Genomic DNA, 56,081 nt, shown 5'->3' with positions numbered 1-56,081 from the left:
TGCGCCTGTCTGGCGCTGGCCTTCGCCGTCCCGGCTCTCGCCGATGCACCGGCCGCGCCACCCTTGATGCCGACGCGCGACGTCGCCGTCGTTTATTCGGTGCAGCCGCAGGGCGCGCCGCAGCCGCAATCGGTGAAGGTGTATTTCCACGACAAGGGCGATCTGATGCGGATCGACGGGCCGCCCGGCCCTGATGGCGGCGCACTCAGCGGCTATATGGTGATGAACCGTCCGGCGAAGAGCATGGTGGTGGTTCTGAACCAGCAACATCTGTTCATGGACGTGCCGGAAGGGCAGGAGGTGCGCTCGCCCTTCGTCCTGGACGGCTCCATGCGCTTCACGCCGGAAGGAACCGGCACCGTCGCCGGTCTGGCCTGCGAGCGCTACGGCATCGTCGCCGGGGCCGGCCATGCCGAGGCCTGCGTCACCGCCGACGGCGTGGTGCTGAGCGAGACCGGCGTGGATGGGCAGGGCAACCGCGGCACGTTGACGGCGCAATCGGTCGATTACGCCCCGCTTTCCGCGTCCTTGTTCGCGCCGCCCGCAGGTTATCAGCGCGCCGGCCATCCGGCAGCGCCGGGCGAGCAGGCCGTTCCGCTGCAGGGCGGCGGCTTGCAGGGCCTTCCGGCCGCGAACCCCGGCACGCCGTGAACCGGCGATCTCTTTGGGCGGCGGGCTTCGGCTTCGCCGCTCTTCTGTGCTCCGGCGTCACGCTGGCGCAGGAGCAGAACCCGTTCACCACCCCGCAGCACGATGTGGACGTGATCTATGCGCTGCCGGTCGCGGTGCCCGTTTCCGGCAGCGCGCCCGCCACGCCGGCGACGCAGCGTCTGCGCGTGCAGGCGGCGACCGGGCGGCAGCGGATCGATCCGCCCTCGTCCGGCGCCTATATGCTGACCGACGGCCGCACCGGTCGCATGATGGTGGTGGAGCCGTCGCTGAAGCTGGCGACGCTTCTGCCGCAGACGGGCCAGGCCGTTCCGCCGCTCGGCACCCGCGCGAGCGGTGCGTTCCAGCGTCTGGAGACGGAGACGGTCGCGGGGGAACGCTGCACCGATTGGCGCACGCGCGACCTCGCCGGGCAGGACAGTGTGGTGTGCCTGACCGATGACGGGGTGCTGCTGCGGATCGGCCGGAGCGACGCGATCCGGGCACAGGCGATCAAGGTGGATCGCACGCCGCAGCCGGATGCGGTGTTCGCCGTTCCGCCCGGCTTTCGTGTGCAGGACGCGCCGACGGCTCCGCCGCCCCGGCGCTGAAAGCCCATTTCTCCTGACATGATTTGTCGTATCCCGGCCCCGCTTCCGCCGGGAAATCGCCATGAGCGGCGATCATATGGGAGAGGTCGGCACTGTTCGCGGCAGGCCGGCGGCAGGGGAAGGAAACCCCGACGCCGCCGGGTCCGTTCCGAAACATGCCGCAGTTTCGAGGGGACTTTCCATGCGACCCACCCTGTTCCGCCTGCTTGCCGTTCCCGCTCTGGCCGCCGGGCTGGCGATGACGGCCGCTCCCGCCGCGCAGGCGCAGTGGCATCACGGCTACGGCTATGGCGGCGGTTACGGCGGCGGCTATTACGGTCGCGGCTATGGTGGCGGTTGGCACCGTGACGGCTGGCATCGTGGCGGCCGTGGTGCGGCGCTTCTGGGTGGTCTGGCTGCCGGCGCCGTTCTGGGCGCGGTCGGTGCCAGCCTCGCCAACGGCTACGGCCCGGGCTATGCCGCGCCGCCTCCGCCCCCGCCGCCTGTGGTTTATGCACCGCCGCCGGTGGTCTACGCGGCGCCGCCGCCGCCCGTGGTGTATGCCGCGCCGCCCCCGCCGGCGTATTACCAGCCGTACTGATCAGGCTCCGCGCAGCTCTTCCGCCGCCTTCACCACGGCGGCGGCATGGCCGGGAACCTTCACCTTGCGCCAGACGCGCACGATCCTGCCGTCCGCATCGACCAGGAAGGTCGAGCGGTCGATGCCCATGTATGTGCGGCCATACATGGATTTCTCCACCCAGGACCCGAGCGGCTCGACCAGGACTCCGTCCACGTCGCTCACCAGCGGGAAGCGCAGATCGGCTTTGGCGGCGAAGGCGCCCTGCTTTTTCGGCGTGTCGCGCGAGAGGCCGATCACCACCGGAGCCGCGTCGCCGAGCCGGTCCAGTTCGGCCTGGAACTCGCGTGCTTCCTGCGTGCAGCCGCTGGTGTCGGCCTTGGGATAAAGAAACAGGATCGCCGGACGGCCGCTCAGGCTGGCGTTGCTCACACGGTCGACCACCGTGGCCGGGAGATCGAAATCCGGCAGCGTATTGCCTTCATCCAGGCGGGCGGTCTGGCTTGCGTCGCTCATGAGGGCTTTCCTGTTTTCTGCCGTCCGCCGGACGGTGTTTGGGTGTCCACCGGCCCGACCAGATGCTCGAATAGCGCCCGCACCGTGTTCGCCATCGCGTCGCATGCGTCGGAAAGACTGTCCAGGCTCGCCAGCCCCGCGAACCCGTTCAACAGAGAGGCGATCGCCGCCGGCGGCAGGGCAGCCTGGAGGTTCGTCGGGACATTCGTGCCCAACAACAGACGCAGGCGCGATTGCAGCGTGCGCCAGAACCGTTCCGCGTCGATCAGCCTGCGCGCTTCGGCGGTGGAGAGTGCCCCGGCGCGGGCCAGGCGTCGGAAGGCGATACGCGGCGTGGGATGACGCGTCTCCGGCTTTTCCGCCGCCAGCTGCAGGATCTGGGCGATGAATTCGACCTCCATCAGACCGCCCGGACGCAGTTTCACGTCCCAGGGGCCGCGCGGCGGCAGGTCGCGCAGCAGGCGGCGTCGCATGTCGACGGCGTCGGCGCGCATGGCGGACGGCGCGATGCCGCCGAAACACAGCGCATCCTCCATCGCGGCGCCGATCGCGCGTCTCAGGCCGGCTGGCGCTGCCACCACGCGGGCGCGTGTCAGCGCCATGCGCTCCCAGGTCCAGCTTTCGGTGCGGTGATAGCGGCGGAAGGCCTGGAGCGAGACGGCCACCGGGCCCTTCGAGCCGGACGGGCGCAGACGCATATCGAGCGCATAGAGCGGTCCTTCCACACCGGGCGCGCTGAGGGCGGCGATCAGGGCGTGGGCGAGACGGGTGAAGAACAGGCTGGGCGGCACCGTGCGCGTGCTGCCGGAGGCGGGCAGGCTTTCCGTGACCTCTTCGGGATGGTCGTAGATCAGCATCAGATCGAGATCCGATCCGGCCATCATCTCGCGCGAGCCGCATTTGCCGAGCGCGACCACGCCCATCGATCCGCCCGGAATGGTGCCGTAGCGGCGGCGATGGTCGTGCGCGACGATACGCAGCATGTGGGAGATGACGCGATCCGCTAGCGCCGTGCGGGCCCGCCCCGCCGCGTCGGTGTCGAGCGCACCGTCCAGTTCGGCTACGGCGATGCGGAACTCCTCGCCGCGCACCAGCATGCGCGCGGTGCGGATCGCATCCTCGACGTCGGACGCAGCGCGCATCTGGTTGTCGAGATTGCGCAGCACCGTGCGACCGGCGAGCGGTGCCGGTTCCGGCTCCAGCAAGCCGTCCAGGGCGCCCGGCACCGCGGCGAGATGGTCGCCGAGCGTGGGCGATGCGCCGAGAATGGCGGCGATGCGGGTCAGCAAAGGCGGTGTGCGTTCCAGCAGCGACAGGAACTGCACCCCGGCATTCTGACGCGACAGCAGCGTGTCGAAACGGAGCAGCACCCCGTCCGGGTCCGGCTGGGCCGCGAAGGCGTCGAGCAGGGACGGCACCAGCCCGGACAGGATCGCGCGCGCCCGTTGTTCGCGCAGTGCGCGGTAGCGGTCGGTCTGCCAAACGCGGAGCAATTCCAGCACGCGTTTCGGTTCGCGAAAGCCCTGATCGCGCAACGGGGTTTCCGCATCGGCGGCGTCCGGGTCGAACGCCGTGGTTGCCGGCGTGCCGGGCGGCTGTTCGCTGTCGCGTGCGACGGGAGAGCGCAGCATGGACTCGAACCGCGCCCGCGTGCGTCGCAACTCGGGCAGCAGGGAGGCGGCGAGATGGTCGGCGGCGCTGCCGGCATCGCTCGCTGCCGCTTCCTCCCCGGACGAAGCGGGATCGCCTGCGAAGACGGCGAACCGCTCGAACCGCGTGCGGTCGGCGGGCAGGGAGTGCGTCTGCCGATCGTCGAGCATCTGCAGGCGATGTTCGAGACCGCGCAGGCGCACATAGGTTCGGCTCAGTGCGTCGGCGCGATCGGGTTTCAGATGCCCGGCATCGGCGAGCTTGCGCAGCGCGCCCAGCGTGGTGGGGTCGCGCAGGACCGGCGAGCGGCCGGCCCAGACCAGCAGCAGCGTCTGCGCGATGAACTCGATCTCGCGGATGCCGCCATGGCCGAGTTTGAGATCGTGGCCGAGCAGGGCGGTCACCGGATCGGACAGGTTGGGCCGGGAGAAACCGCGCGACGGCGCCTGCTTGGTGCGGTCGATGCGGCGCTTCATGGCGTGGATGTCGTCGATCGCCGCGAAATCGAGATGGCGCCGCCAGACGAAGGGCTGGATCGCGCGCAGGAAGCGCTCGCCCGCTTCGATATCGCCCGCGACGGGACGTGCCTTGATCATCGCCGCCCGCTCCCAGGTGCGGCCATAGCTCTCGTAATAGGTGAGCGCGGCGGGAAGGGAGATGGCGGGCGGCGTGGCGCCGGGATCGGGGCGCAGGCGCAGATCGGTGCGGAACACGTAGCCGTCCGCGTCCTGCGCCTCCATCAGCGACACGAGACCGGTGGCGATGCGGCTGAACACGCGCGACAGATCGTCGCGCCCATGGTGGCATTCGGGGTCGTAGATCAGCACCAGATCGATGTCGGAGGAGTAGTTCAGCTCGCGCGCACCGAGCTTGCCCATGCCGAGCACCACCAGCCCGGAGCCTTTCTCCGGCCGGGCGGGATCGGGCAGGGCGATCTGGCCGCTGGCATGGGCGGCGTGCAGCAGATGCGCCACGGCGACGCGCAACGCCGCTTCGGCAAGCAGCGACAGCGCGCCGGTCACCTCCGCCAGCGACCACAGACCGCCCAGATCGGCCAGGGCGGCGACCAGAGCCACCTGCCGCTTGGCACGGCGCAGGCCCGCGGCGATCTCGTGACGCGGCGTGGCGGGAACCAAGCGCCGGAGTTGCCGCAGGCTGGCCGCGAGCGTGCGGCTCGGGCCATGCCGGACGAAGCCGGACAGCAGCGCCGATTCGCGCCGGGCGAGATCGCCGAGATAGCGGCTGTTGCCGCCGATCGCGCGCAGCATGCGGTCGATCGCGACCGGATCGGCGCCATCCTTGCGGTTGTCGTCGAGGGAGTCGCCGATCGCCTCCACCAGCAGGGCGGCGGCGTGCGGGTCGGAGGGTGGCGGCCAAAGCGCGGGAAGACGGAAACCGGTCATTGTCTCGCTTCGTTCGGCCCGGCACGGTGGTTCGGTGAACACCTCCGGTCAAGCGACTCCATCGAACAGGCTGCCCCGCGCGGCGAGAACGGTCCTGCTGTACGCGCTGCGCGCGCTGGTGGCGGTGCCGGTTCTGGCCGCGCTGTTTCTGCTGATTCTCTGGCTGCGCTTGTCCTGGGGGCCGGTCGAGATCGGCTGGCTCGCGCATCGTCTGGCGCCGGAGCGGGTCGCGGGCGAGCGCCTGAGCTTCGATCGCGCCTGGATCGCCCGGCCCGAGGGCGGCGGCATCGGTCTGGGCGCGAGTGCGATCACCCTGCGTCCCGCCGCCGGGCCGGCCGACCTCTCCGCGTCGCGTCTCGAAGTGTCTGTGCGTGCAGCCGCCCTGTTGGCGGGCGAGATGCAGGTCGAGACCGTGCTGGTGAAGGACGCCGCACTCGCGCTCGTGCGGGCGACGGACGGACGGATCGCGCTCGCCGGGGCGCCGCGCCCGGCCCGGCCGGAAGCGGGCGGAGGCGATCCGTTGCGTCCCGATCATCTGCGCGTCGTGTCGGTCGACGGGCTGACCGCGCGGCTGGACGATCGGGCCAGCGGCCATCGTTTCGGCGTAGCGATCGCGCAGGCGCATCTCTCGCCCTGGGGCGGCGCGCTGGCGAGCGGGTTCCTGCGCGCGACGGTGACGGTGGACGGACGCAGCATTCCCGTGCGCGGCGACGGCGTGCCGGATGGCAAGGCGCTGCGTTGGCATGCCGAGACCGGAGCGATCCGGCCGTCGGATTTCGCCCGGATCGTGCCGGCGCTGGCGGCGGTCGGCGTGCCGGTGACGCCAGTGCTGGATGTCGATTTCGCGCCCGGCGAGACGCGGCCGGCCACCGCGCACGTCGCCATCGGTCTGGGTGCGGGAACGCTGGCGGTGGGCGACGGCACGCTTCCAGTGGAAAGCGGTCGGGTAGAGTTGGAGCTGCATCGCACGGGTGCGAACGGCGTGGCGGCGAACCTGCGGAGCTGGCGCCTGGCGCTGTCGCCCCCGGAGGCAGAGGCGGGGACCGCGCCCGCCGACGCCCCGACGACGCCCGGTTCCGCGCCGTCCTCCGGCAGCGTTCCGATGCCGGGGACGAACGCTCAGAACTCCGGCACGCAGGAGGCCGCGTCAGCCGTGCCGGCGCGTTCGGTGGAGGCGGCGACGCCGAAGCCGGATCGTCCTGCAGAAGCCGGGCCCGGTCACGCGGGAGCGCCGCCGCCGGGCTCCGTGCCCGCTGCCGAAGCCACCGCCGAAGCCGTGACCGCGCCGGTGTTCAGCGGCAGTGGCACCGCCTCGGTGGACGATCTGTTCGCGCCGAAGCGCATTCGCGCCGCCCTGTCCGCGAACAGCGAGGCGGTGCCGTTCGCCGGGCTGGCGCGCTATTGGCCCGAAGGGATCGCCAAGGGCGCGCGGACCTGGATCACGGAGAACATCACCGCCGGCACCGCGACCGGGCTGCATGTCGAGAGCGTGCTGGCGGGCGACAAAGGCTGGTCCAGTCTGCACGAAATCAAACGCGATGGCGGATTCACGGCGCATGATCTGGAGATGTGGTGGCTGCGGCCGATGCCGCCGCTTCAGCACATGACGGCGCGGGCGACGTTCCAGGGCACGGATGCGCTGCTGGTGGAAAGCCCGTCCGCGACCCTGCCGGTCGATGCGGTCGGTCCCGAGGCGGAGCGCCTGCGCGGCAAGGCGGTTCTGCAGCCGCTTTCGGTATCGGACGGCAGCATGCGCATCACCGGCCTGAACGAGGCCAATCAGATCGGTACCGTGCATCTGGTTCTGGCCGGCGCCTTGCGCGGGCTGATGTGCGAGCTGGCCAATCCGCGTTTGTCCCTGCTGAGCGCGCATCCGGTGCCGTTCACCGAGCCGGGCGGCACGGTGCGCTCCGAGGTGACGGTGCAGGTGCCGCTCGACAGCAAGGTGGCGATCGAGCAGGTGGCGGTCTCGTCTCGCTCCCAGATGCGGGGGGCGCATCTGGGCGACGTGGCTGGTGGGCTGTCGCTGGACGATGCCGATCTGGTGGTGTCGGCGGACACGAACGGGTTGGTTCTGGACGGTCAGGGCGCGGTCGGGCCGATCGACAGCAAACTGCATTACGCGATGGATTTCCGTGCCGGGGGGCCGGATCAGCTGGTCGAGCAGGCGGAGGTGAAGGGCACGGTCGGAGCCGCTTCTCTGGCCGCGCTCGGCGTCGATCCGGGCGATTCGATCAGCGGTGACGGCGATCTGACCCTGCATTACGCGGCGCGTCGGGACGGGATTTCCCATATCGCCCTCGCACTCGACATGAGCGCCATGGGCATCGACCTGCCGGTCTGGAGCAAGCGCGCCGGGCAGAAGGGCAGCCTGGACGCCCAGATCACGCTGGACCATGGCCATCTGCGTTCGGTGGGGCCGATCCATGCGGAAGGGCCGGAGCTGTCCATCGAAGGCAGCGTCACCACCCCGCCGGACGGGCCGCGCGTGCTGCGCGTGCCGCATTTCGTGCTGGGACGCACACGTGGCGGCGGAGAGGTTTCGTTTCCGCGTCCGGGCACGCGGGGGACGTCGGAGCCGATCCGGGTCTCGGCACATGGCAGCGTGCTCGATCTGGCGGCGATCATCGACGCGTCGCCGGCCAAGAAGGCGGCCCCCGCGCCGAAGCCCGGACGCAAGGCCGCGCCGCCGCCCAGGCCGACGCCCTGGATGGCCGATCTGCGCTTCGGCCGCGTCTATGTCGGCAAGAAGACCGCGCTCGGCGGTGTGACGGCGCATCTCGAGAACGACGGCAACGCCCTGGTGCGCGCACGGGTGGACGCGACCGATCCGACCGCGATCGCGGTGCGTCTGGATGGCGGTGCCGGCGGCCGTGTGCTCGATGGCACGGCGGCGGACACGGGCCGGCTGCTGCGCGCGCTGGGTGTGACCGACGCGGTGGAGGGCGGCACGCTGCACCTCAGCGCGAAGCTGCCTTATCCGCCCGACCCGTCGCGCCAGACCGGCGGCCCCGTGGCCGGCCCGATGAGCGGGGTTGTGGAGATCGGCCGGTTCGTGCTGCCCGATGCGCCGTTCGCGGCCCGGCTGGTCCGCGACCTGTCGATCTATGGCTGGCTGCTGGCGCCGCGCACGCCGCAACTCACGGTGGACCGTCTGGTGGCGCCGTTCTCGCTCGACGGCGATGTGCTGACCCTGTCCGAAGCCCGCGCCCATGCTCCGGCCCTGGGCGTGACGATGCAGGGGATGGTGGATCTCGGGCGGCAGTTCCTGGATCTGCACGGCACGGTGGTGCCGGCCTGGGCGCTGAACCAGTTGCCGGGGCGTATTCCGCTTCTGGGCAGGCTTCTGGCGCCGGAGAAGGGGGGCGGGGTGGTCGCGGTGACGCTGGGCATCAAGGGGCCGTTCGCGGACCCGAAGATCAGCGTGAATCCCTTATCGGCCCTGGCGCCCGGTTTCCTGCGAAAACTGTTCTTCCGGTAGCGGAAACCGCACCCCGGGCGCAGCGGTTCTGTTGCGCATGCGGGCCGGCTTGCGGCGTCCGGACGGTGGGAGCCGTCCTGTCGCCGTGAGCCGGGCTCGTTTCCGGTTCGGGCACTCCGCCCGGGCCGAACGCGCAGGAGAAGCACCGAATGAGCCCCAGGATCCTGCGCACGCCGAGAATTTCCGAAGGCCTGCCGCATCCGCTCGGTGCGACCTGGGATGGGCTGGGCGTGAACTTCGCCCTGTTCTCCGCCAACGCGACAAAGGTCGAACTCTGCTTGTTCGACCCGACCGGCACGCAGGAGATCGCCCGGATCGAACTGCCCGAATACACCGACGAGGTCTGGCACGGTTATCTGCCGGATGCGCGTCCGGGCACGGTCTACGGCTATCGCGTCCATGGACCGTACGATCCGGATGCAGGACATCGGTTCAATCCGAACAAGCTGTTGCTCGACCCGTATGCGCTCGCGCATGTCGGCGAGCTCCGGCACGTGCCGGAAATCTTCGGCTACGAGATCGGCCATCCCGACGGCGACAAATCGTTCGACACGCGCGACAGCGCGCCGTTCGTGCCGAAATGCCGTGTGATCGACCCGGCCTTCACCTGGGGGAACGATCGGCGCCCGCGCGTGCCATGGGAAAAGACGATCTTCTACGAGACCCATGTGCGCGGCTACACCATCCGCCATCCGGATCTGCCGTTCGGGCAGGGAGGCACCTATAGCGGTCTCGCCGCCGAGGAGGTCGTCTCGCATCTGCGGGACCTCGGCGTGACGTCGGTGGAGCTGTTGCCGATCCACATGTTCGCCGACGAGGGCCATCTCGCGCAGTCGAACCTGACCAATTACTGGGGCTACAACACGCTTGGATTCTTCGCGCCTGACGGGCGCTACGCGTCGGGCAACGGGTCCTACGTGTCCGAATTCAAGGCGATGGTCGCACGCCTGCATCAGGCCGGGCTCGAGGTCATTCTCGACGTGGTCTACAACCATACCGCCGAAGGCAACGAGCAGGGACCGACGCTGTCGTTCAAGGGCATCGACAACGCGTCCTATTACAGGCTCATCCCTGGGCGCGAGCGCTACTACATCAACGACACCGGTACGGGAAACACGCTGAACCTCAGCCATCCGCGCGTGCTGCAGATGGTGACCGACAGTCTGCGCTACTGGGTCACGGAAATGCATGTGGACGGGTTCCGCTTCGATCTGGCCACCATTCTCGGGCGCGAGAGCTACGGTTTCGACGAGGGCGGCGGATTCCTCGACAGTTGCCGTCAGGACCCGATCCTCAGCGACGTGAAGTTGATCGCGGAACCCTGGGATTGCGGTCCGGGCGGATACCAGGTCGGCGGTTTTCCACCGGGCTGGGCGGAATGGAACGATCGTTATCGCGACACGCTGCGTTCGTTCTGGCGTTCGGAAGCGTCGGCGGCGGAGATGGCGCAGCGTCTGTGCGCGTCGGCCGACAAGTTCAACCGGCGCGGCCGCCGTCCGTGGTCGAGCGTGAACTTCGTGACCGCGCATGACGGTTTCACGCTGCACGACATCGTTTCCTACAACGACAAGCACAACGAGGCGAACGGCGAAGGCAATCGCGACGGCACCAGCAACAACTCCTCCTGGAATTGCGGTGCGGAAGGTGAGACGGACGACTCTGCCGTGCTGGCGCTGCGCGAGCGGCAGATGCGCAACATGATGGCGACGCTGATCATGAGCCAGGGCACGCCGATGATCCTGGCCGGCGACGAGTTCGCGCGGACGCAAGGCGGAAACAATAACGCCTATTGCCAGGACAACGATATTTCCTGGGTGGATTGGACAAGGCTGGACAAGTTCTCGTCGTTCTACCAGTTCACCAAACGCCTGATCCAGCTTCGAAACGAATATCCGATCCTGCGCCGTCAGCGCTTCATGACCGGCGATTACGACGAGGATCTCGGCATCCGTGACGTGACGTGGCTGAACCCGAACGGCGAGATGATGCGCCAGCAGGACTGGCACGATGGCAATCAGCGCTGCTTCGGCATGCTGATGGACGGTCGCGCCAAGACCAGCGGCATCCGGCGTCCGGGCACGGACGTCACCCTGTTGATGGTGCTGAACGGCAACCATGACGACGTGGAGTTTGTGATGCCACCCTGCTCAGGCGGCGCGCATTGGCATCTGATCCTCGACACCAACCGCCCGGCCATGACCTCGGGCCGCGCCTACACCATCGGCAGCGCCTGCGACATGGTCGGGCGTTCGCTGATGCTGTTCAAGCTGGAGGCCTGATTCAGGCTGAACCGTTCGACATTCTCCTTCCACCATGCAGAGGGAGGATGTCGGGGCGGAAAACCGGCCTGGTCCGTCCTATCGCAACACCCGCCAATGCGCCGGCACCCACACCCAGCCGACCCCGTCGAACTGCCATGAGGGCGGCACGAAGCGGGCGACGGGCGCGACCGGGCGGACATGATGTCCCGGCACCCAGACATAGGTTTCGCCGTTCCAGCTCCAGCTTCCCGGCTGCCAGATCCAGCCGGCCCGGGGGAGGGCGCGATGCTCGACCGGACGGTGGCGCGGGATCGGCGGCGGCGGTGCGCGACGCGGACCGTGGCGGAGCGGCGGCAGGGCTGGCGACTGAGACGGCGCCGGTACCGGAGCGGTGGCTGGTAGGGTAGGCAGCGCGACCGGTTTCGGTTCCGCGCCGCAGAGCGGAGCGCCGAACATGGTCGCCAGCGCGCAATCCGACAGCAGCATTGCGCGCGCATCGTGGCCGACGCCCGGTACCTCGTATTCGTACTGGTTCAGCCCGACCGGATGCCGCATCCGCAAGTAGTGGAAGAAGTTCAGGCCGCGCTGGAGATGGTTCGGCCCCTGCGCCTCTGCGGCGCAGCTCTTGTCCAGTGCCGACAAATCCGGGTTCGTGTCCGCGCCGCCCAGCAGATAGGTCACGTCCTGCTGAACGTAGTCGCGTTCCAGCGCGGCGGCCGTGGCGTTGCTCGCATAGGGCGGCAGGTCGTGCATGCCGTATTTCCAGTCGTCAAACCGGGGGCACTGCGCGACGGGCAAGGGCGCGAACCCGCCGCTGGAATCGGGCCGGTCGGCGGTGAAATAGCTGTAGGAGGACGGGTTCGCGACCAGGAAGCGCACTTGGATACCCTCCGCCGTCGCCGCGGGGGGCTCGTGTCCGAGCACGGCATAACGCTGCACGAGCTGGCCGCCGCCGGAATGGCCGGCGATCACGACCGTCCGCAGGTTCGGAAACATCGAACGGTCGGCCAGCAGGGAAACCAAAGCATCCAGCGCGGCAAAGGAGGTGATCGCCGACGGCGCTTCCGCCGCACCGCCCGCCATCCAGTCGCCGCCGTGCCAGCGCAGCGCGTCCACCGGCAGGTCGGCGTCGCCCGCATCCGCGAAGCGCGGCGTCAGCAGCAGCGTTCCCTTGCCGGCATCGCCCGCGCGTTGCAGCGCTTCATGCGCGATGGCGTCGTAGGTGCCGGCATTGCGGTCGCGGCCATGGATGGTGATCACCGCACGGGTGATGTCCGGCTGCGGCTGCGACAGGTCGCGCGACACCAGCACGGGCAGCGAGGCCGTGCCGTTTCCGTCCCGGATCGGCAGGGTCTCCTGCAGGGACGGAGCGTCCGTCGTCTGCGCCCGCGCCGGCATCCCGAACATTCCCGACAACAGCACCGACAGAACCAGCGAGACGAGCCGGGCGGTGTCGGACGGATTCGGGAAACGCATGAATCGACCTCGCGTGTCGGGCTGGGCGTGGTGGTTCGGCGAACAAGATGGCGGTTTTGCGCCCGTCTCCGTGTCGATGTGAATCGGTCTGCAACGCGGCTCGCTTGATTTGGCGGGAGCGCGGTGCCGTTCGGATCAACCGGATCGGTATGGAGGATTCCTGCTTGAGTTGAGGCCTGGCTTGAGGCTGCGTGTTGTGGGTCACGGAGTGGTCTGCCGGGGATCGGGCGCGACGGGCGTCCGGGCTGCGGCGGGCACGGCAGCCGGGATCGCCGTGGATGGTGGTGGTGCGGCGGCGACGGACGGGCTCCTCTTGGGAGCAGGGATTGTGGGCGGCGCGGTCGGCGCGGGTGTGGTCGCCGTTGTCTACGCGCTGACGCCGAGGCCGACCGCCTCCGACGATACGCCGCTCAGCCGGAAGATGGCGGCGCGTGGCGAGACGAGCCGCAAATGCGCTATCCACGTTCGCCTGCAACGCTCGCAGAATAAGGTGATAGCTGGCAGCGTCATCATCGACCAGCGGCCATTCTCCGGGCCATGGCAACAGCAAAACTCGCCAGCCGGGCAGGCTGGTGGACGGTTGTTTTGGACCGCTCCTCGGCCGGTTCCCGCGATTCCGTCCGGCCGGGCGATGGTCTAGAACCGCGGCATGTCGGATCTGATCAGCCTCCTGGCCGCCGCCGCCGCCGTGGCGTCCTTCGTGGTCTCTCTTCTGGTCCTGCGGATCGTTTCGCTGAACGGTGCCCGGGAGGATCGCGCGGCGGACGAGATCGCCGGGCTGGAACGGGCCGTATCCGACCGTCTGGGCGGCATCCGCCTTGGCATGGAGGAGCGTCTCGGCGTGCTCACCACCACCATCGCCCGTGAGCAGGGCGAGGCGCGTGTGGCGATGCAGGCCGGCATGCGCCAGCTCCAGGAACAAAGCGCCGCGCGCCTCGCCGCGATCCAGAATTCGGTGAACGAGCAGCTTCACGCCTCGGTCGAGCGGCAGATGAAGACCAGCTTCCAGCGCGTGCTGGAGCAGTTCGCCGCCGTGCAGAAGGCGATGGGCGAGGTCGCCTCCATGACCGCGCAGATCGGCGACCTGAAGCGCCTGTTCTCCAACGTGAAGACGCGCGGCGGCTGGGGCGAGAGCCAGCTCCGCGCGATCCTGGACGACGTGCTGCCGCCCGGCTCCTACGAGCACAACGTCAAGCTCGATCCGCGCTCCGCCGAGGTGGTGGAGTTCGCCGTGCGCATGCCGGTGCGCGGTGCCGCCCGTCCGCTTCTGGCGATCGACTCCAAATTCCCGACCGAGGCCTATGAGCGTCTGCTGGATGCGGTGGAGCGGGTCGATCCCGAGGCCGAGCGCGCCGCGCGCCGCACGCTGGAGACGGCCGTGCGACTGGAAGCGCGCAAGATCGCCTCGAAATACATCCTGCCGCCGACCACGGTGGAATTCGCCGTTCTGTATCTGCCCACCGACGGGCTCTACGCCGAGGTGGCCCGTCTGCCCGGTCTGGTGGACGAGATCGGCCGTACGTCGCGCGTTCTGGTGATGGGGCCGGGGCTGATCCCAGCACTGCTCCGCACCGTGCATCTCGGCTACGTCACCCTGGCGCTGGAAGAAAAGACCGAGGCGATCAGCACGCTGCTGGGCGCGACGCGCCAGGAGATGATCCGCATGGATCAGGTGCTGGAAAGGCTCGGGCGAAACGCGTCGACCATGAGCAACACGATCGAGGAGGCACGCCGGCGCACCCGCGTCGTGGCCCGCCGTCTGCGCGGCATCGAGATGCCGTCGGGCGCCGATCCGGAATTGGAGGGCGCGGAGCCGGCCGCCCCGGAGGAGGCCGATCCGGACGGTTTCAGGCTCGAATGACCGGCTCGGGTCGCGCCGCCATGAGGGAATGTGAACGCCGCATCGCACCCGATGGTCATTGGCTCCGGACGCCTGCCCGACCATGTTCCTTTCCATGAGCGCCACCATCCCGTCCGCCCAGAAACTCACCCGCATCCTCCTGGTCGAGGACGACGCTCCGATCGCCGCGGAGATCGTCGCCGAGCTTTCGGCGCGGGGCTACGAGGTGACGCATGCGGAAACCGGTCCGGCGGGTCTGGATCAGGCCATGGCCGGCGCGTTCGACGTGCTGGTGCTGGATCGTTTGCTGCCCGAGCTGGACGGTCTCGCCGTTCTGGCCCGTTTGCGCGCCGAGGCGGTCCGCACGCCGGTTCTGGTGCTGAGCGCCCTGTCCGCGGTGGATGATCGGGTCACTGGCCTGAAGGCCGGCGGCGACGACTACCTCACCAAGCCGTTCGCGATGGAGGAGCTGTGCGCGCGCATCGAGGCGCTGCTGCGACGTCCTTCCGACACGCGCGAGACCGAGCTGGTGGTCGGCCCGATCGAGCTCGACCTGATCGGCCGCGTCGCCCGGCGCGCCGGGCGTGGCCTCGAATTGCTGCCGCGCGAGTTCCGCCTGCTGGAATACATGGCGCGTCGTCCGAACCAGGTGCTGACCCGCGACATGCTGCTGGAAGACGTGTGGCACTACCGCTTCATTCCGCAGACCAATCTGGTGGACGTGCATATCGGCAAGCTGCGCCGCAAGCTCGACACGCCGGACGAGGTGCCGCTGATCCAGAGCATCCGCGGCGCGGGCTTCATGTTGCGCATTCCCGAATGAACCCTGCCCGCGGACCGGACGGCCGCGGCACCGTTACGGGGGCGCTGGCGGCCCTGTTCGGCACCGCCACTTTCCGCCTCACCATCGGTTCCACCGCCATCCTGCTGGCGGTGACGCTGTTGCAGTTCTCGCTGATCTACTGGCGCATCACCGCCTTCGAGGTGGACCGTGCCGACCGTCTGCTGGATCGCGAGGCGGCGCTGATGGCGGCGCAATCGCCGGCCGATCTGCTGGACCAGCTCCGGCTCTGGCAGACCAACGATCTGCGCCTGCTGATCACCGCCGCCGGCCTGTTCGATGCCGACCGGCGCCCACTCGGCGGCAATCTGGTCGAATGGCCGGAAAACCTGCCGGTGGACGGGGCGATTCGCGAGATCACCGTGCATCCGCTCGACCAGGGCCCACGCACCATCCGGGCCGAGGCGCTGCCGGTGCATGGCGGACGATTCCTGGTGATCGGCCGTGGCCTGCGCGACCTGCAGCAGTTGCGCGAGATCACGCTGGCGGCGATCGAAACGGCGCTGATCCCGGCGCTGCTGGTCTCGCTCGGCGCCGGCGCCTGGCTCGGACGGCGCAATCTGGCGCGGGTCGGCCGCATGCAGCGCGCCATCGATGCGATCATGGAAGGCGGCTTGCACGAGCGCCTTCCGGTCGGGCGCAGCGGTGACGAGATGGCGCGTCTGGCCTCCAGCGTGAACCGCATGCTGGAGCGGCTGGAGCACCTGCTGGACGAGATGCGCGGCGTCGGCGACGACATCGCGCACGACCTGCGCACGCCTCTGGCCCGTGTCCGCGCCGGGCTCGATCGCGCGCGTCTGCGCACGCGCGACCCGGACGCGCTTCTGGGTGCCGTGGATCGCGCCATCACCGATCTGGACCAGTGCTTCGGCATCATCACCGCGCTTCTGCGGCTCGGCGAGCTGGAGAACGACCGTCGGCGTGGCCATTTCGGCGCCGTTTCCCTGCGCGAACTGGTATCCGAGATTATCGAACTCTACGAGCCGCTGGCGGAAGAAGCAGGGCAGGCGCTGTTGGTCACGGCGATGGCCGATCTTCATGTGTCGGGCGACCGGGAGCTGTTGTTCGAGCTGGCCGCCAATCTGGTCGACAACGCGATCAAGTTCACGCCGCGTGGGGGGCAGGTCAGCCTCGCCGTGTTGCAGCGGCCGAACCGTCAGGCGGTGTTGCGCGTGTCCGATACCGGCATCGGCATTCCCATCGCCGAACGCGGCATGGTCATGCAGCGCTTCTTCCGCTCGGATAAGAGCCGGCATATCGGCGGCAGCGGCCTCGGCCTCAGTCTGGTCGCCGCGATCGCGCGTCTGCACGAAGCCACGGTGCAGATCGGCGGCGGACCGGGCGAGACCGGAACGGTGTTCGAGATCGGTTTTCCGGCGCCGCCGGAGCCGTGACGTTCCGTCACCTGGCCGCACGCGATCCGGCGCGGGTTCGCGGCGTTACGGGAGGCAATCCCACCCGGTTCGGGCCGGGCAGCGATCGGAGGGCTTCGCCATGATCGAACGGGCGCGTCTCGCCAGGCGGCTTCTCCAGGCCGCTGCCCTGTCCGCGCTGCTCGGCGGCTGCGTGTATCAGCCCGCCGGCTACGGCAGCTACGGCTACGCCGCTGACGGCGCCTATCCCGGCACCGGTTATTGGGGCGGTTGGGGGTGGGGGTCGAGCTGGACCTACGGGCTCGGCAGCTATGGCTGGAACGGCTACGGGCCGGGCCCCGGCTGGGGCGGCTGGGGCTGGGGTGGATACGGTCCGGGCTGGGGGAATTATGGCTGGGGCGGTTACGGCCTCGGCTGGGGCGGCGGTTGGGGCTATCGCGGCGGTTGGCGGGATGGCTGGCGCGGCGGATACGGCCGGTATGGCGGTTGGCGCGGCGGATACGGCGGGTGGCGAGGCGGCGGCTGGCCTGGCGGATCGGGTGGCTGGCGCGGCGGCGGCTTCCATGGCGGCGGTGTCCATGGGGGGTGGGGCGGCGGCCGCGGCCGCTGACCGGAAGCGCGGTTCCGGGCCGCCCACCCGCTTTCTCCTTAAAAAAGGTTTTCATTGAGGGGCCGCCGAGGCACCCGTAACCCCGCCGTGACGCAAACCACGCGGGACGGATGATGAGCGGACTTTCCCCCAAGGGCCACGCATGAACGCGGTGGTCCTCGTCGCCCTCAGGCGGCCGCTCTCCTTCGTGGTGCTCGCCATCCTGATCGTGCTGTTCGGCGCGATGAGCGTGTTCAGGACGCCCACCGACATCTTCCCGCCGATCCGCGTGCCGGTGGTGGCGGCTGTCTGGACCTATAACGGTCTCATGCCGGCCGACATGTCGGGACGCGTCACCTACTATTACGAGCGCGCCCTCACCGCGACGGTGAACAATATCGAGCATATCGAGAGCCAGTCGCTCTACGGCCGCGCCATCGTGAAGATCTTCTTCCAGCCCGGCACCGATGTCGCGGTGGCCCAGGCGCAGATCACCTCGATCTCGCAGACGGTCGTGAAGCAGATGCCTGCCGGCATCACCCCGCCGCAGGTGATGGCCTTCGACGCTTCCTCCGTGCCGGTGCTGGAACTCCAGGTCAGCGCGCCGACCATGACCGGCTCGCAGATCTACGACATGGCCTCCAACCTGATCCGTCCGGAGCTGGTCTCCGTGCCCGGAACGGCGATCCCGACCCCCTATGGCGGCACGCAGGGCAATGTCGAGGTCGATCTCAACCAGGCGGCGCTTCTCGCGCATAACCTGTCCGCCACCGATGTCGGCCACGCGCTCGCCAACCAGAACATCGTCCTGCCGGCCGGTGACCAGAAGATCGGTGCGATCGACTACATGGTGGCCACCAACGCGACGCCGATCGCGATCGACACCTTCAACAACCTGCCGATCAAGCAGGTCGGCAACACGGTGGTGTATCTGCGCGACGTCGCGCATGTGCATCGCGGCGGACCGCCGCAGCAGAACGTGGTTCTGGTGGGCGGCCACCAATCGGTGCTGATCGAGATCCTGAAGACCGGCGATGCCTCCACCCTGTCCGTGGTGTCGGGGGTGAAGGCGCTGATCCCGCAGATCGAACGCACGCTGCCGCCCGGCGTCACCATCACCCCGATCGGCGACGCGTCCGGCTTTGTGAAGGACAGCATCAAGGACGTGGTGCAGGAGATGGCCACCGCCGCCTGCCTCACCGGCCTCGTGGTGCTGCTGTTCCTGGGCTCGTGGCGCTCGACGCTGATCGTCGCCACCTCGATCCCGCTGGCGATCCTGTGCTCGATCCTGGCGCTGAGCTGGCTCGGCCAGACCATCAACGTCATGACCCTGGGCGGCCTGGCGCTTGCCGTCGGCATCCTGGTCGACGACGCCACGGTGATGATCGAGAACATCGACGCCCATCTGGAGATGGAGGAAGAGGAGCGCGGTCACAAGACTCTGGAAGAAGCGATCATCGACGCCGCGAACCAGATCGTGGTGCCGACCTTCGTCTCCACGCTCTGCATCTGCATCGTCTGGCTGCCGCTGTTCCAGCTGTCCGGCGTCGCCGGTTATCTGTTCATGCCGCTGGCCGAGGCGATCGTGTTCGCGATGATCGCGTCCTTCATCCTGTCGCGGACGCTGGTGCCGACCATGGCCAACTGGCTGCTGCCGGCGCAGGTGGCGCAGCACCGCGACCCCGAATACCACACCCGCAAGGCCGGTCCGTTCATCCGCTTCCAGCGCGGCTTCGAGCACCGTTTCACCCGCTTCCGCGACCGCTACCACGTGCTGCTGACCGGTCTGGTGGAGCGTCGCGGCCGGTTCTGCGCCTTCTTCCTGCTGGTCGCGCTGTGCTCCCTGCTGCTGATCCCGTTCGCCGGCGAGAACTTCTTTCCGGAGATCAATTCCGACGAGATCGACATGCACATGCGCGCGCCGCTCGGCACGCGTCTGGAGGATACGGGCAAGATCGCCACGCTGGTGGATCAGCGCATCCGCGCCATGCTGGCGCCGCACGTGACCAGCATCGTCAGCAATTGCGGCCAGCCGCTTTCGGGCATCAACCAGGCCTACAGCTCGACCGGCACCATCGGCACCCAGGATTGCGACATCTCGGTGATGCTCGACAGCCCGGATTCGCCGGTGGCGCATGATCGCCGCATCCTGCGCGCGGGGCTGCGCGACGATTTCCCCGGCACGGACTTCGCCTTCCTGGCCGGCGACATCACCGCCAAGATCCTCAATTTCGGCTTGCCGTCGCCGATCGACGTGCAGATCGTCGGCCGCAATCTCGATGACAACTACGCCTTCGCCACCCGGCTCCAGGCGCGCATGAAGCATGTGCCCGGCATCGCCGACGTGCGCATCCAGCAGGCGATGACGCAGCCCACGCTGCGGATCGACAGCCGCCGCGCCTTCGCGCTCGGCACGGGCCTCACCGAAAGCAACATCGCCAACAACGCGCTGGCGACGTTGAGCGGCAGCGGACAGACCGCACCGACCTACTGGCTCGATACGTCGACCGGCGTGTCGCATCTGGTGAACGTGCAGACGCCGCAGAGCCAGCTCACCACCATGAACGATCTGGAAACCATCCCGGTCGATGCCGGCGACGGGAATCCGACCAACAAGCCGGTGCAGATCGTCGGCGCGCTGTCGCATATCGTGCAGACGGGCACCCCCAGCGTGGTGTCGCACTACTCGATCCTGCCCGTGCTCGACGTCTATGCGAACGTGGAAGGCCGCGATCTGGGCGCGGTCAGCGACAAGGTCGGCACGATCGTCGACCGGATGCGGGACGACCTGCCGCGCGGCGCCACCATCCATATCCGCGGTCAGGCCGCCACCATGCACAACGCCTATGCGCAGTTGCTGGAAGGCCTCGTTCTGAGCGTGCTGCTCATCTACCTGGTGATCGTGGTGAACTTCCAGAGCTGGCTCGATCCGTTCATCATCATCACCGCTCTGCCCGGCGCCCTGGCCGGGATCGCCTGGAGCCTGTTTCTCACCCACACCGCCCTGTCGGTGCCGGCGCTGACCGGAGCGATCATGTGCATGGGCACGGCCACCGCGAACTCGATCCTGGTGGTGTCGTTCGCCCGCGAACGTCTCGAGGTGCATGGCAACGCGGTGCTGGCCGCGGTGGAAGCGGGCTACGGCCGCATCCGTCCGGTGCTGATGACGGCGCTCGCCATGATCATCGGCATGGTGCCGATGGCGCTCGCCAATTCGCAGAACGCCTCGCTCGGCCGCGCCGTGATCGGCGGTCTGCTGATCGCCACGCTGGCGACCCTGCTGTTCGTGCCCTGCGTGTTCGCGCTGCTGCACAGAAACCACCCCGTCCCCGAAGGAGTTGCCGCATGACCGCCCAGCATCGCGAACCGCCGGTGCAGGCGGCGCCCGGCCCGCGCCAGCCTCCCCGCAAGCGGATGGGCGGCGCCGTGCCGGCCGGCGTGGTGATCGTGGCCGTCGTGCTGGCCGCCTTCGGGATCTGGACCCGTTCGGATCATGTGGAAGCGCTGGCGCACGAGGCCGACGACGCGTCGATCCCGCGCGTGCAGGTGATCGAGCCGGGCCCGGGTCCGAAGCAGCGAAGCCTCGTCCTGCCGGGCAATCTGAACGCCTGGTATCAGGCGCCGATCTACGCCCAGGTCGCCGGTTACGTGAAGATGTGGTACAAGGATTTCGGCGCGCCTGTGAAGGCGGGCGATCTTCTGGCCGTGATCGACAGCCCCACGGTCGATGCGCAGCTCGCCCAGGCCAAGGCCAATCTCGAAGTCGCGCAGACGCAGTACAAGCTCGCCGACGTCACCGCCAAGCGCTACCAGGCCCTGTCCGGAACCCAGGCCGTGGCGCAGCAGGACGTGGACGTCCAGACCGCCGCCGCAGCCGCCCGCAAGGCGCAGGTGGATGCCGCCACGCACGAGGTGGCGCGCTGGGAAGCGCAGCACGCGTTCGAGCGCGTGGTGGCGCCGTTCGACGGCGTGGTCACGTCGCGCTCCACCGATGTCGGCGATTACGTCAACACGGGCGGCGGCGACGTGAACAGGCAGGGTTCGGCGTCCGAACTGTTCTCGGTCGCAGACATCCACGCCATCCGTTTGTTCGTGTCGGTGCCGCAGGATTATTCCGACGTGCTCAAGCCCGGCCTGACCGCGACCTTCACCCTGCCGCAGAATCCCGGCGAGACCTTCGACGCCACCTATCTGACCACGGCCAACGCGGTGAACACGCAGACCCGTACCGTGGTGGTCGAGTTCGTGGTGCAGAACCCGAACCACGAGCTCTGGCCCGGAACGTTCGCCTCGGTGAAACTGGTGGTGCCGGGTGATCCGCGCATCCTCACCGTGCCGGAACAGGCGCTGTTGTTCCGCTCGCAGGGCATGCAGGTGGCGCTGCTGGACGCGCAGAACCGCGTGCATCTGCAGAACGTCTCCCTGGGGCTCAATCTCGGCAACACGGTGCAGGTGCTGGCCGGGTTGAAGCCGGACGATCGCATCATTAACAACCCGTCGCTGGGCCTGCTCGAAGGCCAGCAGGTCAAGACGGTGACTGCGGTCCCCGGCTACAACAACGCGCCGGTGGTGCCGCGCGGCCAGCCCGCCCGTGCCGGCACGCAGACGGTGGAACCGGCGCCCGGCGGCGACGAACCTGATTCGGGCGTGAAGCGATGAGGCGATCGGCTCTGCGCAACGGCGCGTCGCGCGCGGCGGCCGCCGTCCTGCTTTGCGCGGTTTCCGCCTGCGATCTGGCACCGGACTACCAGCCGCCGCGTTACGTGCTGCCGGACAGCTACACCGGCACCGCGCCCTTCGCCGTGGCCCAGCCCGGCGAAGCGGAAACGCGCGCCGCCTGGTGGACCGGGTTCGGCGATCCGACGCTCGATCGCCTGGAAACGCTGGCCACCGCCAACAATCCCTCCTTGCAGGCGATCGCCGAGCAATACACTCAGGCGCGTGATCTGGCCGCCGAGGCGCGCGCCGACCTGTTTCCGCAGTTCAGCGCCGGCGCCACCACATCGGACAGCAAGCGTTCGGCCGGCCGGCCGTTCCCCGGAACCGGCAACGGCAGCAACATCGCGGCGCTGAACCAAATCCAGGCCTCCGCCTCCTGGGAGCCGGATTTCTGGAGCCGCATCCGCAATCAGACCCGCACGGAAAAGCGTCTCGCCCAGGCCAGCGCCGCCGACCTCGCCAGCGCCCGCCTCAGCCTGCAAAGCGAACTGGCGCAGGACTACATCGCCCTGCGCGGGGTCGAGACCGAGATGGCGGTGTATCGCCAGTCGATCCAGTTCTACGAAAACGCGGTGCACATCACGACCCTGCGTCTGCAGGGGCTGATCGCCTCCGGGCTGGACGTGGCCCGCGCGCAAAGCCAGCTTTCCGCGGCGCAGGCCTTGCTGACCGATGCCGAGGCCAATCGCGGCGTGCTGTTGCATGCGATCGCGGTGCTGGTGGGGGCCGACCCGATCACCTTCCAGCTTCCCACCGGCGGGGTGGACGATCTGCGCGTCGCCGCCGTGCCGGCGCAGGTGCCGTCGGCGCTGCTGCAACGCCGCCCGGACATCGCGGCGGCCGAACGCCGCATGGCTGCCGCCAACAGCGCCATCGGCATCTCGCGCGCCGCGTTCTATCCGAACATCACCATCAGCGCCCTGGGCGGCTTCCAGGATACGGGCTTCTCCCTCGCCAGCCTGCCCAACAGCCTCTGGAGCATCGGCGCCAGCGCGGTGCTGCCGTTGTTCGAGGGCGGCCTGCGTCGCGCCGAGCTGCAACGCGCCTGGTCGCAATACGCGCAGCAGCGCGACCAGTATCGCGCCACCATCCTGCAGGCCTTCCGCGAGGTGCAGGACGGTCTGGTGCAATCCACCCAGCTTTCCACGGAAACGCAGCAGCAGCAGAGCGCGGTGCAGGCTGCGGAAAAGGCGCAGGGCATCACGCTGCGTCTCTACACCGGCGGCCTCACCAACTATCTGGATGCACTGGTGGCGCAGGTCACGGCGCTTTCCGCCCGGATCGCCCTGGTGGAGGTGCAGACGCGTCAGCTCCAGGCGCGCGTCTCCCTGGCGGCGGCGCTCGGTGGCGGCTGGTCGACGAAATCCCTGCCGACCGAGGATGCGGTGCTGCCGTTCAACCCGATCGCCCCGCTTACCGGCCGTGACCGTGAACCGCGGCCCGATGGCACCGGCGAGCCTTCCGCACCCCGTCCCGGCGGCTGAGCCGGGGCGGCGCGTTCAGGGCCGTCCGGCGCGGGGAGGGGACGACACCCGGCTTGTGGGCTGCTGGTCCGTGCCTTTTGCGTCCCTGCCCGACGAGGCGTCACCCCGGACCCCGCCGTCCTTCGGGTGCGCCGGCTGACCATTGTTGTTGCGCCTGGCGGTGCGATCCGTTCAGATCGTTCCGTCGAAGGAATGGAGACGCCGTTGCGGCGGTCGGGCTGGCTGCGGAAAGGCATTCCGGTCCTCCTGCTCGCAAGCGTCCGTGGGAACGAGGCCGCCGCCGCGCCGATGCCGGCGCCGTTCGACACCAGCCTGTCCGCCGCGGCCGTTCCCGGCGCATCGGCCGACGAACAGCTCAAGGTCATGGGCCGACACATCGCCAGAGCCCCGCTGCCCTCCTACGGGGACGAGGTAAGGCCGTGGGATGCCGCGCGGGCGATCCGGGACCCGCGCACGGGCGCCAGCACCACCGTCTTCGGTAATGCCTACAATCTCGGCAGCATCATGGGCAGCGACGAACGGTCCAACGAAACCGGCGGCATCTTCCTGGCGCCGCGCCACCAGTAGAAAGTTGCGTCCCGACTCGGTGCGAGGGGCGATTTTCCTTGCAACCGCCGATCCAGGGCGCTAGATGCCGCCTCCCTCACTGGAACGCGGGAGAGCGGTCCGTCGGCACGACGCCGGCCGACAACTCGTGCGCACCGCGGTCCCGGCTTAGGTAAAGGAGCCCGGATATGGCCAAGAAGATCGTTGGCTACATCAAGTTGCAGATCCCTGCCGGCAAGGCGAACCCGTCCCCGCCGGTCGGCCCCGCGCTCGGTCAGCGCGGCCTGAACATCATGCAGTTCGTGAAGGAATTCAACGCGGCCACGCAGGGCATCGAGCCCGGCACGCCGACGCCGGTGGTCATCACCGCGTTCGCCGACCGCACCTTCACCTTCATCACCAAGACCCCGCCGAACACGCACTTCCTCCTGAAGGCGGCCAAGGTGTCCAAGGGCTCCACCACCGTGGGCAAGGGCGCGCCGGCCGGCAAGGTCACGACCTCGCAGCTGCGCGAGATCGCCGAGATCAAGATGAAGGACATGAACGCCAACGACATCGACGGCGCCGTCCGTATGCTCGCTGGCAGCGCCCGTTCGATGGGCCTCACCGTGGTGGAGGGCTGATCCCATGGCCAAGAACAAGCGTCTGACCGCGGCCGAAGCCACCGTCGAGCGTCACAAGGCCTACGGCCTGGACGAGGCGATCGCGCTGGTGAAGAGCAACGCCAACGCCAAGTTCGACGAGACCGTCGAGCTGTCGCTGGGCCTGGGCATCGATCCGCGTCACGCCGACCAGATGGTGCGCGGCCTGCTGAGCCTGCCGAACGGCACCGGCAAGACCCTGCGCGTGGGCGTGTTCGCCCGCGGCCCGAAGGCCGAGGAGGCTCTGGCCGCCGGTGCTGACGTGGTGGGCGCCGACGATCTGGCCGAGAAGGTCCAGGCCGGCGAGATCGCGTTCGACCGCTGCATCGCCACCCCGGACATGATGGCCCTGGTCGGTCGCCTGGGTAAGATCCTGGGTCCGCGCGGCCTGATGCCGAACCCGAAGCTCGGCACCGTGACCATGGACGTGAAGGGTGCGGTCAGCGCCGCCAAGTCCGGTCAGGTCGAGTTCCGCGCCGAGAAGGCCGGCATCATCCATGCCGGTATCGGCAAGGCGTCGTTCGAGCCCGGCAAGCTGGCCGAGAACATCCGCGCCCTGGTGGACGCGATCCAGAAGGCCAAGCCGACCGGCGCCAAGGGCACCTATCTGCAGCGCGCCGCGCTCAGCTCGACCATGGGCCCGGGCGTGAAGGTCGACGTTTCGACCCTCGCCGGCTGAGAATGCATCTCTCCCCGCATCCGGCTCCGGCCGGTGCGGGGCGGGATGAACAGGGGTGATCGCGGCCCGGTGCCGCATCGCTTCCGAACCTGTCCAAGACCGCACGCGGCGCAAGCCTCAATGAACCTTCGGGTGCGCGCGCGGGAGACGGGAGTTGCCATTCAACCGGAACTGTCTTGGTTCCGGGGACACTGGTGGTTCCGACTTTCTTGAGGACAGGCGAACCGGATCGTTCGTGTTTCGCGGGCGGTCCAGGGGCAACCCGGCCTGTAGGGCATCCAGCCCTGCCGGCCACGACGGAGACGGGATTTGGACCGTACGGAGAAGCACGCGTTCGTCGCCCAGCTTGCCGCCGTTTTCGCAGACACGTCCATGGTCGTCGTCACCCGCAATGACGGGATGACGGTGGCTCAGGTGACGGTGCTGCGTCAGCGGATGCGCGCTGCCGGTGCGACGTTCAAGGTGGCGAAGAACCGGCTGGCCACCCTCGCCCTGGATGGGACCCGGTTCGACGGCATCGCGCCGCTGCTGAAGGGACCGACCGCGCTTGCGTGGGCGGCCGACCCTGTTGCGGTGGCCAAGGTGGCCGTCGAGTTCGCCAAGACCAACGACAAGCTCGTCATCCTCGGTGGCGCCCTCGGCACCCAGACGCTCAATGCGGATGGTGTGAAGGCGCTTGCCGAGCTGCCGTCGCTGGACGTTCTGCGTGCGCAGCTGGTGGGGCTCATCGCCACCCCGGCCACGCGCATTGCGGGCGTTCTGCAGGCGCCGGCCGGACAGCTTGCGCGGGTCTTCGGGGCCTACGCCAAGAAGGACGAGGCGACGGCCGAGGCTGCCTGAGGCAGCCAGCCGATCGCGGGGGACGGTCGTTCCTCGCGACGCATCGAAAATTGATCGTGGGTCCGGGAACCGGGCTTGCGTGGAACCACACAGTCTTTATATCAGGAAGATCAAACCATGGCCGATCTGACCAAGCTTGTTGACGAGCTGTCCGCCCTCACCGTTCTCGAGGCTGCCGAGCTGTCGAAGCTCCTCGAAGAGAAGTGGGGCGTTTCCGCTGCCGCTCCGGTGGCCGTCGCCGCCGCGCCGGCCGGTGGTGGCGCCGCTGCCGCCCCTGCCGAAGAGCAGACCGAGTTCACCGTTGTTCTCGCCAAGGCTGGCGACAAGAAGATCAACGTGATCAAGGAAATCCGCACCATCACCGGCCTGGGCCTGAAGGAAGCCAAGGACCTGGTCGAGGGCGCGCCGAAGACCGTCAAGGAAGGCGTCAACAAGGACGACGCCCAGAAGATGAAGAAGGTTCTGGAAGAGCAGGGCGCCACTGTCGAGATTAAGTGAGCATCCTATCAATCGGCCGGTAACACGGCCGTCTTGATCCGACCGAAGGGCGGGAATCAGCGATGGTTCCCGCCCTCTTGGCCGTAGTTCGGCCAATGAGGCGCCACGACGAGCGGGGTTTCCCGTGCGTCCGGCGCCTTGCGGCAGTAGAAGGGTCCGTCTCGACGGGTCCAATCGCGTCGGTCCGGGCCGGTGCGATGAACGGTTTAATCCGGTCGAGGGTTCGGCCGGGCGGCTGGTCGCCACGAATGTGGCATGTCTCCAGCGCCCGCGCAGCATCCGGGATCGGCAGGCGACGGGGCAGGTATACACGATGAACGCGATGACCAAATCGTTCACGGGACGCAAGCGCATCCGCAAGAGCTTCGGGCGCATCCCCGAAGTGGCTCCGATGCCCAACCTGATCGACGTGCAGCGCGCTTCCTACGAGGCGTTCCTGCAGATGAACGTCCAGCCGGACAGCCGCACCGCGTCCGGTCTGCAGGAAGTGTTCCGGTCGGTGTTCCCGATCAACGATTTCGCCGGTCGCGGCCGCCTCGAGTTCGTGAACTACGAGCTGGAAGAGCCGAAATACGACGTCGAGGAGTGCATCCAGCGCGGCATGACCTTCGCCGCCCCGCTGAAGGTCGTCCTGCGTCTGATCGTCTGGGACGTGGACGAGGATACCGGCTCGCGCTCCATCCGCGACATCAAGGAGCAGCCCGTCTACATGGGCGACATGCCCCTGATGACGGATAACGGCACCTTCATCATCAACGGCACCGAGCGCGTCATCGTGTCGCAGATGCACCGCTCCCCGGGTGTGTTCTTCGACCACGACAAGGGCAAGACCCATTCCTCGGGCAAGTTCCTGTTCGCCGCACGCGTGATCCCGTATCGCGGCTCCTGGCTCGATTTCGAGTTCGACAGCAAGGACATGGTCTATGTCCGCATCGACCGGAAGCGGAAGCTGCCGGTGACGACGCTGCTCTACGCGCTGGAAGGCGAGGCCTCCGCCGCTGCCCGCGCCGCCAAGGCGGCCGAGGGCGGCGACGTCGAGGCGATGGACATTCGCGGCATGGATGCCGACGAGATCCTGGCCAATTTCTACGGCCAAGTGGTGTTCGCGCAGACCGAGAAGGGCTGGGCCCGTCCGTTCGATCCCGACGCGTTCCGCGGCATGAAGCTGCTGGAGCCGCTGGTGGACGCCGATACCGGCGAGATCGTCGCCAAGGCCGACGACAAGCTGACCGCCCGCGCCACCCGCAAGATCGCCGAGACCACCAAGGAAGTGCTGGTCGGCCGCGCCGATCTGCTGGGCCGTTTCCTGGCCTATGATCTGGTGAACGAGCACACCGGCGAGATCTATGGCGAGGCCGGCGAAGAGCTGACCGAGGCCCGTCTGGTGGCCCTGGAAGAGCTGGGCGTCACCTCGCTGCCGACCCTGGCGATCGACACCGCCAACGGCCCGTGGATCCGCAACACCCTGGCGGTGGACAAGAACACCTCGCGCGAGGACGCGCTGGTGGACATCTACCGCGTGATGCGTCCCGGCGAGCCGCCGACCCCGGACACCGCCGAAGCGCTGTTCCGCGGCCTGTTCTTCGATCCGGACCGCTACGACCTGTCCGCCGTCGGCCGCGTGAAGATGAACATGCGTCTGGGCGTGGATGCCGAGGACACGGTGCGCGTGCTGCGCAAGGAGGACATCCTCCGCACCGTCCGCATCCTGTGCGAGCTGAAGGACGGCCGCGGCACGATCGACGACATCGACAACCTGGGCAACCGTCGCGTCCGCTCCGTCGGCGAGCTGATGGAGAACCAGTATCGCGTCGGCCTGCTGCGCATGGAGCGCGCGATCCGCGAGCGCATGGGCTCGGTCGACATCGACACGGTGATGCCGCACGACCTGATCAACGCGAAGCCGGCGGCCGCCGCCGTGCGCGAGTTCTTCGGTTCGTCGCAGCTGTCGCAGTTCATGGACCAGACCAATCCGCTTTCCGAAGTGACGCATAAGCGCCGCCTTTCGGCGCTTGGCCCGGGCGGTCTGACCCGCGAGCGCGCCGGCTTCGAGGTGCGCGACGTCCATCCGACCCATTACGGCCGCATCTGCCCGATCGAGACGCCGGAAGGCCCGAACATCGGTCTGATCAACTCGCTCGCCACCTACGCCAAGGTGAACAAGTACGGCTTCATTGAGACGCCGTACCGTCTGGTGAAGGACGGTGCGCTTCAGGACGGCTGGAAGTACCTCTCCGCGATGGAAGAGGAGAAGCTGATCGTCGCCCAGGCCGACGCCGCCCAGGACAAGGACGGCAACCTGACCGACGAGCTGGTCTCCGTGCGCCGTGGCGGCGATTTCCGTCTGGTGAAGCCGGACGAGGTGACCGCCTGCGACGTTTCGCCGAAGCAGCTCGTCTCCGTGGCCGCGGCGCTGATCCCGTTCCTGGAGAACGACGACGCCAACCGCGCGCTGATGGGCTCGAACATGCAGCGCCAGGCGGTGCCGCTGATCCGTTCGGACGCGCCGCTGGTGGGCACGGGCATGGAAGCCGCCGTGGCGCGTGACTCCGGCGCGACCATCGTCGCCCGCCGTCCGGGCGTGGTGGACCAGATCGACGGTGCGCGCATCGTGGTGCGCACGACCGACGATGCCGGCGCCACCCAGGGCGTCGATATCTACCGCCTGCGCAAGTACATGCGCTCCAACCAGTCCACCTGCATCAACCAGCGTCCGCTGGTGCGCGTGGGCGATCGCGTCATGGCCGGCGACATCATCGCCGACGGCCCGTCCACCGAGCTGGGCGAGCTGGCGCTGGGCCGGAACGTGCTGGTCGCGTTCATGCCCTGGAACGGCTACAACTTCGAGGACTCGATCCTCATCTCCGAGCGCATCGCCCGCGACGACGTCTTCACCTCGATCCATATCGAGGAGTTCGAGGTCATGGCGCGCGACACCAAGCTCGGCCAGGAAGAGATCACGCGCGACATCCCGAATGTCGGCGAGGAAGCCCTGCGTAACCTCGACGAGGCGGGCATCGTGTATGTCGGCGCCGAGGTGAACCCGGGCGACATCCTGGTCGGCAAGGTGACGCCGAAGGGCGAAAGCCCGATGACGCCGGAAGAGAAGCTGCTGCGCGCCATCTTCGGCGAAAAGGCATCCGACGTTCGCGACACCTCGCTGAAGCTGCCGCCCGGCACTACCGGCACCATCGTCGACGTGCGCGTCTTCTCCCGTCGCGGCGTCGACAAGGACGAGCGCGCGATGGCGATCGAGCGTTCGGAGATCGAGCGTCTGGCCAAGGACCGCGACGACGAGCGTCTGATCCAGGAGCGTTCGTTCTATGCGCGTCTGCGCGAGCGTCTGCTGGGCCAGAAGGCCGGCGCGGGCTTCAAGGGCATCAAGTCCGGCACGGACCTGACCGAGGAAGTGCTCGCCGAGCATCCGCGCGGCACGTGGCGCAACATCACCGTCTCGTCCGATCAGGCGATGGCGGAGATCGAGACGCTGAAGCGCGAGTTCGACGCTGCCGTGGGCCGCATCCAGGCGCGCTTCGACAGCAAGGTCGAGAAGCTGCAGCGCGGCGACGAGCTGCCGCCCGGTGTGATGAAGATGGTCAAGGTGTTCGTGGCGGTGAAGCGCAAGCTGCAGCCGGGCGACAAGATGGCCGGCCGTCACGGCAACAAGGGCGTCGTGTCCCGCGTCACCCCGCTGGAGGACATGCCGTTCCTCGACGACGGTACCCCGGTCGATCTGGTGCTGAACCCGCTGGGCGTGCCGTCGCGCATGAATGTCGGTCAGATTCTCGAAACCCATCTGGGCTGGGCCTGCGCCAATATCGGCAAGGGTATCGGCGAACTGGTGGACGAGTATCAGCGCACGGGTGCCGCCAAGCAGGAGCTGCTGGACGAGCTGAAGACGGTGTATGGCGACGAGGTCTATCGCGACGACATCGCCACCCTGCCGAACGAGCAGCTGGTCGAGCTGGCCAACAACCTGCGCAAGGGCGTGCCGATCGCGACCCCGGTGTTCGACGGTGCCCGCATCCCGGACATCGAGGCGATGCTGTCGCGTGCCGGTCTGGACACGTCCGGCCAGTCGCGTCTGACGGATGGTCGCACCGGCGAGCCGTTCGAGCGCAAGGTGACGGTGGGCTATGTCTACATGCTTAAGCTGCACCATCTCGTGGACGACAAGATCCACGCGCGGTCGATCGGTCCGTACTCGCTGGTCACGCAGCAGCCGCTGGGCGGCAAGGCGCAGTTCGGTGGCCAGCGCTTCGGCGAGATGGAGGTCTGGGCGCTGGAAGCATACGGCGCCGCCTACACGCTGCAGGAAATGCTGACGGTGAAGTCGGACGACGTGTCCGGCCGCACCAAGGTCTACGAGGCGATCGTGCGCGAGCAGGACGATTTCGAGGCTGGCATTCCGGAAAGCTTCAACGTTCTGGTGAAGGAGCTGAAATCGCTCGGCCTGAACGTGGATCTGGAAACGGGCGGTAATTGAGGGCGAAGCCAGGGCTCTGCCATGGACCCGCTCAAGGCGAAGCCTTGAGAATCCGATTGTTTAGATCTGGATTCCAAAGGCGAGCCTTTGGCGGGGTCCAGGGGCAGAGCCCCTGGGACTTCTTTCGTTTTTTAAGTGGTTTTCCCTTTGTGAAGGGTGTCGGCACATGAACGAACTGATGAAGATCCTTGGCCAGACCGGCCAGGCGATGACCTTCGACCAGATCAAGATCCAGTTGGCCTCGTCGGAGCAGATCCGTTCCTGGTCGTACGGTGAGATCAAGAAGCCGGAGACCATCAACTACCGCACCTTCAAGCCGGAGCGGGACGGGCTGTTCTGCGCGCGCATCTTCGGTCCGATCAAGGACTACGAGTGCCTGTGCGGCAAGTACAAGCGGATGAAGTTCCGCGGCATCATCTGCGAGAAGTGCGGCGTCGAAGTGACCCTGGCCAAGGTGCGTCGCGAGCGCATGGGCCATATCGAGCTTGCCTCGCCGGTCGCGCATATCTGGTTCCTCAAGTCCCTGCCGAGCCGCATCGGCCTGATGGTCGATCTCACGCTCAAGGAACTGGAGAAGATCCTGTATTTCGAGAGCTACGTGGTTCTCGAGCCGGGCCTGACCGATCTTAAGCTGCACCAGCTGCTGACCGAGGATCAGCTCCTGGCCAAGCAGGACGAGTTCGGCGAGGACGGTTTCCGCGCCGGCATCGGCGCCGAAGCGATCAAGAGCGTGCTGGTCTCGGTCGATTGCGACGCCGAGAAGGTGAAGCTGCGTGCAGACCTCAAGGAGACCACCTCCGAGGCCAAGCGCAAGAAGCTGGTCAAGCGCCTGAAGCTGGTCGAAGCGTTCTCCGAAAGCGGCTCGCGTCCGGACTGGATGATCCTGGACGTGGTTCCGGTGATTCCGCCCGAGCTGCGCCCGCTGGTGCCGCTGGATGGCGGCCGTTTCGCCACCTCCGACCTGAACGACCTGTATCGTCGCGTCATCAACCGCAACAACCGGTTGAAGCGCCTGATCGAGCTGCGCGCGCCCGACATCATCGTGCGCAACGAAAAGCGCATGCTGCAGGAATCCGTCGACGCCCTGTTCGATAACGGCCGTCGCGGCCGCGCCATTACCGGCGCCAACAAGCGTCCGCTGAAGTCGCTGTCCGACATGCTCAAGGGCAAGCAGGGCCGCTTCCGTCAGAACCTGCTCGGCAAGCGCGTCGACTATTCCGGGCGTTCGGTGATCGTGGTGGGCCCGGAGCTCAAGCTGCACCAGTGCGGCCTGCCGAAGAAGATGGCGCTCGAGCTGTTCAAGCCGTTCATCTACTCGAAGCTCGAGAAGTACGGTCACGCCACCACCATCAAGGCCGCGAAGCGGATGGTGGAGAAGGAGCGTCCCGAGGTCTGGGACATCCTGGAAGAGGTGATCCGTGAGCATCCGGTGATGCTGAACCGCGCGCCGACGCTTCACCGCCTGGGCATCCAGGCGTTCGAGCCGGTGCTGATCGAAGGCAAGGCGATCCAGCTGCATCCGCTGGTCTGCACCGCCTTCAACGCGGATTTCGACGGCGACCAGATGGCGGTCCACGTGCCGCTGTCGCTGGAAGCGCAGCTCGAAGCGCGCGTGCTGATGATGTCCACCAACAACATCCTTAGCCCGGCGAACGGCAAGCCGATCATCGTGCCGTCGCAGGACATCGTGCTCGGCCTGTACTACCTGTCCCTGGAGACCGCCGAGTTCCGCGCGACCCCGGACCAGAACGAGTACGACGCCGAAGGCAAGGTGGTGAAGACCGGCGCCCCGGCCTTCGCCACGATCGGCGAGATCGAATTCGCGCTGACCGCCAAGGCGATCCATCTGCACGACAAGATCCGCGCCCGCTACGAGACGGTGGATGCGGATGGCAAGAAGGTGCGCGAGACCGTCATCACCACGCCGGGCCGCATGCTGCTGGCACAGATCCTGCCGAAGCACGCCGCCGTGCCGTTCTCGCTGCTGAACAAGCAGCTCACCAAGAAGAACGTCTCCGACGTGATCGACGCGGTGTATCGTCACTGCGGCCAGAAGGAATGCGTGATCTTCGCAGACCGTCTGATGGGTCTGGGCTTCGGTCAGGCCGCCCGCGCCGGCATCTCGTTCGGCAAGGACGACATGATCATCCCGGACGCGAAGCAGCCGCTGGTGGAGAAGACCACCACCGAGGTGAAGGAGTTCGAGCAGCAGTATCAGGACGGCCTGATCACCGCCGGCGAACGCTACAACAAGGTGGTCGACGCCTGGTCGCGCTGCACGGACGAAGTCCAGGCGGCGATGATGAAGGAGATCTCGCGTCAGGAAGCCGGCAAGCAGACCAACTCGGTCTGGATGATGAGCCATTCCGGCGCGCGTGGGTCGCCGGCGCAGATGAAGCAGCTCGCGGGCATGCGCGGCCTGATGGCCAAGCCGTCGGGCGAGATCATCGAGCAGCCGATCATCGCCAACTTCAAGGAAGGCCTGTCGGTTCTCGACTACTTCACCTCCACCCACGGCGCCCGTAAGGGTCTCGCGGATACGGCGCTGAAGACCGCGAACTCCGGTTACCTGACCCGCCGTCTGGTGGACGTGGCGCAGGACTGCATCATCGTCGAGGACGATTGCGGCACCGAGCGCGGTCTGACCGTCCGTGCGGTGATGGATGGCGGCGAGGTGGTGTCGTCGCTGAGCGAGCGCATCCTGGGCCGCACGACCGCTGCCGACGTGATGAACCCGGCCGACGGCTCCGTGGTTCTGCCGCGCAACACGCTGGTGGGCGAGGCCGAGGCCGAGCTGGTCGAGAAGGCCGGCGTCGAGAGCATGCTGATCCGCTCCGTGCTGACCTGCGACAGCCGCGTCGGCGTCTGCGGCCATTGCTACGGCCGCGATCTGGCGCGCGGCACGCCGGTGAACATCGGCGAGGCCGTGGGCGTGATCGCCGCGCAGTCGATCGGCGAGCCGGGCACCCAGCTCACCATGCGCACCTTCCATATCGGCGGTGCGGCGCAGCGTGGCGCCGAGCAGTCGATGGTCGAGGCGTCGCATGACGGCGTGGTCTCGGTGAAGAACCGCAACGTGGTTCAGAACAGCCAGGGCGTGCCGGTCGTGATGTCGCGTAACTGCGAGATCGTGCTGGCCGACGAGAAGGGCACCGAGCGTGCGCGCTACCGCGTGCCGTACGGCGCAAGGTTGCTGGTGGACGAGGGTGCGGCCGTCGCGCGTCAGCAGAAGCTGGCCGAGTGGGACCCGTACACCCTGCCGATCATCACCGAGCGCGCCGGCACGGTGGAATATCTCGACCTGATCGACTCCATCACCCTGGTGGAGCGCATGGACGAGGTCACCGGCCTGACGTCGAAGGTGGTGGTGGACTACAAGCAGGCGGCCAAGGGTGTGGACCTGCGTCCGCGCCTGCAGCTGAAGGACGAGAAGGGCGAGGTGCTCAAGCTCGCCAATGGCGGCGAGGCCCGCTACTTCCTGTCCCCTGACTCGATCCTTTCGGTCGAGAACGGCTCGGTGGTTCATGCTGGCGACGTGCTGGCGCGTATTCCGCGCGAAGGCTCGAAGACGCGTGACATCACCGGCGGTCTGCCGCGCGTGGCCGAGCTGTTCGAAGCCCGTCGTCCGAAGGACCATGCGATCATCGCGGAAACCGATGGCCGCATCGAGTTCGGCAAGGACTACAAGGCCAAGCGCCGCGTGATCGTGAAGAACGACGAGACCCTGGAGGAGACGGATTACCTGATCCCGAAGGGCAAGCACGTGTCGGTCCAGGAAGGCGACTTCGTCCGCAAGGGCGATCCGCTGGTGGACGGTCCGCGCGTTCCGCACGACATCCTCAAGGTGCTGGGCGTCGAGGCTCTGTCCGACTACCTCGTCAACGAGATCCAGGACGTCTATCGACTGCAGGGCGTGAAGATCAACGACAAGCACATCGAGGTGATCGTTCGCCAGATGCTGCAGAAGGTCGAGATCCTCGAGCCGGGCGATACGACCTACCTGATCGGCGAGACGGTGGACCGGATCGAGTACGAGATGGAGAACGAGAAGCGCCTGCGCGAGAACGAGCGTCCCGCGCACGCGATGCCGGTGCTCCAGGGCATCACCAAGGCCTCGCTGCAGACGCACTCCTTCATCTCCGCAGCGTCCTTCCAGGAGACCACGCGCGTGCTGACCGAGGCGGCGACCGCCGGCAAGGTCGACACGCTGAATGGCCTCAAGGAGAACGTGATCGTGGGCCGCCTGATCCCGGCGGGCACGGGCTCGGTGATGAACAAGCTCCGCGCCGTGGCGGCCGGTCGCGACCAGCAGCGTGTGCTGGGTCGCGACATGCCGACCCACCAGCCGATCAAGGCTGCCGAATAACGGCAGCGTCCGATCGCGGAACAGAAACAGGCCGGCCGGGGAAACCCGGCCGGCCTTTCTTTTGGACATTGAAGTCGGATGGAAGAGGTGTTCTTTCTTGAAAGAAAGAACCAAAGAACTTTTGTCCGTTTAGCTTTCTACTAGGTCTAGACTCTACCTAACGGACAAAAGTCTTTTTGCTTCTTTTTCTTTAGAAAAAGAAGATCCTCCTAGCGTTCCTAAGGCCTGCGACCCGGGCAGCCGGATACAGGCTTCGCCACTCCGGCCGGTTTCGTGCCGAGAACCGACACGGTGGCGGTCATGCCGCTCGACAGCGTGATCCCGCACGGAACCCGATCCAGCTCGATCCGGACGGGGATACGCTGCGCCAGCCGGACCCAGGTGAAGATCGGGTTCACCGTCGGCAGTCCCTGCACGCCGTTCGCCGCGTCGGCGACGTCGATGCCGTGGCCGATCCCGGTGACACGGCCTTCGATCGGCTGGTGCGGATAGCCCATCAGCACCACGCGCGCGGCGTCGCCGTCATGGATGCGCGGGAGCTGGGTTTCCTCGAAATAGCCTTCGACCCAGAAGCTGTCCGAATCCACCAGGGTCAGCGCGGCGGAACCGGTGCGGGCGAAGCTGCCGGGTTGCAGAAGCAGGTTGGTGACCCAGCCGTTCACGGGCGCGCGCAGTTCGGTGCGTGCCAGATCGAGCTGGGCTTGATCCAGCATGCCGGTCATCTGCAGCACGTCGCCATTCGCATCGAGCGCCTGTCCGGACGAGTTCTGCTGCTGCTCCGCCGACACGGCGATCGACGGCAGCTTGGCGTTGCGCGCGGCGTCTGCGGCCAGATAGCTGGCCCGCGCCTTGGCAGAAGCCAGACGACCTTCCGCTTGCGTCAGAGCGTTCCGAAAGGTGCCCGGGTCGATCCGGAACAGCAGATCGCCTTTGTGGACGAACTGGTTGTCGCGCAGGGGCAGCGACACCACCGTGCCCGACACTTCCGGCGCCACCTGAACGGTGAAGACACGCACCCGACCGTCGCGGGTCCAGGGCGTGTACTCGTAATAGCTCCAGGCATAGGCGGCGAGGGATACGGCGGCCGCGAGGGCGATCAGGCTGGCGGCGAAATTGAAGATCGCCGGGGGCTGGCGGGGGATGCGCGCCACGATCAGGCGCCGAACCGCAACGACAGTACCAGCAGGGAGGCGATCCCGATCAGGAGACTCAAATCGAACAGCGCCCGGTTCCACACCAGCCGATTGATGCCGGTTCGATCCAGCACACGGCGCAGAACAAGTGCCAGCAGCATCGCCACCATGAAGCACGGGCCCGCAGGCGACACGAACACCCCGAGCAGATCGATCTCGCGCAGAGGCATCATGGCGGGCTCATTCTCGGATCGTTGCGGGTGCGTCGCCGATTGGCGGGAGCCCGGGCCAGCCCGTCAAGCCGGGGTCGGTGCGAAGTGCGGCGATCAGGCGTATCCGATGCCGCTGCATCGGATCGAGATCGGGGCGGTCGGCCAGGCGCGCCAGCCCGTCCGGCGCCCCGTTCCAGGCCAGACGACCCGCCTCCCGACGCAGTGCCGCATCGCCGTTGCCGATCGCCAGCAGAAGACGGCCCATCAGCAGCAGGGCGACGCCGCCGGTGATCACCGTCTGGTCCTCGGTTCGCAGCATGTCGAGCCGCGCGGCCATCCGGGCGAGCCAGGATTCGGGAGAAGGGGACAGAAGGGCCGGATCGAGAGCCGCGGCACGGAAGCCGTTCGCCATCCGTTGCCGGGCCCGCCTGCGCAGGGTCGCGGCGGAGGCCGGAGGCGGCAGCGCGTTGAACGCGGCCACAGCGACGGCCATGCCGGACAACGCGGCCACCGTCGTGTTCAGATCCGCGGCCAGATCGTAGCGCATCGCATTGTGCAGCGAGCAGGCGTTCAGAACATACATGCCGTAGCCTGCGCCCAGGGCGGCGCGCTTATCCGCCCGTCCCAGCGCGGCCATCATCGCGATCGGCAGGATCACCGCGGCCAGAAGCAGGAAATGTCCGCTCACGGTGAGCGCGGTATAGTGCACCGTAAGCCCTACGACGGCGGCCAGAGCCGCTCCGAGCATGAAGGATCGCGCCGCTTCGGCCGAATTCGCGCGGGCGGCCAGAAGCGAGCACAGCAGCCCGGTCCAGGTGACGGCGGTGGCGCCGGACGGCCATTCGCTCAGGAACCAGAAGCCACTAACCAGCCCGATCGCCACTGCCGTGCGCACGCCGTTGTTGCGCGCGTTGCGTCCGTCGCGGTCGACAGCCAACGCTTGCACCGGAGCGTAGGCACTGCCGATGCGTCGCCCCTGCCGCAACAGACGGCCGGCCACCGCCAGGCGCGCCTGCCAGCCGAATCGCGGCCCGTCGCGCACGGGACAGTCGAACAACCGCGCCGCCGCGACGCGATCGCCGCCGCCTTCCGGCCGGGTTGGCAGGAACCGCATCAGCAGCCCTTCGGAAACCAGAAGCAGCAGCCGGTTCGGGGCATTGGTGATGAAGCGCCCGCCCGTACGGAGCGAGGACTGCTCGATCAGCGCTTCGGCGATGGCCCCGTCGAGCGCGATGATCGTCCCGATCGGCGGCAGCACCACCGGATCGTCCGTGGCACGATGCCGGGTTTCCGCCAGCCAGTCGGCGCAGGCGAGGGCGGTGGCGTCGATCCTCTCCGCCAGAGCATGGCTCACCGTGCCGACGCTGCGGGCCACCAGAACGGAGGAGGCATGCGCGCAGGCGATTCCCAACAGAAGCGTGGAGCAGCGATCCACCGCAACGGAGAAGCCGCGTCCCGGCTGATCCAGGACCGCGAGCGCGATGATCGGCACGGTGAAGCCGGCCAGGGCGAAGCCATAGGAGCGCTGACCGCGCTCCAGGCTGGACAACGCCGTCAGCGCGCCGAGCCACAGCGCGAGCGCGAGGTCGAACGCCAGGGTCGCCTGGGCGAAGCAGGCCAGCAGAAGCAGGGCGATGGCGGCGCCGACCACGCTGCCGATCGCCCGCCACAGGCTTTTCTGGAGCGAGCTGGCGCGGGTGGACAGCGAAACGGAGAGAACCGTCCAGCCGGCCCATTCCGGGGTCGAGAGCTCCAGCGCCATGGAGAGATAGACGGCGAGGATCGCGGTGAGACCGAGCCGTATCGATTCCAACGCCTCGGCCGGCACGAAGCGCGCCGCAACGGCCAGAACGGATCCGCCGGGCGGGATGCGATCGAGAGAAACCGGCGCGCGGGCGGGAGTGGGGAGCACCCCGTTAGTGTGGGTCAAGCGCCGCCGACCGGCAATCTCGAACGGGTTTCACCGAATCGCCCGATCCTGTGACGCATTTGCTTGACTCGGCATCCAACCGGACCTAGACAGCGGCCCTCGGCTTGCCCCGTCGCGAGATATCGTCGTCTTTGCGAGGGGATTGCCGCCTGATGCAGCACGTCGCGTGCGGCACCGCCCCCGTTACTACAGGGGGCCAAGGCCGCGCGTGGGTATACCACGCAAGAACGGGATCGCTCCCGCTCTGGCGGCATTTCGTTGTGAATGGGTGGAACCTCCCTCGTCATCGAGGTGGGCCTGCCGAACAGAGTTTGAGGATTGGGAAGGGCGTATGCCGACCATCAACCAGCTGATTGCCAAGGGACGCGAGCCGGCGCCCAAGCGCAACAAGGTCCCCGCCCTGCAGGGCTGCCCGCAGAAGCGCGGCGTCTGCACGCGCGTGTACACGACCACCCCGAAGAAGCCGAACTCGGCGCTGCGTAAGGTCGCCAAGGTGCGCCTGACCAACGGTTTCGAGGTTGTCAGCTACATTCCTGGCGAGGGTCACAACCTGCAGGAGCACAGCGTGGTGCTGATCCGCGGCGGTCGCGTGAAGGACTTGCCGGGCGTGCGCTACCACATCCTGCGCGGCGTGCTCGATACCCAGGGCATCGCCAAGCGGCGCAAGCGTCGCTCGCTCTATGGCGCCAAGCGGCCGAAGTAAGAGGATAAACGGGTATGAGCCGTCGTCGCCGCGCCGTTAAGCGCGAAATCCTTCCTGATCCCAAGTTCGGTGACGTCGTCATCACGCGCTTCATGAATGCGCTGATGTACGACGGCAAGAAGTCGACTGCCGAGAGCATCGTCTATGGCGCGCTCGAGAGCATGCGCCGTCGCGGCGGCTCCACAGCCGATCCGGTGCGCATGTTCCATGAAGCGCTGGACAACGTGAAGCCGGCGGTCGAAGTGCGGTCTCGCCGTGTCGGTGGCGCCACCTATCAGGTGCCGGTCGAAGTCCGCACCGAGCGTCGTCAGGCTCTCGCGATCCGCTGGCTGATCGACAGCTCGCGCAAGCGTGGCGAGCACACCATGCAGGATCGGCTTTCCAACGAACTGATGGACGCTGTGAACAACCGTGGTTCGGCCGTGAAGAAGCGTGAAGACACGCATCGCATGGCGGAAGCCAACAAGGCGTTCAGCCACTACCGCTGGTAATCGTTTAAACGAACCCCTTCCAACCCGACCGGCCAGCGCCCCCATTCAGCTTGGGCGGCGGGTCAACGGAGAGAGACGATGGCAAAGGCTAAATTCGAGCGGAACAAGCCGCACTGCAACATCGGCACGATCGGCCACGTCGATCACGGCAAGACGTCGCTGACGGCCGCGATCACCAAGACGCTGGCGAAGACCGGTGGCGCCACCTTCACCGCCTACGACCAGATCGACAAGGCGCCGGAAGAGCGCGCTCGCGGCATCACGATCTCGACCGCGCACGTCGAGTACGAGACCGCCAACCGCCACTACGCGCACGTCGACTGCCCCGGCCACGCCGACTACGTGAAGAACATGATCACCGGCGCCGCGCAGATGGACGGCGCGATCCTGGTCGTGTCCGCCGCTGACGGCCCGATGCCGCAGACCCGCGAGCACATCCTGCTCGCCCGTCAGGTCGGCGTGCCGGCGCTCGTCGTGTTCCTGAACAAGGTCGACCTGGTCGACGATCCGGAGCTGCTTGAGCTGGTCGAGATGGAAGTGCGCGAGCTTCTGTCCTCCTACCAGTTCCCGGGCGACGATATCCCCATCGTGAAGGGCTCGGCTGTCGTCACCCTGAACGACGGCGACGCCGAGATCGGCGAGAAGCGCGTCCTCGAGCTGATGGAGCAGGTTGACGCCTATATCCCGCAGCCGGAGCGTGCGATCGACCGTCCGTTCCTGATGCCGATCGAAGACGTGTTCTCGATCTCGGGTCGCGGCACCGTCGTGACTGGCCGCGTCGAGCGTGGCGCCGTCAACGTCGGCGAGGAAGTCGAGATCGTCGGCATCCGTCCGACCACCAAGACGACCGTGACCGGCGTCGAGATGTTCCGCAAGCTGCTGGACCGTGGCCAAGCCGGCGACAACATCGGCGCGCTGCTGCGTGGCACGAAGCGCGAGGACGTGGAGCGCGGTCAGGTTCTGGCGAAGCCGGGCTCGATCACCCCGCACACCAAGTTCAAGGCCGAAGCGTACATCCTGACGAAGGAAGAGGGCGGTCGTCACACCCCGTTCTTCACCAACTATCGTCCGCAGTTCTATTTCCGCACCACCGACGTGACGGGCGTTGTTCAGCTCGCCGAGGGCGTGGAAATGGTCATGCCGGGCGACAACGTCTCGATGGACGTGGAGCTGATCGCTCCGATCGCCATGGACGAAGGCCTGCGTTTCGCCATCCGTGAAGGCGGCCGCACCGTCGGCGCCGGCGTCGTGGCGTCGATCCAGGCGTAAAGCCCGGATAGCGATGACCCCGAACCTGAAGTTGGACTGAAGTTAAGATGGACAACCAGAACATTCGTATTCGCCTGAAGGCGTACGATCACCGCGTGCTGGACAACAGCACGAAGGAGATCGTGAACACGGCGAAGCGTACGGGTGCGCGGGTTCGGGGTCCCATCCCGCTGCCGACGCATATCGAGAAATTCACCGTTAACCGCTCCCCCCACGTGGATAAGAAGAGCCGCGAGCAGTTCGAGATTCGAACCCACCGCCGCTTGCTCGACATTGTCGAGCCGACGCCGCAGACCGTGGACGCCCTCATGAAGCTCGACCTCGCCGCTGGCGTGGACGTCGAGATCAAGCTGTAAGGTCCAGACGATGCGCACCGGATTGATCGCAAAGAAGCTGGGCATGTCCCGGATCTTCAAGGAGGACGGCACGCACGTGCCGGTCACCGTCCTGCACCTCGACACGCTGCAGGTGGTCGATACCCGTACCCAGGAACGCGACGGCTACACCGCCGTGCAGCTGGGTATCGGCAAGGCCAAGGTGAAGAACGTCTCCAAGCCGAACCGCGGGCACTTCGCCCGGGTGAAGGTGGAGCCGAAGAAGAAGCTCGTCGAGTTCCGCGTCAGCGACGACGCGGTGCTGGAGTCGGGTGCTTCCATCACGGCCGCCCATTTCGTGGTGGGCCAGAAGGTGGACGTGACCGGAACCAGCAAGGGCAAGGGTTTTGCCGGCGGCATGAAGCGCTGGAACTTCCGCGGCCTCGAAGCTTCCCACGGCGTCTCCATCAGCCATCGTTCTCTGGGCTCCACCGGTAACCGTCAGGATCCGGGCAAGACCTTCAAGAACAAGAAGATGGCCGGTCACCTGGGCCACGAGCGTGTCACCACCCTCAATCTGGAGGTGGCGCTGGTGGATGTTGAGAAGAACCTGCTGATGATCCGGGGCGCGATCCCCGGCTCCAAGAACGATTTCGTTCTGGTTCGTGATGCGATCAAGAAGGCTCGCCACGCCGATGCGCCGTATCCGGCGGCGCTCGCGGCCGGCTCCGCCGACGCGACGGCTGGCTGAGGAAGAGGGAAATGGATTTCGACATCAAAACCCTCGATAACGGCAGCGCTGGCCAGGCCAGCCTGCCCGAGGAGATTTTCGGGGCCACCCCGCGCACCGACATCATGGCGCGCGTGGTGCATTGGCAGCTCGCCAAGCGCCGTGCCGGCACCCACAAGGTGAAGGGCATGGGCGAAGTGTCGGGCACGACCAAGAAGCCCTACAAGCAGAAGGGCACCGGTAACGCCCGCCAGGGTTCGCTGCGCGCGCCGCAGTTCCGGACCGGCGGCGCCGTGCACGGCCCGGTGGTGCGTGACCATGGCTACGACCTTCCCAAGAAGGTGCGTCGCCTGGGCCTCATCTCCGCCCTGTCGCAGAAGGCTGCCGACGGCAAGCTGGTGGTGATCGACTCCGCGACCGCCGCCGGCAAGACCGCCGAGCTGGCCGCGAAGCTGAAGGTCCTCGGCTGGAGCTCCGCCCTGTTCGTCGACGGCACCGTCAACGAGGGCTTCTCCCGCGCCGCGCGCAACATCGCCCGCATCGACGTGCTGCCGTCCGTCGGCGCCAACGTCTATGACATCCTCAACCACGAGATGCTGGTGATCACCCAGGCCGGGGTCGAGGGTCTGAAGGAGCGCTTGGCATGACCGACATTCTGGCTATCCGCCGGCAGGCGGAGCGCATGTCGCGCGAGGCGATGTTCGACGTCGTCCGCGCTCCGGTGATCACCGAGAAGGCGACCGCGCTGTCCGAGAAGAACCAGGTCGTGTTCCGCGTCGCGATCGACGCGACCAAGCCGCAGATCAAGGCGGCGGTCGAGGGTCTGTTCGGCGTGAAGGTGCTGGCGGTCAATACGCTGGTGCAGAAGGGCAAGACCAAGCGGTTCCGTGGTCGTCCGGGTGTTCGTTCCGACGTCAAGAAGGCGTTCGTGCAGCTTGCTGAGGGTCAGTCGATCGACCTCTCCGCGCGGCTGGCCTGACGCGGGGTAGAGTTCAATGGCACTGAAGCATTTCAAGCCCGTCACAGCGTCGCTTCGCGGCACGGTCCTGATCGACCGCAAGGAGCTGTGGAAGGGCAAGCCGGTCAAGACGCTGACCGAAGGCAAGAACAAGACGGGCGGCCGTAACAACCACGGTCGCACCACGTCCCGGTTCCGTGGCGGCGGGCACAAGCAGTCCTACCGCTATGTCGACTTCAAGCGTCGCAAGTTCGACGTCGTCGGCACGATCGAGCGGCTGGAATACGATCCGAACCGCACCGCGTTCATCGCGCTGGTGAAGTACGCGGACGGCGAGCTGGCCTACATCCTGGCGCCGCAGCGCATCAAGGCGGGTGACCAGGTCATCGCCGGCGCGCGCGTCGACATCAAGCCGGGCAACGCGATGCCGCTGGCGGCCATTCCGGTCGGCACCATCGTGCACAACATCGAGCTGAAGCAGGGCGCCGGCGGCAAGGTCGCGCGTTCGGCGGGCACCTATGCCCAGCTCGTCGGCAAGGATAGCGGCTACGCGCAGATCAAGCTGCAGTCGGGCGAGCTTCGTGTCGTTCGCGGCGAGTGCATGGCGACCGTGGGCGCCGTGTCCAACCCGGACAACATGAACCAGAGCTTCGGCAAGGCCGGTCGCGCCCGCTGGATGGGCCGTCGTCCGCATAACCGCGGCGTGGTGATGAATCCGGTCGACCATCCGCACGGCGGCGGCGAAGGCCGCACCTCGGGCGGCCGTCATCCGGTCACCCCGTGGGGCAAGCCGACCAAGGGCTACAAGACGCGCACCAACAAGCGCACCGACGCCCTCATCATCCGCCGTCGCAAGACCGGCAAGTAAGAGGCACGAACAGAGATGGCACGTTCCGTCTGGAAAGGCCCGTTCGTGGACGGGTATTTGTTGAACAAGGCCGAGGCGTCGCGCGCGTCGGGTCGTAACGAGGTGATCAAGATCTGGTCGCGTCGTTCCACGATCCTGCCGCAGTTCGTCGGTCTGGTCTTCGGCGTTTATAACGGTCACAAGTTCCTGCCGGTGCAGGTCAACGAGAACATGGTCGGACACAAGTTCGGTGAGTTCTCGCCGACGCGCACCTTCACGGGGCATTCCTCCGACAAGAAGGCGAGGCGGGGATGAGCAAGCCCAAGCATCCGCGTGTGCTCGGCGAGACCGAGGCGCAAGCGATCACGCGCAACATCCGCGTCAGCCCGCGCAAGCTGAACCTGGTGGCGGGTCTGATCCGCAACCAGCCGGCGTCGCAGGCCGTGGCCACGCTGACCTTCAGCAAGCGCCGCATCGCGTTGCAGGTGAAGAAGACGCTGGAAAGCGCGATCGCCAATGCCGAGAACAATCATCAGCTTGATGTCGATCAGTTGGTCGTCACCCATGCCGAGGTCGGCAAGTCGATCGTCATGCGTCGGTTCCATGCCCGTGGCCGCGGCCGCTCGGCGCGCATCGAGAAGTTCTTCAGCCATCTGAAGATCGTCGTGGCCGAGAAGGCGAAGGCCGAAACGGCGCCGGACTCCGCGCCCAAGCAGAAGGCGGCCTGAACCATGGGTCACAAGGTCAATCCGATCGGGCTCCGGCTCGGCATCAACCGCACCTGGGACAGCCGCTGGTACGCCGGCGAGGACTATTCCAAGCTGCTGCATGACGACCTGAAGCTGCGTTCGCACCTGCGCAAGAAGCTGTCGGGCGCCGGCGTGTCCCGCGTGGTGATCGAGCGTCCGGCCAAGAAGCCGCGCGTGACGATTTATGCCGCGCGTCCGGGCGTGGTGATCGGCAAGAAGGGCCAGGACATCGACGTTCTGCGCAAGGACCTCGCCCGCATGGCGAAGACCGACGTGGCGCTGAACATCGTCGAGATCCGCAAGCCGGAGATCGACGCGCAGCTGGTGGCGGAGAACATCGCCCAGCAGCTCGAGCGTCGCGTGGCGTTCCGTCGTGCGATGAAGCGCGCCGTGCAGTCGGCGATGCGTCTGGGCGCCCAGGGCATCCGCATCAACTGCGGCGGCCGTCTCGGCGGCGCCGAGATCGCCCGCGTCGAGTGGTATCGCGAAGGCCGCGTGCCGTTGCACACGCTGCGCGCCGACATCGACTACGGTGTCGCGACCGCGAAGACCACGTATGGCACGTGCGGTGTGAAGGTGTGGATCTTCAAGGGCGAGATCCTCGCTCACGATCCGCTGTCGCAGGACCGTCGCGCCGCCGAACAGGCGCCGCAGCGCTGAGATCAAGGCGCCAGGCCGCCGGTTAGAGGTAGAAGAACATGCTTTCCCCGAAGCGGACGAAGTACCGCAAGGCCCATAAGGGCCGCATTCATGGGCTGGCCAAGGGCGGCACGACGCTGAATTTCGGCGCGTTCGGCCTGAAGGCGCTCGAGCCGGAGCGCGTCACCGCGCGCCAGATCGAGGCCTCGCGTCGCGCGATCACCCGCGCTATGAAGCGCGCCGGCCGCGTGTGGATCCGGATCTTCCCGGATCTGCCCGTGTCCACGAAGCCTGCCGAAGTCCGCATGGGCTCCGGCAAGGGTTCGCCGGAATATTGGGTGGCCCGCGTGAAGCCGGGTCGCGTGATGTTCGAGATCGACGGCGTGCCGGTTGAGGTCGCGAAGCAGGCTCTGGCGCTCGGCGCCGCGAAGCTGCCGATCAAGACCAAGTTCGTCACCCGCATCGGAGAGGCATAAGATGGCCAAGGCGACAAAGCCGTCCGAGCTTCGGGCGAAGAGCGAGGACGAGCTGAACACGCTTCTGCTCGATCTCAAGAAGGAGCAGTTCAACCTGCGCTTCCAGCGTGCGGTTGGACAGGTCGAAGGTGCGGGCCGCGTTCGTGAGGTGCGTCGCGAGATCGCGCGCCTGAAGACCGTTCAGCATGCGAACAAGAAAGCTGCGGCGTCCGCCGCGGCGAAGTCCTGAGAGGAGTTGGGCGATGCCTAGGCGCGTCCTCACGGGGCGGGTGACCAGCGACAAGATGGACAAGACCGTGACGGTCCTGGTCGATCGCCGCGTGATCCATCCGCTCTACAAGAAGTTCATCCGTCGCTCGAAGAAGTACGCGGCGCATGACGAACTGAACGAGTGCAAGGTCGGTGACACGGTGCGCATCATCGAGTGCCCGCCGATCAGCAAGCGCAAGACGTGGACCGTCGTGAACCGCAACGGCACGCCGATGGGCGACGCCGTGGCGACCACCGACGCCGCGTCCGCCTGAGGGGCTAGAGACCAATGATCCATCCCGAGACCAACCTGGACGTTGCCGACAACAGCGGTGCGCGTCGGGTGCAGTGCATCAAGGTGCTGGGCGGTTCCAAGCGGAAGACCGCCTCGGTCGGCGACGTGATCGTCGTTTCCATCAAGGAAGCGATTCCTCGTGGCAAGGTGAAGAAGGGCGACGTGCACCAGGCGGTGATCGTTCGGACCTCCTTCCCGGTACGCCGCGCGGACGGAAGCGCGATCCGCTTCGATCGCAACGCTGCCGTGCTGATCAACAAGCAGTCCGAGCCCATCGGAACCCGTATCTTCGGCCCGGTCGTGCGCGAGCTGCGCGCCCGCAAGTTCATGAAGATCATCTCGCTGGCGCCGGAGGTGCTGTGATGGCTGCGCGCATCAAGAAGGGCGACCAGGTCGTCGTGATCTCCGGGTCCTCCAAGGGCACCCAGGGCGAGGTTCTGTCCGTGTCGCCGACCACCGAAAAGGCGGTCGTGCGCGGCGTGGCGATTGCCAAGAAGCACCAGAAGCCGACCCGCATGGGCGAGCCGGGTGGCATTATCGAGCGCGAAGCGCCGGTGCACCTGTCGAACCTGAAGCTGGTCGATCCCAAGAGCGGCAAGCCGACCAAGGTCGGTTTCCGCGTGCTCGAGGGCGGCCGCAAGGTCCGCGTCGCCAAGGCGACCGGCGAAATCATCGAGAGCTGAGGAGGCAGGCATGTCCGACACTGAAACCCGCGCTCTGCCTCGTCTGCAGCAGCGCTACAACGATCAGCTTCGTGGCCAGCTGCGCGAGCAGTTCGGCTACAAGAACGTGATGCAGGTTCCGCGTCTCGAGAAGATCGTCATCAACATGGGCGTGGGCGAGGCCGCCGGCGACCAGAAGAAGCTCGACGCCGCCGTGGCCGAGCTGACCCTCATCGCCGGCCAGAAGCCGGTGAAGACGGTGGCGAAGAAGGCGATCGCCGGCTTCAAGATCCGTGAGGGTCTGCCGATCGGCACGAAAGTGACGCTGCGTCGCGCGCAGATGTACGAATTCCTGGACCGTCTGGTGACGATCGCCCTGCCGCGCGTGCGCGACTTCCGCGGTCTTCCGGCGAACAAGGGCTTCGACGGTCGCGGAAATTTTGCGATGGGCCTCAAGGAACAGATTGTGTTTCCTGAGATTGACTACGATAAGGTGGACCAGATCCGCGGCATGGACATCATCTTCGTGACGACCGCGAAGACCGATGCCGAGGCGAAGGCTCTGTTGAAGGCGTTCGATCTGCCGTTCGCGGCCTCGTAAGAGGCTGCATCCGGCGGGATATCCGCGTTCAACCGTTTGACTCTGATTTGGAAGACCACCGGGGCTGGCCCGGCAGGTTCCGGGAGATAGGACAAGGCATGGCCAAGACATCACAGGTCAACCGCAACGCCAAGCGCGAGCACATGGCGGCCCGCGACAAGGGCAAGCGGACGGCTCTGAAGAACATCGTCATGGACCGGACTCTTCCCGTGGAAGACCGGTTCGAAGCATCGTTGAAGCTGGCCGAGCTGCCGCGCAACGGGTCGCGCGTTCGCGTGCGCCTGCGCTGCAAGCTGACGGGTCGCTCGCGCGCCAATTACCGGAAGTTCGGCCTCTGCCGTGTCGCCCTGCGCGATCTGGCGAGCACCGGCCAGATTCCGGGTATGGTCAAGTCGAGCTGGTAAGGGGCACGACTTATGTCCATGTCTGATCCGCTGGGTGATATGCTCACCCGCATCCGCAATGCTCAGCGCTCGCGTCACGCGGCCTGCGTTGCACCCGCGTCCAAGCTGCGCGCCAACGTCCTCGAGGCGCTGCGTCGCGAGGGCTATATCCGTGGCTTCCAGGTCGAAGAGATCCGCACGGGCATCGCCCAGCTGCGCATCGAGTTGAAGTACACGGACGGCGAGCCGGTGATCAAAGAGATCCACCGCGTGTCCAAGCCGGGCCGTCGCGTTTATTCGAAGATCAAGGAGCTGCCCCGCGTCTATGCCGGGCTCGGCGTCTCGATCCTGTCCACGCCGCGAGGCGTCCTGTCCGATGCGGAAGCCCGCGCTGCCAATGTTGGCGGCGAGGTTCTGTGCCGGGTCTTCTGAGGAGGGATGCATGTCACGCGTAGGCAAATATCCCGTTGAGATTCCGCAGGGCGTCGATGTCGCGATCGTCAGCGGCGTTCTGACGGCGAAGGGCAAGCTCGGCGAGCTGAAGCTTCCCTTGTCGCAGCATGTCGAGACCACGGTCGCGGATGGCCGCGTCACCGTTGTGCCGAAGAGCTCCGCCGCTCCCGCGCGCATGATGTGGGGCACCACCCGTGCTCTCGTCGCCGCGATGGTGAAGGGCGTGTCGACCGGCTACAGCAAGACGCTGGAGATCACCGGAACCGGTTACCGCGCCGCGGTGCAGGGTTCGAACCTGGTGCTGAATCTCGGCTACTCGCATGACGTCGTCTATGCGATCCCGCCGGGCATCAAGATCACGACCCCGCGTCCGACCGCCGTCACGGTGGAAGGTGTGGACAAGCAGCGTGTCGGGCAGGTTGCGCTCGATATCCGGAACTTCCGTCCGCCGGAGCCCTACAAGGGCAAGGGTGTCCGCTACGACAACGAAGTGATCCGGCGCAAGGAAGGCAAGAAGAAGTAATGAGCACGCAGCAGGAATTGCGGGAGCGGCGGCGCACCCGCCTTCGCTTCCAGCTCCGCCGCAAGGCTGGCGGGCGTCCGCGTCTGTCGGTGTTCCGTTCGGGCAAGAACATCCATGCGCAGGTGATCGACGACGTCGCCGGCCGTACGCTGGCTTCGGCCTCGACGCTGGACAAGTCGGTTCGCGAGAGCGGCAAGACCGGCGCCGACAAGGCTGCCGCGGCTGCCGTCGGCAAGCTGGTGGCCGAGCGCGCCATCGCGGCCGGCGTGTCGCAGGTCGTGTTCGACCGCGGCTCGTATCTGTATCATGGGCGCGTCAAGGCCCTGGCGGAGGCTGCCCGCGAGGGCGGCCTCGCCTTCTGAGGGAAGGTCACGACATGGCACGTGAACCGAGAGAAGGCGGCCGCGGCGGCCGCGAGGGTGGTCGTGAGCGGGATCGCGAAGGCGACGACCTGATCGACAAGCTGGTGACGATCAACCGCGTCGCGAAGGTGGTGAAGGGCGGACGTCGTTTCGCCTTCGCAGCCCTCGTGGTGGTGGGTGACCAGAAGGGCCGCGTCGGCTACGGCGCGGGCAAGGCGCGCGAAGTTCCCGAGGCGATCCGCAAGGCGACCGAGCGGGCGAAGCGCACCATGATCCGCGTGCCGATGAAGGAGGGTCGTACCCTCCATCACGACGTCACCGGTCATTTCGGCGCTGGCAACGTGGTGCTGCGTTCGGCGGAAGCCGGCACTGGCATCATCGCGGGCGGCCCGATGCGCGCGGTGTTCGAGAGCCTGGGCATCAACGATGTGGTGGCCAAGTCGCTCGGCAGCCGCAACCCGCATAACATGGTGAAGGCGACCTTCGCGGCGCTCGAGCGTTGCGCCAGCCCGCGCTCGGTGGCGAGCCGTCGCGGTAAGAAGGTCTCCGACATTCTCGGCAAGCGCGAAGCCGCGCTGGAGGGCGCCGATGTCTGAGCAGGGCAAGGCCACAGTTCGCGTTCGTCAGATCGCGTCCGGCAACGGGCAGAAGCCGGGTCAGCAGGCGACGCTGATCGGGCTCGGCCTGAACAAGATCGGTAAGGTGCGCGAGCTGGAGGACACTCCTTCGGTTCGCGGCATGATCCGCAAGGTGCACCACCTGGTGAAGGTGGAGGATTGAAATGGTCGAACTGAACCAGCTGCGCGACAACGAGGGTTCTCGTTATCGCAAGAAGCGCCTCGGCCGTGGCATCGGCTCCGGCAAGGGCAAGACGTCCGGCAAGGGCGTGAAGGGTCAGAAGGCGCGTGAAGGCGTTTCGCTGAACGGGTTCGAGGGCGGTCAGCTCCCGATCTACCGGCGTCTGCCGAAGCGTGGCTTCAAGAACATCTTCCGCAAGGTCTACGCGCCGATCAATCTCGGCACGCTGGACAAGGCGATCGCCGACGGCAAGCTCGATGCATCGGGCACGATCACGGAAGACACCCTGCGCGCTGCCAATCTGATCGGCACGGGCAAGGTGAATGGTATCCGTCTCTTGGCGCAGGGTGAACTCACCCGCGCGCTGACGATCGAAGTGGCCGGCGCGTCCGCCGCGGCGATCGAGGCGGTGGAGAAGGCCGGTGGGTCCGTCAAGACCACCGTTGCCAAGAAGGCGCAGACGGAAGCGTAACCGGGGGAGGGTTCATGCCCTCATCTTGCTTACAAAACCAGTCAGGCTAAACAGACAGCGCCGTGCGGATGAACCCGCCGGCGCTGTTCTTGTGAAAGGGACCGGCGCATGGCCTCCGCGGCCGAGCAGCTTGCATCGACGATGAATCTCGGCGCCTTCGCGAAGGCCACCGAGCTTAAGAAGCGTATCTGGTTCACACTGGGCGCGCTCATCATCTATCGCCTTGGCACGTACATCCCGGTCCCCGGTGTCGACGCCCATGTGATGGGTCAGCTCTTGGCGCAGAACCAGGGCGGAATCCTCGGCATGTTCGACATGTTCTCGGGCGGTGCGCTCGGGCGCATGACCGTGTTCGCGCTGAACATCATGCCCTACATCAGCGCCTCGATCATCGTTCAGCTGATGTCGTCCGCGATCCCGGCGCTCGAATCGATCAAGAAGGAAGGCGAGTCGGGGCGGAAGAAGCTCAATCAGTACACTCGCTATCTGACGGTGCTGATCGCGCTGTTCCAGGCCTACGGAATCGCGGTCGGGCTGGAGAAGATGCACGCCGCCGGCGGCATCTCCGCCGTTATCGATCCCGGCCTGTTCTTCCGCTTCTCCTGCGTGATCACGCTGGTCGGCGGCACCATGTTCCTGATGTGGCTGGGCGAACAGATCACCTCGCGCGGCGTCGGTAACGGCATCTCGCTGATCATCTTCGCGGGCATCGTTGCCAACCTGCCGCATGCGCTCGCGACCCTGTTCCAGCTCGGATATACCGGCGAGCTGTCGCCGGTCTTCGTGGTGATCTTCCTGGTTCTCGCCGCCGCCGTGATCGCGTTCATCGTGTTCATGGAACAGGCGCAGCGTCGCGTGGTGATCCAGTATCCCAAGCGTCAGGTCGGCAATCGCATGTCGGGCGGCGAATCGACCCATATGCCGCTGAAAGTGAACACGGCCGGCGTGATCCCGCCGATCTTCGCCTCCTCGGTGCTGCTGATTCCGGTCACCCTGTCCGGATTCGCGTCTGGAAACGCCAACCTGCCGCATTGGCTCGGCTTCCTGGCGCAGCAGCTCGGTCAAGGTCAGCCGCTCTACATGATCTTCTATGCGGCGATGATCCTGTTCTTCTCGTATTTCTATGCAGCGGTGGCGTTCAACCCGCAGGAAACGGCGGACAATCTGCGGAAGCAGGGCGGCTTCATTCCCGGCATCCGGCCGGGCGCCAACACGGCGGAGTATCTCGACCGGATCCTCGTGCGTCTGACGACGATCGGCGCCCTTTACCTCGTGCTGGTCTGCCTGCTGCCGCAGTTCCTCGTCAGCCGCTATCATGTGCCGTTCTATTTCGGCGGCACGAGCCTGATCATCATCGTGTCCGTGACCATGGATACGGTGACGCAGATCCAGTCCCATCTGCTGGCACACCAGTATGAAGGGCTGATCCGGAAATCCCGCGGTCGGGGGAGGATGCGTTGAATCTGATCTTTCTGGGGCCCCCGGGGGCTGGCAAAGGCACCCAGGCCAAACGCCTGGAGCGCCTGCACGGCATCGCACAGATCTCCACGGGCGACATGCTGCGGGCGGAGGTGAAGGCGGGCACCGAGATCGGCCAGAAAGCCAAGGCGGTGATGGATCGCGGCGGCCTGGTGTCCGACGAGATCCTGGTCGCCATGCTGGCCTCGCGCGTGCGTCAGGCCGACTGCGCGAAAGGATTCATCCTCGACGGCTTTCCCCGCACCGAAGTCCAGGCGAAAGCGCTGGACGAGATGCTGTCCGAACTTGGTCTCAAGATCGATGCGGTTCTGGAGTTGAAGGTCGACGAGGCCGAGCTGACGGCGCGAATCGTCGGCCGTTATACCTGCGCCACGTGCGGCACCGGCTACCACGACTCGTTCAAGCAGCCGGCGGTTCCGGGCGTGTGCGATGTCTGCGGCGGCACGGAGTTCACCCGCCGTCCGGACGACAACGCCGCGACCGTCGGTTCCCGCATGGAGGCCTACCGTCGCGAGACGCAGCCGATCCTGCCGTATTACGAGGCGCGGGGGCTGGTGCGGAGCATCGACGGCATGGCCGAGATCGACGCTGTCAGCACGCAGATCGACGCCGCTCTTTCCGCCACGAACGCTGGTGCGATCACGGAAAGTTGAAGCGAAATCGTTGACTCAGGGGGCGTCCTCGCTATAGTGCGCGCCCTCAGCCGGGTCTGTGCCCGTCCCCGTCTCGGGACTGTCACGAACCCGGTTTTTCCGAACTTCCGGCAGCCGATTCTCTCCTGGGAAAACGCCTGCACGGTTCAGAAACGGCCCGGCGATCCGGGCGGTTATTCATGCCTGGCAGGCGCCGGGGTTATACGGCCTGGAAACAGGCGGTTTGAGGAGTATTGGGCGTGGCGCGTATTGCCGGCGTGAACATTCCGACCAACAAGCGGGTCGTGATCGGTCTGACCTACATCTACGGCATCGGCCCGGCGAAGGCGCAGGATATCTGCACCCAGCTCGGCATCCCGGCGGAACGCCGCGTGAACGAGATGTCCGACGACGAGATCCTGAAGGTGCGTGAGCTGATCGATCGCGAGTTCCGCGTCGAGGGCGACCTCCGTCGCGAGCTCGCCATGAACGTCAAGCGTCTGATGGACCTCGGCTGCTATCGCGGCCTGCGCCATCGTCGTGGCCTGCCGGTGCGCGGTCAGCGCACCCACACCAACGCCCGCACCCGTAAGGGCAAGGCGGTGGCGATCGCCGGCAAGAAGAAGGCCACGAAGTGATCGGCGGCCGCCCTTTCGCGAGAAGGGGCGGCACCAGGTCGTTCGAAGCAAAACATCAGGCACGTCGCCCGGCGGCGTGCTCAGGTCGGGATTGAAAGAATATGGCGAAGGCCGCCGCACCGCGCATTCGTAAGAAAGAGCGCAAGAACATCATCTCGGGCGTGGCGCATGTGCTGTCCACGTTCAACAACACCATGATCACCATCTCCGACGCGCAGGGCAACGCCATCGCCTGGTCGTCCGCCGGCAGCCAGGGCTTCAAGGGTTCGCGCAAGTCGACCCCGTATGCCGCTCAGGTCGCCGCCGAAGACGCCGGTAAGAAGGCGCGCGAGCACGGCATGGAGACGCTCGAGATCGAGGTGTCCGGTCCGGGTTCGGGCCGCGAGAGCGCGCTGCGCGCCCTGCAGGCGGTCGGCTTCTCCATCACCGCGATCCGCGACATGACGCCGGTGCCGCACAACGGCTGCCGCCCGCGCAAGCGTCGCCGCGTCTGACGCGATAAGCTGCTTCTGATCGCCGCCGGTCTTCGGGCCGGCGGTTCCAAACTGCCGGATCGGTGCACCAGCATCGGTGCGGCGGTTCCCCGTTAAGAAAGGCCACTCTCTTGGTCCTCCAGAAGAACTGGCAGTCCCTGATTAAGCCGGAAAAGCTGGACGTCGAGCCCGGCAACGAGCCCGCGCGCACCGCGACCGTGGTCGCCGAGCCGCTGGAGCGCGGTTTCGGCATGACGCTCGGCAATGCGATCCGTCGCATCCTGCTGTCGTCGCTTCAGGGCGCCGCCGTCACCGCGATCCAGATCGACGGCGTGCTGCACGAATTCTCCTCGATCGCCGGCGTGCGCGAGGACGTCACCGACATCGTCCTGAACATCAAGCAGCTCGCGCTGCGGATGCATGGCGAGGGTCCGAAGCGCATGACGCTGACGGCCACAGGTCCCGGCGAGGTGAAGGCCGGCCAGATCCAGACCGGTCACGACATCGAAGTCATGAACCCCGATCTGGTGATCTGCACGCTCGATGACGGCGTGAAGCTCGGCATGGAGTTCACGGTCAATCTCGGCAAGGGCTATGTCCCGGCTGCGGCCAACCGTCCGGAAGACGCGCCGATCGGGCTGATCCCCATCGATGCGATCTACTCGCCGGTGCGTCGCTGCTCGTACAAGGTCGAGCCGACCCGTGTGGGTCAGGTCACCGACTACGACAAGCTGCTCCTGACCGTCGAGACCAACGGCGCGGTGACCCCGGAAGACGCGGTGGCGCTCGCCGCTCGCATCCTCCAGGACCAGTTGCAGCTGTTCATCAACTTCGACGAGCCGCGCCCGGCGCGCGTCGAGGAGCCGCAGGACGATCTGCCGTTCAACCGCAACCTGCTGCGCAAGGTCGACGAGCTCGAGCTCTCGGTCCGCTCGGCGAACTGCCTGAAGAACGACAACATCGTCTACATCGGCGATCTGGTTCAGAAGACCGAGCAGGAGATGCTGCGCACGCCGAATTTCGGCCGCAAGTCCCTGAACGAGATCAAGGAGGTGCTGACCTCCATGGGCCTGGCACTCGGCATGAACGTGCCGACCTGGCCGCCTGAGAATATCGAAGACCTCGCCAAGCGGCTCGACGAGCCCTTCTAAGCTGGCAGCATTTAGGAACCCTCATCATGCGTCACGGTGTTGCCGGCCGTAAGCTCGGCGTTACCTCCACCCATCGCCTCGCCATGTTCAGGAACATGGCCGTCGCGCTGATCAAGCACGAGCAGATCACCACCACCCTGCCGAAGGCCAAGGAGCTTCGTCCGGTGGCCGAGAAGCTCATCACGCTCGGCAAGCGCGGTGGTCTGCACGCCCGTCGTCAGGCCTACGCGCAGCTGCGCGACGACGTGATCGTGTCCAAGCTCTTCGGCGCCATCGCCGAGCGCTACAAGGACCGTCAGGGTGGCTACACCCGCGTGCTGAAGGCCGGCATGCGTCATGGCGACGCAGCCGACATGGCGGTGATCGAGCTGGTCGAGCGCGACGTGGCCGCCAAGGGCCAGGACAGCGGTCCGCGTCCCGAGGTCGAGAGCGAGAACGACTACGCCAACTGAGGCGTCGGATCGTCTACGGACGGTTTTGTGATCGGGAAGGGCGGTCGGACTTCGGTCCGGCCGCCCTTTTTCCATGCGCCGAGCCGTGACTTCGGTCCGGATTGCTGCGATGCAATACGGCAGAAAGGTGGCCTGCTCTCTGACGGAGTCAGCGCGCCTGTTCCGACCCGTTCCCATCAACAGCCAGGAAGACCGACTTTTGAGTGGCACCACCGAACCCCGACGCCTGACCATCGCCGACCGCCTCGGCATCCCGTCCAGCCTCAGCTGGGGATTCGTGGGGCTTCTGCTGTTCATGATCGGAGACGGTGTGGAAGCGGGCTATCTGGCGCCCTTCCTGGGTGAGCACGGTGTCAGCGGCGACAAGGTCGCACTCCTCTTCACCGTCTACGGCGTCTGCGCCTGCATCTCGTCCTGGCTTTCCGGCGCCCTGTCCGACCTGCTCGGTCCGAAACGGGTGATGTGGATCGGCCTGCTGATCTGGTGCGCCTTCGAGGTGC

56 protein-coding genes (2 of these 56 only partly in view) are annotated in these 56,081 nt (G+C 66.9%); 50 read left to right on the top strand and 6 right to left on the bottom strand.

The genetic code is table 11. The features are described 5' to 3' along the window. The 3 genes from ACZ5BM_RS04955 to ACZ5BM_RS04945 form a co-directional block, all read left to right on the top strand. Positions 1 to 651, top strand: partial view of a hypothetical protein gene (locus tag ACZ5BM_RS04955; protein ID WP_498910270.1) — the 3' portion only. It extends 36 nt beyond the left edge of the window; 651 of the gene's 687 nt are visible here — the last part of the coding sequence; its start codon lies beyond the left edge, outside the window; its stop codon occupies positions 649 to 651. Then, positions 648 to 1,259, top strand: a complete 612-nt coding sequence (locus ACZ5BM_RS04950; protein ID WP_498910269.1) for a hypothetical protein — start codon at positions 648 to 650, stop codon at positions 1,257 to 1,259. Before ACZ5BM_RS04955 ends, ACZ5BM_RS04950 begins: the two co-directional genes overlap by 4 nt. 181 nt (positions 1,260 to 1,440) lie before the next feature. Then, positions 1,441 to 1,839 (top strand): hypothetical protein, encoded by a 399-nt coding sequence (locus ACZ5BM_RS04945; protein WP_498910268.1) that lies wholly within the window; start codon positions 1,441 to 1,443, stop codon positions 1,837 to 1,839. Here the strand turns inward: ACZ5BM_RS04945 and ACZ5BM_RS04940 are convergent, their stop codons facing one another. Continuing rightward, positions 1,840 to 2,334 carry a peroxiredoxin gene (locus ACZ5BM_RS04940; RefSeq protein WP_498910267.1) on the bottom strand — a complete coding sequence of 165 codons (495 nt, stop codon included), beginning with the start codon at positions 2,332 to 2,334 and terminating at the stop codon, positions 1,840 to 1,842. Beyond that, positions 2,331 to 5,387: a bifunctional [glutamate--ammonia ligase]-adenylyl-L-tyrosine phosphorylase/[glutamate--ammonia-ligase] adenylyltransferase gene (locus ACZ5BM_RS04935; protein ID WP_498910266.1), complete on the bottom strand. Its 3,057-nt coding sequence runs from the start codon at positions 5,385 to 5,387 to the stop codon at positions 2,331 to 2,333. The genes ACZ5BM_RS04940 and ACZ5BM_RS04935 overlap by 4 nt, the downstream gene beginning before the upstream one ends. Before the next feature lie 34 nt (positions 5,388 to 5,421). Here ACZ5BM_RS04935 and ACZ5BM_RS04930 point away from each other — a divergent pair, with 34 nt between their 5' ends. Then, the gene (locus tag ACZ5BM_RS04930) at positions 5,422 to 8,868 is read left to right on the top strand and encodes a hypothetical protein (protein ID WP_498910265.1); all 3,447 of its coding nucleotides are present in this window, start codon (positions 5,422 to 5,424) and stop codon (positions 8,866 to 8,868) included. A 149-nt stretch (positions 8,869 to 9,017) separates the two neighbouring features. Beyond that, the gene (gene glgX, locus ACZ5BM_RS04925) at positions 9,018 to 11,147 is read left to right on the top strand and encodes a glycogen debranching protein (RefSeq protein WP_498910264.1); all 2,130 of its coding nucleotides are present in this window, start codon (positions 9,018 to 9,020) and stop codon (positions 11,145 to 11,147) included. Between the two features lie 78 nt (positions 11,148 to 11,225). Here the strand turns inward: glgX and ACZ5BM_RS04920 are convergent, their stop codons facing one another. Beyond that, positions 11,226 to 12,605 (bottom strand): YXWGXW repeat-containing protein, encoded by a 1,380-nt coding sequence (locus ACZ5BM_RS04920; protein ID WP_498910263.1) that lies wholly within the window; start codon positions 12,603 to 12,605, stop codon positions 11,226 to 11,228. 649 nt (positions 12,606 to 13,254) lie between these two features. Between ACZ5BM_RS04920 and ACZ5BM_RS04915 the strand changes: the two genes are divergently transcribed. The 14 genes from ACZ5BM_RS04915 (at position 13,255) to rpoC (ending at position 35,507) form a co-directional block, all read left to right on the top strand. Further along, positions 13,255 to 14,466, top strand: a complete 1,212-nt coding sequence (locus tag ACZ5BM_RS04915) for a DNA recombination protein RmuC (protein WP_498910262.1) — start codon at positions 13,255 to 13,257, stop codon at positions 14,464 to 14,466. 94 nt (positions 14,467 to 14,560) lie between these two features. Continuing rightward, positions 14,561 to 15,268, top strand: a complete 708-nt coding sequence (locus ACZ5BM_RS04910; protein ID WP_498910261.1) for a response regulator transcription factor — start codon at positions 14,561 to 14,563, stop codon at positions 15,266 to 15,268. Further along, positions 15,265 to 16,680, top strand: coding sequence for a sensor histidine kinase (locus tag ACZ5BM_RS04905; protein WP_498910260.1), 1,416 nt, complete (start codon positions 15,265 to 15,267; stop codon positions 16,678 to 16,680). The genes ACZ5BM_RS04910 and ACZ5BM_RS04905 overlap by 4 nt, the downstream gene beginning before the upstream one ends. Before the next feature lie 100 nt (positions 16,681 to 16,780). Then, the gene (locus tag ACZ5BM_RS04900) at positions 16,781 to 17,269 is read left to right on the top strand and encodes a hypothetical protein (protein ID WP_498910259.1); all 489 of its coding nucleotides are present in this window, start codon (positions 16,781 to 16,783) and stop codon (positions 17,267 to 17,269) included. A 142-nt stretch (positions 17,270 to 17,411) separates the two neighbouring features. Then, on the top strand, positions 17,412 to 20,597 hold the full coding sequence (locus ACZ5BM_RS04895) for an efflux RND transporter permease subunit (RefSeq protein ID WP_498910258.1): 3,186 nt from the start codon (positions 17,412 to 17,414) through the stop codon (positions 20,595 to 20,597). After that, the gene (locus ACZ5BM_RS04890; RefSeq protein ID WP_498910257.1) at positions 20,594 to 21,907 is read left to right on the top strand and encodes an efflux RND transporter periplasmic adaptor subunit; all 1,314 of its coding nucleotides are present in this window, start codon (positions 20,594 to 20,596) and stop codon (positions 21,905 to 21,907) included. The genes ACZ5BM_RS04895 and ACZ5BM_RS04890 overlap by 4 nt, the downstream gene beginning before the upstream one ends. Continuing rightward, a complete protein-coding gene (locus ACZ5BM_RS04885; protein ID WP_498910256.1) occupies positions 21,904 to 23,451 on the top strand; it encodes an outer membrane factor lipoprotein domain-containing protein in 1,548 nt (515 codons plus the stop codon). Before ACZ5BM_RS04890 ends, ACZ5BM_RS04885 begins: the two co-directional genes overlap by 4 nt. A 126-nt stretch (positions 23,452 to 23,577) precedes the next feature. Further along, the gene (locus ACZ5BM_RS04880) at positions 23,578 to 24,018 is read left to right on the top strand and encodes a hypothetical protein (RefSeq protein ID WP_498910255.1); all 441 of its coding nucleotides are present in this window, start codon (positions 23,578 to 23,580) and stop codon (positions 24,016 to 24,018) included. Between the two features lie 167 nt (positions 24,019 to 24,185). Beyond that, positions 24,186 to 24,620 (top strand): 50S ribosomal protein L11, encoded by a 435-nt coding sequence (gene rplK, locus ACZ5BM_RS04875; RefSeq protein ID WP_498910254.1) that lies wholly within the window; start codon positions 24,186 to 24,188, stop codon positions 24,618 to 24,620. 4 nt (positions 24,621 to 24,624) lie between these two features. Further along, complete coding sequence (gene rplA / locus ACZ5BM_RS04870; protein WP_498910253.1) at positions 24,625 to 25,317, top strand: 50S ribosomal protein L1; 693 nt, start codon at positions 24,625 to 24,627, stop codon at positions 25,315 to 25,317. 309 nt (positions 25,318 to 25,626) lie between these two features. Beyond that, positions 25,627 to 26,157, top strand: a complete 531-nt coding sequence (rplJ, locus tag ACZ5BM_RS04865) for a 50S ribosomal protein L10 (RefSeq protein ID WP_498910252.1) — start codon at positions 25,627 to 25,629, stop codon at positions 26,155 to 26,157. 117 nt (positions 26,158 to 26,274) lie between these two features. Further along, positions 26,275 to 26,655 (top strand): 50S ribosomal protein L7/L12, encoded by a 381-nt coding sequence (gene rplL, locus ACZ5BM_RS04860; protein WP_422862404.1) that lies wholly within the window; start codon positions 26,275 to 26,277, stop codon positions 26,653 to 26,655. Positions 26,656 to 26,968: 313 nt separating this feature from the next. Beyond that, positions 26,969 to 31,141, top strand: coding sequence for a DNA-directed RNA polymerase subunit beta (gene rpoB / locus ACZ5BM_RS04855; protein ID WP_498910251.1), 4,173 nt, complete (start codon positions 26,969 to 26,971; stop codon positions 31,139 to 31,141). A 166-nt stretch (positions 31,142 to 31,307) separates the two neighbouring features. Then, positions 31,308 to 35,507 carry a DNA-directed RNA polymerase subunit beta' gene (gene rpoC / locus ACZ5BM_RS04850; protein WP_498910250.1) on the top strand — a complete coding sequence of 1,400 codons (4,200 nt, stop codon included), beginning with the start codon at positions 31,308 to 31,310 and terminating at the stop codon, positions 35,505 to 35,507. A 218-nt stretch (positions 35,508 to 35,725) separates the two neighbouring features. Here rpoC and ACZ5BM_RS04845 read toward each other — a convergent pair whose 3' ends face one another. Genes ACZ5BM_RS04845 through ACZ5BM_RS04835 form a run of 3 tightly spaced genes read right to left on the bottom strand, consistent with a single transcriptional unit; the run spans position 35,726 to position 38,782 of the window. Beyond that, a complete protein-coding gene (locus tag ACZ5BM_RS04845) occupies positions 35,726 to 36,658 on the bottom strand; it encodes an HlyD family secretion protein (protein ID WP_498910249.1) in 933 nt (310 codons plus the stop codon). A 2-nt stretch (positions 36,659 to 36,660) separates the two neighbouring features. Beyond that, positions 36,661 to 36,873, bottom strand: coding sequence for a DUF1656 domain-containing protein (locus ACZ5BM_RS04840; protein WP_498910248.1), 213 nt, complete (start codon positions 36,871 to 36,873; stop codon positions 36,661 to 36,663). A 7-nt stretch (positions 36,874 to 36,880) separates the two neighbouring features. Further along, positions 36,881 to 38,782 (bottom strand): FUSC family protein, encoded by a 1,902-nt coding sequence (locus ACZ5BM_RS04835; RefSeq protein ID WP_498910247.1) that lies wholly within the window; start codon positions 38,780 to 38,782, stop codon positions 36,881 to 36,883. Between the two features lie 331 nt (positions 38,783 to 39,113). Here ACZ5BM_RS04835 and rpsL point away from each other — a divergent pair, with 331 nt between their 5' ends. The 31 genes from rpsL to ACZ5BM_RS04680 form a co-directional block, all read left to right on the top strand. After that, positions 39,114 to 39,485: a 30S ribosomal protein S12 gene (gene rpsL / locus ACZ5BM_RS04830; RefSeq protein WP_171834511.1), complete on the top strand. Its 372-nt coding sequence runs from the start codon at positions 39,114 to 39,116 to the stop codon at positions 39,483 to 39,485. A gap of 14 nt (positions 39,486 to 39,499) precedes the next feature. Continuing rightward, positions 39,500 to 39,976 (top strand): small ribosomal subunit protein uS7, encoded by a 477-nt coding sequence (gene rpsG, locus ACZ5BM_RS04825; protein WP_498910246.1) that lies wholly within the window; start codon positions 39,500 to 39,502, stop codon positions 39,974 to 39,976. A 78-nt stretch (positions 39,977 to 40,054) separates the two neighbouring features. Next, positions 40,055 to 41,245 carry an elongation factor Tu gene (gene tuf, locus ACZ5BM_RS04820; RefSeq protein ID WP_498910245.1) on the top strand — a complete coding sequence of 397 codons (1,191 nt, stop codon included), beginning with the start codon at positions 40,055 to 40,057 and terminating at the stop codon, positions 41,243 to 41,245. Positions 41,246 to 41,292: 47 nt separating this feature from the next. Then, the gene (gene rpsJ / locus ACZ5BM_RS04815; RefSeq protein WP_012227960.1) at positions 41,293 to 41,601 is read left to right on the top strand and encodes a 30S ribosomal protein S10; all 309 of its coding nucleotides are present in this window, start codon (positions 41,293 to 41,295) and stop codon (positions 41,599 to 41,601) included. Between the two features lie 10 nt (positions 41,602 to 41,611). After that, positions 41,612 to 42,310, top strand: a complete 699-nt coding sequence (rplC, locus tag ACZ5BM_RS04810; RefSeq protein WP_498910244.1) for a large ribosomal subunit protein uL3 — start codon at positions 41,612 to 41,614, stop codon at positions 42,308 to 42,310. Positions 42,311 to 42,321: 11 nt separating this feature from the next. Beyond that, positions 42,322 to 42,936 carry a 50S ribosomal protein L4 gene (rplD, locus tag ACZ5BM_RS04805; protein WP_498910243.1) on the top strand — a complete coding sequence of 205 codons (615 nt, stop codon included), beginning with the start codon at positions 42,322 to 42,324 and terminating at the stop codon, positions 42,934 to 42,936. Between the two features lie 35 nt (positions 42,937 to 42,971). Then, on the top strand, positions 42,972 to 43,268 hold the full coding sequence (locus ACZ5BM_RS04800) for a 50S ribosomal protein L23 (RefSeq protein WP_422862809.1): 297 nt from the start codon (positions 42,972 to 42,974) through the stop codon (positions 43,266 to 43,268). Between the two features lie 16 nt (positions 43,269 to 43,284). Next, positions 43,285 to 44,115 carry a large ribosomal subunit protein uL2 gene (gene rplB, locus ACZ5BM_RS04795; protein ID WP_498910242.1) on the top strand — a complete coding sequence of 277 codons (831 nt, stop codon included), beginning with the start codon at positions 43,285 to 43,287 and terminating at the stop codon, positions 44,113 to 44,115. 15 nt (positions 44,116 to 44,130) lie between these two features. Continuing rightward, positions 44,131 to 44,409, top strand: coding sequence for a 30S ribosomal protein S19 (rpsS, locus tag ACZ5BM_RS04790; protein ID WP_171834517.1), 279 nt, complete (start codon positions 44,131 to 44,133; stop codon positions 44,407 to 44,409). Beyond that, complete coding sequence (gene rplV / locus ACZ5BM_RS04785; protein WP_498910241.1) at positions 44,406 to 44,822, top strand: large ribosomal subunit protein uL22; 417 nt, start codon at positions 44,406 to 44,408, stop codon at positions 44,820 to 44,822. The genes rpsS and rplV overlap by 4 nt, the downstream gene beginning before the upstream one ends. Before the next feature lie 3 nt (positions 44,823 to 44,825). Then, the gene (gene rpsC / locus ACZ5BM_RS04780; RefSeq protein WP_422862414.1) at positions 44,826 to 45,503 is read left to right on the top strand and encodes a 30S ribosomal protein S3; all 678 of its coding nucleotides are present in this window, start codon (positions 44,826 to 44,828) and stop codon (positions 45,501 to 45,503) included. A 38-nt stretch (positions 45,504 to 45,541) separates the two neighbouring features. Continuing rightward, positions 45,542 to 45,958: a 50S ribosomal protein L16 gene (gene rplP, locus ACZ5BM_RS04775; protein ID WP_422862416.1), complete on the top strand. Its 417-nt coding sequence runs from the start codon at positions 45,542 to 45,544 to the stop codon at positions 45,956 to 45,958. Position 45,959: 1 nt separating this feature from the next. After that, positions 45,960 to 46,187, top strand: a complete 228-nt coding sequence (gene rpmC / locus ACZ5BM_RS04770; protein ID WP_422862417.1) for a 50S ribosomal protein L29 — start codon at positions 45,960 to 45,962, stop codon at positions 46,185 to 46,187. 13 nt (positions 46,188 to 46,200) lie between these two features. Continuing rightward, on the top strand, positions 46,201 to 46,482 hold the full coding sequence (gene rpsQ, locus ACZ5BM_RS04765; RefSeq protein ID WP_498910240.1) for a small ribosomal subunit protein uS17: 282 nt from the start codon (positions 46,201 to 46,203) through the stop codon (positions 46,480 to 46,482). A gap of 14 nt (positions 46,483 to 46,496) precedes the next feature. Then, positions 46,497 to 46,865: a 50S ribosomal protein L14 gene (gene rplN, locus ACZ5BM_RS04760; protein ID WP_419730134.1), complete on the top strand. Its 369-nt coding sequence runs from the start codon at positions 46,497 to 46,499 to the stop codon at positions 46,863 to 46,865. Then, positions 46,865 to 47,185, top strand: coding sequence for a 50S ribosomal protein L24 (gene rplX / locus ACZ5BM_RS04755; RefSeq protein ID WP_498910239.1), 321 nt, complete (start codon positions 46,865 to 46,867; stop codon positions 47,183 to 47,185). Before rplN ends, rplX begins: the two co-directional genes overlap by 1 nt. Before the next feature lie 10 nt (positions 47,186 to 47,195). Beyond that, positions 47,196 to 47,765, top strand: coding sequence for a 50S ribosomal protein L5 (rplE, locus tag ACZ5BM_RS04750; RefSeq protein ID WP_422862420.1), 570 nt, complete (start codon positions 47,196 to 47,198; stop codon positions 47,763 to 47,765). 98 nt (positions 47,766 to 47,863) lie between these two features. Next, positions 47,864 to 48,169, top strand: coding sequence for a 30S ribosomal protein S14 (gene rpsN / locus ACZ5BM_RS04745; protein WP_422862421.1), 306 nt, complete (start codon positions 47,864 to 47,866; stop codon positions 48,167 to 48,169). Between the two features lie 12 nt (positions 48,170 to 48,181). Next, entirely contained in the window at positions 48,182 to 48,580 is a 399-nt protein-coding gene (gene rpsH, locus ACZ5BM_RS04740) for a 30S ribosomal protein S8 (protein ID WP_422862422.1), read from the top strand. Between the two features lie 10 nt (positions 48,581 to 48,590). Next, positions 48,591 to 49,124 (top strand): 50S ribosomal protein L6, encoded by a 534-nt coding sequence (gene rplF / locus ACZ5BM_RS04735; RefSeq protein WP_422862423.1) that lies wholly within the window; start codon positions 48,591 to 48,593, stop codon positions 49,122 to 49,124. Next, positions 49,124 to 49,486, top strand: a complete 363-nt coding sequence (rplR, locus tag ACZ5BM_RS04730; RefSeq protein WP_498910238.1) for a 50S ribosomal protein L18 — start codon at positions 49,124 to 49,126, stop codon at positions 49,484 to 49,486. Before rplF ends, rplR begins: the two co-directional genes overlap by 1 nt. 14 nt (positions 49,487 to 49,500) lie before the next feature. Next, positions 49,501 to 50,082: a 30S ribosomal protein S5 gene (gene rpsE, locus ACZ5BM_RS04725; RefSeq protein ID WP_422862425.1), complete on the top strand. Its 582-nt coding sequence runs from the start codon at positions 49,501 to 49,503 to the stop codon at positions 50,080 to 50,082. After that, entirely contained in the window at positions 50,075 to 50,266 is a 192-nt protein-coding gene (gene rpmD / locus ACZ5BM_RS04720; RefSeq protein WP_422862426.1) for a 50S ribosomal protein L30, read from the top strand. Before rpsE ends, rpmD begins: the two co-directional genes overlap by 8 nt. A 1-nt stretch (position 50,267) precedes the next feature. Continuing rightward, on the top strand, positions 50,268 to 50,756 hold the full coding sequence (rplO, locus tag ACZ5BM_RS04715; protein ID WP_498910237.1) for a large ribosomal subunit protein uL15: 489 nt from the start codon (positions 50,268 to 50,270) through the stop codon (positions 50,754 to 50,756). A 108-nt stretch (positions 50,757 to 50,864) separates the two neighbouring features. Then, entirely contained in the window at positions 50,865 to 52,217 is a 1,353-nt protein-coding gene (secY, locus tag ACZ5BM_RS04710; protein ID WP_498910236.1) for a preprotein translocase subunit SecY, read from the top strand. Then, positions 52,214 to 52,888, top strand: a complete 675-nt coding sequence (locus tag ACZ5BM_RS04705) for an adenylate kinase family protein (protein ID WP_498910235.1) — start codon at positions 52,214 to 52,216, stop codon at positions 52,886 to 52,888. The genes secY and ACZ5BM_RS04705 overlap by 4 nt, the downstream gene beginning before the upstream one ends. 239 nt (positions 52,889 to 53,127) lie before the next feature. Then, entirely contained in the window at positions 53,128 to 53,505 is a 378-nt protein-coding gene (rpsM, locus tag ACZ5BM_RS04700) for a 30S ribosomal protein S13 (RefSeq protein WP_498910234.1), read from the top strand. Positions 53,506 to 53,606: 101 nt separating this feature from the next. Continuing rightward, positions 53,607 to 53,999: a 30S ribosomal protein S11 gene (gene rpsK, locus ACZ5BM_RS04695; RefSeq protein WP_422862431.1), complete on the top strand. Its 393-nt coding sequence runs from the start codon at positions 53,607 to 53,609 to the stop codon at positions 53,997 to 53,999. A 110-nt stretch (positions 54,000 to 54,109) separates the two neighbouring features. Beyond that, entirely contained in the window at positions 54,110 to 55,129 is a 1,020-nt protein-coding gene (locus ACZ5BM_RS04690; protein ID WP_422862432.1) for a DNA-directed RNA polymerase subunit alpha, read from the top strand. A gap of 26 nt (positions 55,130 to 55,155) precedes the next feature. Next, entirely contained in the window at positions 55,156 to 55,581 is a 426-nt protein-coding gene (rplQ, locus tag ACZ5BM_RS04685) for a bL17 family ribosomal protein (RefSeq protein WP_498910233.1), read from the top strand. A gap of 199 nt (positions 55,582 to 55,780) precedes the next feature. Beyond that, positions 55,781 to 56,081 carry the 5' end (the start) of an MFS transporter gene (locus ACZ5BM_RS04680; protein WP_498910232.1) on the top strand. It continues 1,007 nt past the right edge of the window, so 301 of the gene's 1,308 nt are visible here — the first part of the coding sequence; its start codon is at positions 55,781 to 55,783; its stop codon lies off the right edge, out of view.

Source organism: Lichenicola sp. GTC18331, assembly GCF_055386855.1.
This window is presented reverse-complemented; position numbering and strand designations above follow the sequence as displayed.

Bases quoted from the DNA above. Each gene is read 5' to 3' on its own strand.
- rpsL (WP_171834511.1), top strand. From the start codon at position 39,114: ATGCCGACCATCAACCAGCTGATTGCCAAGGGACGCGAGCCGGCGCCC.
- rpsQ (WP_498910240.1), top strand. From the start codon at position 46,201: ATGCCTAGGCGCGTCCTCACGGGGCGGGTGACCAGCGACAAGATGGAC.
- ACZ5BM_RS04900 (WP_498910259.1), top strand. From the start codon at position 16,781: ATGATCGAACGGGCGCGTCTCGCCAGGCGGCTTCTCCAGGCCGCTGCC.
- rplV (WP_498910241.1), top strand. From the start codon at position 44,406: ATGAGCAAGCCCAAGCATCCGCGTGTGCTCGGCGAGACCGAGGCGCAA.
- tuf (WP_498910245.1), top strand. From the start codon at position 40,055: ATGGCAAAGGCTAAATTCGAGCGGAACAAGCCGCACTGCAACATCGGC.
- rplO (WP_498910237.1), top strand. From the start codon at position 50,268: ATGGTCGAACTGAACCAGCTGCGCGACAACGAGGGTTCTCGTTATCGC.
- rplQ (WP_498910233.1), top strand. From the start codon at position 55,156: ATGCGTCACGGTGTTGCCGGCCGTAAGCTCGGCGTTACCTCCACCCAT.
- rpsG (WP_498910246.1), top strand. From the start codon at position 39,500: ATGAGCCGTCGTCGCCGCGCCGTTAAGCGCGAAATCCTTCCTGATCCC.
- rplL (WP_422862404.1), top strand. From the start codon at position 26,275: ATGGCCGATCTGACCAAGCTTGTTGACGAGCTGTCCGCCCTCACCGTT.
- rplR (WP_498910238.1), top strand. From the start codon at position 49,124: ATGAGCACGCAGCAGGAATTGCGGGAGCGGCGGCGCACCCGCCTTCGC.
- ACZ5BM_RS04920 (WP_498910263.1), bottom strand. From the start codon at position 12,605: ATGCGTTTCCCGAATCCGTCCGACACCGCCCGGCTCGTCTCGCTGGTT.
- rplP (WP_422862416.1), top strand. From the start codon at position 45,542: ATGCTTTCCCCGAAGCGGACGAAGTACCGCAAGGCCCATAAGGGCCGC.
- ACZ5BM_RS04840 (WP_498910248.1), bottom strand. From the start codon at position 36,873: ATGATGCCTCTGCGCGAGATCGATCTGCTCGGGGTGTTCGTGTCGCCT.
- ACZ5BM_RS04885 (WP_498910256.1), top strand. From the start codon at position 21,904: ATGAGGCGATCGGCTCTGCGCAACGGCGCGTCGCGCGCGGCGGCCGCC.
- rplD (WP_498910243.1), top strand. From the start codon at position 42,322: ATGGATTTCGACATCAAAACCCTCGATAACGGCAGCGCTGGCCAGGCC.
- rplN (WP_419730134.1), top strand. From the start codon at position 46,497: ATGATCCATCCCGAGACCAACCTGGACGTTGCCGACAACAGCGGTGCG.
- rplC (WP_498910244.1), top strand. From the start codon at position 41,612: ATGCGCACCGGATTGATCGCAAAGAAGCTGGGCATGTCCCGGATCTTC.
- rplE (WP_422862420.1), top strand. From the start codon at position 47,196: ATGTCCGACACTGAAACCCGCGCTCTGCCTCGTCTGCAGCAGCGCTAC.
- rpsN (WP_422862421.1), top strand. From the start codon at position 47,864: ATGGCCAAGACATCACAGGTCAACCGCAACGCCAAGCGCGAGCACATG.
- secY (WP_498910236.1), top strand. From the start codon at position 50,865: ATGGCCTCCGCGGCCGAGCAGCTTGCATCGACGATGAATCTCGGCGCC.
- rplF (WP_422862423.1), top strand. From the start codon at position 48,591: ATGTCACGCGTAGGCAAATATCCCGTTGAGATTCCGCAGGGCGTCGAT.
- rpsC (WP_422862414.1), top strand. From the start codon at position 44,826: ATGGGTCACAAGGTCAATCCGATCGGGCTCCGGCTCGGCATCAACCGC.
- rpoC (WP_498910250.1), top strand. From the start codon at position 31,308: ATGAACGAACTGATGAAGATCCTTGGCCAGACCGGCCAGGCGATGACC.
- rplK (WP_498910254.1), top strand. From the start codon at position 24,186: ATGGCCAAGAAGATCGTTGGCTACATCAAGTTGCAGATCCCTGCCGGC.
- rpsK (WP_422862431.1), top strand. From the start codon at position 53,607: ATGGCGAAGGCCGCCGCACCGCGCATTCGTAAGAAAGAGCGCAAGAAC.
- rpoB (WP_498910251.1), top strand. From the start codon at position 26,969: ATGAACGCGATGACCAAATCGTTCACGGGACGCAAGCGCATCCGCAAG.
- ACZ5BM_RS04945 (WP_498910268.1), top strand. From the start codon at position 1,441: ATGCGACCCACCCTGTTCCGCCTGCTTGCCGTTCCCGCTCTGGCCGCC.
- rplX (WP_498910239.1), top strand. From the start codon at position 46,865: ATGGCTGCGCGCATCAAGAAGGGCGACCAGGTCGTCGTGATCTCCGGG.
- ACZ5BM_RS04915 (WP_498910262.1), top strand. From the start codon at position 13,255: ATGTCGGATCTGATCAGCCTCCTGGCCGCCGCCGCCGCCGTGGCGTCC.
- rpsE (WP_422862425.1), top strand. From the start codon at position 49,501: ATGGCACGTGAACCGAGAGAAGGCGGCCGCGGCGGCCGCGAGGGTGGT.
- ACZ5BM_RS04910 (WP_498910261.1), top strand. From the start codon at position 14,561: ATGAGCGCCACCATCCCGTCCGCCCAGAAACTCACCCGCATCCTCCTG.
- rpsJ (WP_012227960.1), top strand. From the start codon at position 41,293: ATGGACAACCAGAACATTCGTATTCGCCTGAAGGCGTACGATCACCGC.
- ACZ5BM_RS04800 (WP_422862809.1), top strand. From the start codon at position 42,972: ATGTCGCGCGAGGCGATGTTCGACGTCGTCCGCGCTCCGGTGATCACC.
- ACZ5BM_RS04895 (WP_498910258.1), top strand. From the start codon at position 17,412: ATGAACGCGGTGGTCCTCGTCGCCCTCAGGCGGCCGCTCTCCTTCGTG.
- ACZ5BM_RS04890 (WP_498910257.1), top strand. From the start codon at position 20,594: ATGACCGCCCAGCATCGCGAACCGCCGGTGCAGGCGGCGCCCGGCCCG.
- rpmD (WP_422862426.1), top strand. From the start codon at position 50,075: ATGTCTGAGCAGGGCAAGGCCACAGTTCGCGTTCGTCAGATCGCGTCC.
- rplA (WP_498910253.1), top strand. From the start codon at position 24,625: ATGGCCAAGAACAAGCGTCTGACCGCGGCCGAAGCCACCGTCGAGCGT.
- rpsS (WP_171834517.1), top strand. From the start codon at position 44,131: ATGGCACGTTCCGTCTGGAAAGGCCCGTTCGTGGACGGGTATTTGTTG.
- rpmC (WP_422862417.1), top strand. From the start codon at position 45,960: ATGGCCAAGGCGACAAAGCCGTCCGAGCTTCGGGCGAAGAGCGAGGAC.
- ACZ5BM_RS04935 (WP_498910266.1), bottom strand. From the start codon at position 5,387: ATGACCGGTTTCCGTCTTCCCGCGCTTTGGCCGCCACCCTCCGACCCG.
- rplB (WP_498910242.1), top strand. From the start codon at position 43,285: ATGGCACTGAAGCATTTCAAGCCCGTCACAGCGTCGCTTCGCGGCACG.
- ACZ5BM_RS04905 (WP_498910260.1), top strand. From the start codon at position 15,265: ATGAACCCTGCCCGCGGACCGGACGGCCGCGGCACCGTTACGGGGGCG.
- ACZ5BM_RS04940 (WP_498910267.1), bottom strand. From the start codon at position 2,334: ATGAGCGACGCAAGCCAGACCGCCCGCCTGGATGAAGGCAATACGCTG.
- rpsH (WP_422862422.1), top strand. From the start codon at position 48,182: ATGTCCATGTCTGATCCGCTGGGTGATATGCTCACCCGCATCCGCAAT.
- glgX (WP_498910264.1), top strand. From the start codon at position 9,018: ATGAGCCCCAGGATCCTGCGCACGCCGAGAATTTCCGAAGGCCTGCCG.